This is a genomic window from Marinobacterium aestuariivivens, from assembly GCF_042661465.1.
GTDB lineage: Bacteria > Pseudomonadota > Gammaproteobacteria > Pseudomonadales > Balneatricaceae > Marinobacterium_A > Marinobacterium_A aestuariivivens.
The window spans coordinates 113,955-169,613 of sequence record NZ_JBHSWE010000001.1; the positions used below are offsets into that span (position 1 = coordinate 113,955).

Consider the following 55,659-nt stretch of genomic DNA (forward strand, 5'->3'; position numbering starts at 1 on the left):
GAGGCTCCTACGCATGATCAAGCATCGCACCCTGCCGTAGGAGCGCCGCCCCGGTGCGAATGACCAGCGTGCCCAATTTGTTCGCCGCGGGGAAGTGCCCTTTGGGTACGCGGCTCCTACACGAGAGCCGGTTTCTTCGCGGTCAGGCCCGAAGCCTGTTCGTAGGCGTGGGCGATCTGCAGCACCTTGAGATCCTGCTTCGCAGGTCCGATCAGCTGAATACCCATCGGTCGACCCTTGGCGTCGAAGCCGACCGGCACGTTGGCGACCGGGCAGCCGGAGAGGGTGCCGGGGATCACCACTTCCCTCCAACGGTGGTAGCTGTCCATGGACTTGCCGGCGATCGCCTTTGGCCAGTGGGTTTCGGCGTCGAACGGGAACACCTGCGCCGACGGCAGCGTCACCAGGTCGTAGGTTTCGAACAGCTTGTTCAGCGCCTGGTACCAGGCGCTGCGCGCCTTGGAGCCCGCATAGACGTCCATCGCCGAGAGCTTCATTCCACCCTCAATCTCCCAGATCGCCTCCGGCTTCATCAGTGCCCGCTTGGCCTCATCGGCGTACAGGCCCTTGGCGATACCGGCAATCAGGAAATGGCGCATCGTCAGCCAGGTCTGCCAGAGCTCTTCCATCGGGTACTGCATGTCCACGGCCTCGACGCTGCAGCCGATGTCGTCGAAGCGACCGAACGCGGACTCGCACAACGGCAGCACGCCCTCCTCCATCGGCAGATAGCCGTTGAAGTTGCCGAGCCAGGCGACCTTCATGCCACGGGTCTCGATATCGAGGGCGCCTGCGAACTGCGCCGGATCCGACTCGAGCGACATAGGTACCCGGGCATCGAAGCCGGCCAGGGTCGAGAGCAACTGGGCGGTATCGCGCACGTTGCGTCCGATCGGTCCTTCGTAGCCCTGCTGCTGGTAGAACACCTCGCCGGTCGGTCCAAACGGCACGCGACCCTGCCGGCCTTGATTGCCGCCGACAGCTCCAGCGCCGAGAGCCCCAGCAGCTGTTGCGGCGAATTGACGGAGCCCGCCCTGGCGGCCCAGGCCGGCAGGGCGGATGCCGCCAGCGTCAGGGCGCCGAGGCCGGCGCCGGCACGGAGAAAATTACGACGTTGGGAATCGATTGTTGTTGTCATGGTTGCTGCCTCGATGGGTCGTGAACCTGACAACATCATCGCGATATCGACCGCCGGCGCCAGCGAATCTGGTTCCGTCTGACGGAACCAGCGGGCTTGACAGACGAGGTGGCGGGGGTTTTCAGTTGCCCAGATACGCCAGGGTCGCCGACACCATGGCGCCGATGCCGGCGCGCAGCGTGGCGTCGTGGCCCGGGTTGTAGTACGGCGAATGCGGCATCTCGAGATGCCCCATCTTCGCCGCCACGCTCTGCCCCGGCGTGTCGCGCCAGCGCTGCGGCGCCACGGCACCGAGGAACCAGTAGACATAGGGGATATCCTTGCCGCCAAAGCCGCCGGCCCCGGCATCGCCGAAGTACGGAAAATCCTCGCTGCCGTTCAGGCGCGGCATCTCGAACAGGCCGTCGTCGCCGAAATAGTCGGCGTGCGCGCCCCGTACCCGCTCGACGCTGGCCGGATCGTTTACCAGCGCGATGGTCTCGCTCAGTACCCGGAATTCCGGCGGCTGCGGCGAGCGGCCGGCGTCGCACTCGGCCCGGATGATGCGCCGGATCGACGCCAGCACCTGCTCGTGCAGGCCGTTGTCGAAGCTGCGCACGTTGATCTCGAGCTCAGCGCTGTGCGGAATGATGTTGCCCTGGGTGCCGGCGTGCAGCTTGCCGACCGTGACGACGACCGTCTGATCGGGCGGCACCTCCCGCGATACGATCGTCTGCAGCCGTGTCACCACGTGCGCCGCTATCACCACCGGGTCGACGGTGTTGGCCGGCATCGAGCCGTGGCCGCCGGCCCCGTGGATGGTCACGCCGAGCGTCGTCGCCGCCGACATCGCCTGCCCGGCGATATGACCAACGGTACCGGCCAGGGCCGGCATGTTGTGCTGGCCAAAGATGATGTCAGGCCGCGCGAAGCGCAGGTAGAGGCCGTCCTCGAGCATCGCCCGGGCGCCGCCGAAGATCTCCTCGGCCGGCTGGCAGACCACCATCAGGGTGCCCTGCCAGTGGTGCCTGAGGTCCGCCAGCACCGCCGCGGCTCCCACCAGGCAACTGCTGTGCAGGTCATGGCCGCAGGCGTGCATGACCGGTACACGCTCGCCGTCGGCGCCTTCGGCCATTGTGCAACTGGCGTAGTCGAGGCCCGTCTGCTCCCGGATCGGCAGCGCATCCATGTCGCCGCGCAGCATCAGCGTAGGGCCCTCGCCGTTGCGCAGCAGCGCAACCACGCCGGTGCGGCCGACGCCGCCTGTCACCTCGAAGCCGTGCGCTTCGAGCGTATCGGCCAGCTTGCGACTGGTGTTGAACTCCTGGAACGGCAGCTCCGGGTTCCGGTGAATGTCCCGGTACAGATCACGGATGCCGGCAAAGATCCTGTCGATACCCCCGTCGATCGGGTTTCGAAGCCGGGTCACTGGGCTGTCACTCACGATACGTCACTCCTCGATTCTGGGTGTCCGGTGTTGTTCAGGCGGCGGCCTCGCGGGCCGCCGACTTTTTTGCCAATGCCATCTGCAGCAGGGCGACGACCGCGACGTTCGCGAGCAGCCCCCAGACACCGGCATGCCAGCCCAGAGGCGAGTCGACCGCGAACTGGAACAGCAGGAACAGCAGGCTGCCAATCGCGGCGCCGGCCATCACGCTGTGGCGCTTGAGCTGTCGGAAGAAGAGCGCACCGAGTGCCATCGGCATCAGCTGCACGATCAGGCCGTAGGCCCCGAGCAGCAGCATCACCAGCGACGACGGGTTGAGCAGCGCGATCCCGTAGGCCAGCAGCGACAACCCGACCACGCTCCAGCGCGTGACCTTGACGGCCGTCTCGTCACTGGCCCGGCGCATGCAGGTGGCACCGAAGATATCCCGCACCAGCACCACGCCCGCGGTATGGGCCAGGTTGGCGCCGGTCGACATCGCCGCCGCCAGGGCACCGGAGAGCATCAGGCCGATGATCCAGGGCGAGAAGTCCGCGACCTCCATGACCAGCTTCAGCAGCACGGTATCCGGGCGTTCCAGCGGCGAGTCGGCGAATGCCAGGATTCCGGCGAAGCCGATGAACAGCAGCGGCACCAGCAGGTAGGCATAGAGCGGATAGAGCACGCTGACGCGACGCAACGAGCGGCCGCTGTCGGCGGAATAGAACTTCATGAACAGGTGCGGCCACATGGCGCCGCCGAAGGCACTGATCAGGATGGCGGTACTGAAGGCCCCCAGCCCATGCCGGTGGCACCGGGCATCGTCAGGTACTCGGGCATATCCAGCTGGATCTGCGAGAACATTTCGCCGACACCGCCGTACAGGCGCTCGGGAATCGCGAGCCCCAGGAACCAGGCAATGGCGATCATCATGATGCCCTGCATCAGGTTGGTCCAGCCGATACCGCTCAGACCGCTGCAGAACACGTAGGCGGTGGTGACCAGCATCGCCAGCAGTGCTCCGAGCCAGAACGGCACCAGGCCGTCGGTGGCGGCCTGGAACAGCAGGCCCGCACCGGCGATCTGGATGGTCAGGTAGGGTACCAGTGCGAGCACGCCGATCGCTCCGGCGAGGACGCCCAGGGTTTGCTGTCGTAGTGATCGGCCAGCATGTCGCCCTGCGTCAGGTAGCCTTTTTTGCGCCCGAGCTCGCAGACGCGCGGTCCCATGGCCCAGATCACGATCGGCACCAGCGACAGGTAGGCGAGAATGTAGAACGCCGGCGAGCCGTGCTTGTAGGCCCAGCCGGGCGCCCCGAGAAAGGCGAAGGCGGAGAAGATTTCGGCACCGAGGATGAAGAACAGGATCACCACCCCGACATGGCGCCCGCCGGCGACGTAGCCTTCGAGGCTGGAGCCGCTCTGCGAACGGGCCCGCAGACCGAGCCAGAGTACGGCCACCAGATAGACCAGGGTAATGCCGGTCACGACGATCGCATCATTCATGGCGGTCACCTCCGTGGCGAACGACATAGGCGATCCAGGTGCCGACGAACAGTACGCCCATCCAGAGGGTGTACCAGAACATCAGAAACGGCATGCCGAGCACGGTAGGTTCGATACGGTTTGCGATCAGCGCACCCGGCCAGATCATGGCCAGGGTGCAGACTGCGAAATGCAAACCGACCAGGAAATGGTAGGTCTTGCTCATAAGTCGGCTCCATACTCGCGCGCGGCGAGACTTGCAGGTGGGTCGGTTCAGGGCAATGGCAAGAATCGGGTCCCGCTGCCGGCAGCGAGTTGTTGTTGTTGTCTGGTGCAGAATCACTATGAATCATTTACAACCATCGTAGAAATATATATTTAATATCCTCTCGATACTTTTTTGGTATACCCATGGAATTCAGACAACTGCAGTATTTCGTGGCCGTGGTGGAGGAAGGCTCGGTATCCGGCGCCAGCCGGCGGGTGCACATCGCCCAGCCCGCCCTGACCCGCCAGATCAAGCTGCTGGAAGAATCGCTGGGCACCACCCTCTTCGTTCGGCATGCGCAGGGGATGCAACTGACCCTGGCCGGTCAGACCCTGTACCAGGAGGCCCAGGACCTGCTGAATCGCCGCAACCAGGTGATGGCACGGCTGGCAGCACTGGGCAGCGGGCTCAGCGGCAAGCTGAGCCTGGGGATCACCGTCACCCACCTCTGGGTACCGATGGTGGCAAAATTGCTCCATGACTTTCGCAGTCGCTACGCCGGGGTCGCCTTCGAGGTGTTTCCGCTCTTGTCGGGTCCGCAGCTCGAACGGCTGCAGCAGGGCAAGCTCGACGCCGGCATCCTCTACCTCGGCGACGAAACGCCGGCAGGGCTCTCGACCCGGCTGCTGCACCGCGATCATCTGATCCTGGCGGTCCCGGCCTCGTCACCGCTGACCGAATCCCCGCCTTCGCGCCTCGCCGAGCTCAACGACGAGGACTTCGTCTGGGGCTTTCGCAGCGCCTCCCCCGGCTACTACGATCGCATGCAGGCCCACTTCCAGCGCCACGATTTCAAGCCCAGGGTCGTCCAGTACGGTGCCGACAACATCGCCATCCTGAGCATGGTGGCCGCGGGCCTCGGTATCGCCATCGTCCCGGCCGCGGCAGGCAGCAGCTCTTTCGTGCCGGGCGTCAGGTTTCTGCGACTGGCGGAGCTCGACGCCTGCGAGATGCCGCTCTGGTTCGCCTGGCGTACCGAAAACGACTCGCCGACGCTCGGCAATATGATCGCGCTGGTCGAGGAATCGGTCGATTGAAAATCGTGGGGCCTCGTATCCAAAGGGCACGCCCGGTGCGAGAAACCATGGCGCCAGATTCATTCGCCTCGGGGCGAGGCTCCTACAGGGTCAAACCTTGAGGCCGCCGAAACGCTTGTAGAAGGACGGCGACGGCTCGGGCAGCGGACCTTCGGCGGTTTCCATCTGCTCGCTGATGTACTGCTCGGACGGGGCGCAGACCAGGCTGTAGAGGTTGCGGCACAGCTGCCGGGCGGCGACGCCGCTCCAGTCCGGCGGCAACAGCTCGACCGGCAGCTGGGGATCGCGCAACAGCAGCTTGCGGTATTCGTGGATCAGCAGGGTACGGGCGATGAAGCACTCCTGAGGGTCGAGATCGGCCTTGCCCTTGAGCTCCTGCCAGACCGGGCGGAAGCGGTCGAGGAAGTGGCGGTAGCTGTCGGAAATCTGGTCGAGGCTCCAGCATTCGCGGCACTGCTCGCGCAGCGCCTTCGATGAAAGCGGATCGCCCTGCCGGGTCTCGAAGAGGATGGTATCGTCGAGCACCTCGAGCTCCTGCAGGGTGTTGCGCAGCTCCATCATGTCGCAGTGGGGCGTCGCCATCAGCGTCGGCGAGAAGGGCCCGAAGCCCATCCACTGCAGCTCGTCGCGCACCTGCTGGCGCTTCTCGGTCGACAGCTGGGACAGCACCGCCAGGCACCAGGAACCGTCCCATTCCGGCAGCACCGGTACGTAGACCCGCTTGAACGCCTTGTCGAACCGGCGTCGCCCCTGGGGTGTCAGGCTGTAGTAGGCCCGCCGACCCACCTGCTCCGCCGAGAGCCAGTTCTCTTCCTTGCAGAGCCGGAACACCGAGGTACGGACCAGGCGCTGGTTGAGGCCAAGGGATTCCAGTACCTGAATCAGGCTGCCGAGCCAGACGGTACCGCCGCGCGGCACGATGGCATCGCCGAAAATGGTGATGATCAGGGACCCGGCGCGGATCGGACGCTGCTGGCAGAACTGCCGCACCAGCTCGTTCAGGTGACTGGAACTGCTCATAAAAGACGGGAAATCCATCCAACTGGAAAGTGACGGCTATTCTATAGAGCCCCTTGTGCGGATGCAAAAATCCGCCAGCGGGTACCATATCATCCTCTATTATTCTGGCGATGGAGCCTTTCGGGCTTATCCGATCGTAGCGAGGGCAAGACGATTTGTTTAGCACATCCATGTGCTTCACCCCTTCGGGGTTGGCACGTTCAATAGCTCCCGGCGATTGAATGAGTCAGATTTTTTGATCGTCCGAGGCGAATAGCGCGCTATTTAACGAGGAGGATCGGGAAACTGGCCAAACTCGGCTTGGCCGCACGACTGCATGGATGCAGGAGGTAGGGCGAAGCAGGATGCCCGAGCCGAGTAGATCAGCGTTAAGCCCGACAGGCTCCTTAGACCCAGCCCTGGTGGCGGAACCACATCAGGATCTGCGGCGCCAGCGCCTTCCTGTCGCCCAGGGCCGCAGCCAACATCTGTTCCGGATGTTCTTTCGCCGCGCCGTTGCGCAGCGCACGCAGCAGCGGCGCCAGCTCCAGTCCCTGCAGATGCCAGACACCGAGCGGCTGGTCCGGCGTCACCACCACCTCGGCCTCGCGGATCAGATCGTTCTCCACGACCGGACGCTTCGCGATCTGCACCTGGTCGGGCCTGACGCTCTGATGAATCGGCACCCGGTCCGGCCAGTCACGCCGCTGCTGCCAGAAGGGCTCTGCTGAAAACTGCGACTCCTGGGCATAGAAATCCCGGCCGATACGGGCGAAGCGGAAGAACAGTTCCTCGACCCGGGCGCGATGGAACAGCCGGGCCAGGGCTGTGCGTCCGGGCTGGCGCAACAGCGTATTGATCACCGCCGGCGCCTGCAGGGCGCTGGACAGCGACTGGAAGATGCCGTTGCCGGACAGCGGATCCACCGCCATGGCCGCGTCCCCGACCCGAATCCAGTGGTCCCCTGCAGGCTCGCGGCAGAGGATCGGCGTGCTGGTACGGGCATGCAGCTCGCCGGTCGGCTCGGCGTCCCGGATAAAGGGCGCGGCCATCTCCAGCGGCCGGATGCGGTCATTGCAGTACTCGACCAGCTGGTCCTTGGGCGGCAGGTCGGCACTGCCGACGTCCAGTGTCAGCTGCAGGTAACGCCGGCCATCCGGGGTGCCGGCCATCCAGCCCAGCCATCCCGGCAACTCTGCACTGCCGACTGGGGTTGCATCGCGGGTCCGCTCCAGTACTGCAGCAGGCTCAGGGTTTCGGGCCCGCGCAGGCGCTCGAGGCCCGCCCCCGGTGCCGCCCGCCCCCGCGCCTCGACGAGGAACCGGCCGCTCAGTTGCCGTGTCCCGGCATCGGTCTGCACCTCGACCCGGTGGCCGTCCTCATCGTGGCGGTAGCCGCGCACCCGGCCCCGGACCAGTTCCACGCCCGCTCGCTCCAGGTCGACGAGAATGCCGCGATCCAGGTCGGCGCGCACGATCAGCCGCTCGGTATTCGCCGCGCTGGAGGCGCCGCTCCAGTGGACGCGGCGCGGCGACGGCGCCGGCAACGCCTTCAGCGCCTCGCTGAAACCGGCATGCCGCAGCCCTTCGACCACCCGCTCGGAAATACCCTCCACCGCCGCAAAGGGCCGCGGCTCGCCGACCAGGCAAACGGCATAGCCAAGCCGTCGCAGACCGAGCGCCACCGCCCCGCCGGCAGGACCGGCTCCCAGTATCAGTATCCTGTTTTCGTGGCTGGCATCCATTCGATCTCCCGAGAGCCCTGTTATCCGGCTCTGTTTTCAAAGCGTCCATGGTACTACTGCTTAAGGGATAGTCGACAGTGGTAAGTTCTTAGGGGGATCGTAGGGTGCTGGTTATCGCCATGGATATGAATCCTGGCAATGCAGGAGCAATTGCCAGGAAGCGAAGCGCACCGATTGGCATCGGATTACAGTGCGGTTCGCGTTGCTCACCCGCACCCTACAAATTTGGGAAGACTATTAGCGTCGTTCCGCCAGGCGCCAGACGGCGGCGATATTGCGCGCGCTGCGGTAGAGGTTGTCGGCGGCGGTCTCGAGCGCTTCGGGCAGGGTCACGATGCCCGGCACGACGCTGAACAGCGCATCGATACCGAAGTCGTGCACGCAATCCGAGTCGGCGGACACGGAGCCGGCCAGCGCGATCACCGGCACGCCCTGCGCCTGGGCCCGCTTGCTGACGCCGACCGGCGTCTTGCCCCGCACCGTCTGGCTGTCGATGCGGCCCTCTCCGGTGATCACCAGGTCGACGCCGGCAAGTTTCGCATCGATCTCGACCGCGTCGAGCACGATGTCGATGCCGCTTTTCAGCCGTGCATTGAAAAACGCCAGGAAGGCACCGCCAAGGCCACCGGCCGCACCGGCACCGGGGATGTCGTTGATTGCCTTGCCGTTGGTCTCCTCGACGACACGGGCGAAGCGGGTCAGGTTGGCATCGAGTCTCTGCACCATCGCGGGATCGGCGCCCTTCTGCGGCCCGAAAATAGCCGAGGCACCGTTATCTCCGGTGAGGGGGTTGTCGACATCGCAGGCGACCTCGAAGCGGGTTTCGGCCAGGCGCGGATCCAGCCCCTCGAGATCGATGCGCGCCAGGCGTTCGAGACCGCCGCCACCGACGGGGATCTCCTGTCCTTCGTCATCCAGCAACCGGGCGCCAAGCGCCTGCAGCAGGCCGGCGCCGGCATCGTTGGTGGCGCTGCCACCGAGACCGACGATGATGTGCCGGGCCCCGGCATCGAGGGCCGCCCGGATCAGCTCGCCGGTGCCGCGACTGGTCGCGAGCCAGGGTTGCGCTGACCATTGGGCACAAGGTCGAGACCGGATGCCGCGGCCGATTCGATCACCGCGGTTTCGCCGTCACCCAAACGGCCCCAGGTGGCGTCGAGGGCGGTGCCCATGGGACCGGTGACGCGGTTGGTGAACGACTCCCCGCCGGTGGCGGCAACCAGCGCTTCGGTGGTCCCTTCCCCGCCGTCCGCCACCGGCAGCAGTACCAGTTCCGCATCGGGATAAACGGCGTGGAAACCCTGACCGATGGCCCGGGCCGCCTGCTCGGCACTGAGGCTTTCCTTGAATGAGTCGGGTGCAATCAGGATTTTCATTTTCGGTCTTCCGTCAATGTGGGATGTGAATCCATGGTGGCACAGGCAGTGCCCCCGGCTTTATTCCCGATGACAAATCCGCTTTCGAACCGAAGGCCGGCTTTTGTCAAATTGCACAATATCCGCCTTAGGGGTTAGTCACGAAAACCTTTGAGCCGCAGTGCCGCCACCAGGCACAGCAGATCGTCGGACCGGCCCAGGTCGACTTCGAGCGCCGTGCCGATCTTGTCGAGACGGTAACGCAAGGTGTTGCGGTGTATATGCAGCCGCTCGCTGGTGCGGCCGAAATCCAGGTTCTCGTCCAGGTAGGTCTCCAGGGTTCTTTCCAGCACACCCTGTCGATCCTGCGCCTTCAGACGGCCGAGCATGGCGGTCAGGTGCGTCGCCGCCCAGCTGTTGCGGGCTTCGAACAGCAGCAGATCGAGGGCGAAGTCGCCGGCCTCGCAATACCGTCGCGGCGAATCGCGCAACTGCGCCACTTCGAGGGTCCTGATCGCGTTGCGGTACGAGAGCGAAAGGCCGTCAGGTTGGGGAAAATAGTCGCCGACGCCGATCCGTACCCCCAGATCCTTGCGCTGCATCAGCCCCTGGCACTGCAACTCGAGCCGCTGCCTGAAACGCTCCCGGTTCCAGCCGGTTTCGAGCGGTTCCACCACTTTCAGCAGGACCAGCTGATACGGCGACAGGATGGCACCGAGATCATCGCCATGGCCCGCCTGCAGATCGCCCAGAACCTGCTGCAGGACTCCCAGCGGCAGCTCCGCCCCTTTATCCACGGCCGTCAGCTCCAGTACCACGGCCACCCGCGGCAGACTCAGATCCAGATTCAGGCGCCTGACCCTGTCCTCGAAGAGGGTATCGGGCCGCCCGCCTTCGATCAGGCGCAGCAGTACCGCCTCGCGCTGGCGCCGGTCCCACTGCACTTCAGCCGTCAGCGCCGCCTGCTCGATCACCAGTTCCGCGGTCATCACCACCAGATCGGCGAATTTGCGCACCTCTTCGGGCTCTCCGGTGATGCCGACGACACCGACGATCTCGCCCTGGCTGTAGACCGGCAGATTGACGCCGCCGCGCACGCCCTGCAGCTGAGTCTCCTGGCCCGCTTCGATATCGACTTCGCCCTGGCTGCTCAGGACGTTCAGCGCCCCCTCGTGCAGCTGATCGAGACGCGAGGGGTCGCCGGAGCCGATGATCACGCCCTTGTGGTCCATGACATTGACATTGACGCCGGTGATCTTCATCGCCCGGTCAACGATCTTCTGCGCCATATGATGGTCGATATACATGAGGGCAACCTGCGATTCGCTGTTCACTCAGGTACATGTTGCCCGACGGAAGCCGGCGGCGGAAGCCACCGCTTTGTTCATCTGCACAAAAAATAGCGGTCTCGGCGTTCGATTTTCAGTCGCCTGCCAGAAGCCTGGGCGCGACAGAACTCCGATAATCGAACTATTCCCCTACCAATGCCAGGTGCTGTAATGAGAAGAACCAAGATAGTGGCCACCCTAGGACCGGCCAGCGAGAGCCCGGAACAGATCGAACGGCTGGTGCGGGCCGGCGTCGATGTGGTCCGGCTCAATTTTTCCCACGGCTCGATCGACGAACATGTGCAGCGTGCAGAGCTAGTCCGCGCCGCCGCCCGGGTCCAGGGCGCCATGTCGCCATCCTCGGCGATCTTCAGGGCCCGAAGATCCGCATCTCCCGCTTCCGCGACGGCAAGATCGAACTGGCGGTCGGCCAGCCGTTTATCCTCGACGCCGCCCTGGGCCGGGATGAGGGAACGTCCGAACGCGTCGGTATCGACTACAAGCAGCTGGTGATCGACTGCGCACCGGGCGATATCCTGCTGCTGGACGACGGGCGCGTCGTGCTCGTCGTCAACGAGGTCCGCGGCCAGGAAATCCACTGCCAGGTCCAGGTCGGCGGCGCCCTGTCCAACAACAAGGGCATCAACCGCCAGGGTGGCGGCCTGTCGGCCGATGCGCTGACCGAGAAGGACAAGCGCGACATCCAGGCAGCGCAGCAGATTGGCGTCGACTACCTGGCGGTCTCCTTCCCCGCTCCGGCGACGATATCCGCTATGCCCGGGAACTGCTGCAGGCGGCCGGCGGCACGGCCGGCATCATCGCCAAGATCGAGCGCGCCGAAGCGGTCAGCAGCAGCGAGGTGCTCGACGGCATCATCGACGCATCGGACGGCGTCATGGTGGCACGCGGGGACCTGGGCGTCGAGATCGGCGATGCCGAACTGATCGGCGTGCAGAAACAGATCATCGAACGGGCGCGCAAGCGCAACAAGGTGGTGATCACCGCGACCCAGATGATGGAATCGATGATCTCGAGTCCGATGCCGACCCGGGCGGAAGTCTCCGACGTCGCCAATGCCGTGTTCGATGGCACCGATGCGGTCATGCTGTCCGCCGAAACAGCCGCCGGCGCCTACCCGGTCGAGGCCGTGGAAGCGATGGTCAGGGTCATCGGCGGCGCCGAAAAGCATCCCAGCATGCGCAGCTCACGCCATCGCATGGACCAGACCTTCGAACGCATCGACGAAACCATCGGTCTGGCCGCGATGTATGCCGCCAACCACCTCGAAGGCGTCAAAGCGCTGATCTGCATGACCGAGACCGGCGCGACGCCGCTGCTGATGTCGCGGCTGAGCTCTTCACTGCCGATCTTCGCACTGACCCCGGGCGAAGAAACTCTGAACCGGGTTGCGCTCTACCGCGGCGTGCACCCGCTGCAGTTCGATGCCAGCGTGATCGAGAGCGCCCGGATCAACCAGCTGGCGATCGACACCCTGCGCGAACTCGGCGTGGTGAAGGACGGCGACCGGGTAGTGATGACCAAGGGCGACTACCTGAATGTCCACGGCGGCACCAATACCCTGAAGATCGTGCGCGCCGGTGATGAAATCAGGTAGGTTGGAATGATGCCCCGAAGGGGCGAATTCCGACAGGTGACGCCCCCTGTATTCGAGACCCGGAATTCGCCTCAGGCTCATTCCAGGCTACGTTTCTTGCGCCTTACCCGCTTCCAATAACAAGAGGACAGCCCCATGCAGAACGAAAACCGAGCCGCCCCGGACGACGTTGAACAGGACTGGCCCACAGGGCTGCCCTTGCCCCACAAATCCCGCTCAGCGAGCTGCCAAGGGGGCAGACGCACGACGCATTTTTGAAGCCATAGTGGGCCTATGTCGAGAAAATGCAACACAGCGGATGGCCCCTTGGCGGCTCGCCCGAAGGAGCCCCCAATTCGCCCTCGACTGTGTTGCCGTTCTTGGCAAGAGAACCCACTCTTCCCTGCGAACGGCGCCTTGCCGAGGACGAATTGGGGGCTCAGAGCGGAGACTTGTGGGGCAAGGGCAGCCCCAGCCGCGCCGAGCATGCCGAACAGCAGGAGTTGCTGGCAGACCCTTTCTCCAGTGGGCCTGACAACGACGACTGACGGCATCCGCCGGGGTCGGGTGCACACCCGATCCCGGTATTTTCCCTTTTATCCATTTGGACTACTCCAATCGTCATTGAATGGGCTTATGATCGAAAGTCCACATTCAATGGTGGCCACCCGACCCGGACGGTCGCTGAAACGACGAGTAGGAGAGCCCTATATGAGTCAAGACGTTGTTGTATTGAGCGCAGCCCGCTCCGCCATCGGTACCTTTGGCGGTGGTCTCAGCCAGATCGAGCCGGCTGAGCTGGCCGGCCAGGTGATGAAAGCGGCGGTTGAACGCTCCGAGGTGGACCCCGACAGGATCAATTACGTCACCGCCGGCCACTGTATCCCGACCGATTCCCGTTTCGCCTATGTTGCGCGCGTCGCGTCGATTCAGGCAGGCCTGCCAATGGACTCGGTGGCGATGGCCGTCAACCGCCTGTGCAGCTCCGGTCTGCAGGCGATCGTTTCGACCTCCCAGTCGATCATGCTCGGCGACTGCGACTACGGCATCGGCGGCGGCGTCGAGGTGATGTCCCGCGCCGGCTACCTGTCGCCGGCGATGCGCTCCGGTGCGCGCATGGGCGATACCGCGATGATCGACATGATGGTCGCGACCCTCAACGACCCCTTCGGCGTCGGCCATATGGGCATCACCGCCGAGAACCTGGCCGAGAAATGGAACCTCAGCCGCGAGGAGCAGGACGCCTTCGCCGTCGAGTCCCACCGTCGCGCCGCACGGGCGATCGAAGAGGGCCGCTTCAAGTCCCAGATCGTGCCGATCACCCTCAAGACCCGCAAGGGCGACATCAGCTTCGACACCGACGAGCACGTCAAGCCCGGCACCACGCTCGAAACCCTGGCCAAGATGCGCCCGGCGTTCAAGAAGGACGGCACCGTGACCGCCGGCAACGCCTCCGGTCTCAACGACGGCGCCGCCTTCATGGTACTCGCAAGTGCCGATGCCGCCGCGAAGGCGGGCCAGAAGCCGATGGCACGGCTGGTGTCCTACGCCGTTGCCGGCGTACCGAACCACATCATGGGCGAGGGCCCGGTCCCGGCCACCCGGCTGGCGCTGAAAAAGCCGGCCTGACGCTGGATCAGATGGACGTGATCGAATCCAACGAAGCCTTCGCGGCCCAGGCGCTGGCCGTCGCCAAGGGGCTGGAGCTCGATCTCGAGAAAACCAATCCCAACGGCGGTGCCATCGCCCTGGGTCACCCGATCGGCTGTTCGGGCGCCTTTATCGCCACCAAGGCGATCTACGAACTGCACCGCAGTAACGGCAAATATGCCCTGGTGACGATGTGCATCGGCGGCGGCCAGGGCATCGCGGTGGTTTTCGAGCGGTTGTAATCCTTTGCAGGTAATTCGCCTCGGGGCGAGGCTCCTGCGGGTGAGGACTCCCACCGTAGGAAGCGCGCCCTCGCCGCGAATGACCTGGCACGATCTCCGATTCAGGCACCATTCGCCTCGGGGCGAGGCTCCTACGGGTGAGGACTCCCACCGTAGGAAGCGCGCCCTCGCCGCGAATGAGGTGGCACGATCTCCGATTCAGGCACCATTGGCCTCGGGGCGAGGCTCCTACGGGCGCTCGGCACCGCCATTCAGCGTAAAGTGTGCCAGCCCGCCGATCACGACACCCCAGAACGCCGAGCCGATACCGAACACCTCGATACCGGAGGCGGTGACCATAAAGGCGATCAGTGCCGCCTCGAGCTGGTGAGGATCCTCCATCGCCACCCTGAGACTGTTGCTGATCGCGCCGAGCAGGGCCAGACCCGCGAGGATCGCCACCATTTCCCTGGGGAAGGTCGAGAAGAACAGCACGATGGTGCCGGCGAAAATACCGCCGACCAGATAGAAGACGCCGTTGGCGATACCGGCGATATAGCGTCTGCCGGGGTCCTGATGAGCATCGGTACCGGTGCAGATCGACGCGGTGATGGCCGCCACCACCGTGCTGATACCGCCGAACAGTGCCATCGGAATCGACACCAGGCTGGACAAGCTAACAATGGGACGGCTGTGCACCGGGTAGCCCGAGGTCTTGAGCACCGCGAATCCCGGCAGAAATTGACCGGTCAGACTCACCATCACCAGCGGCAGCGCCAGACCCAGGGTCGCATGCCAGCTCCATTCGGGAGCGATAAACACCGGCGTCGCCAGCCTCAGTTCAAGATTGCTCAGACGGGCATCCAGCGCGCCGACTGACAGCAACAGGCCACAGACGAAAAGCAGCACCAGAAAATAGCTGCGGCTGAACTGTTTCAGCAGCAGATAGGCCAGGATCATGCTGAAGGCGACGAACGGTATCGACTCCAGCGTCCGAAAGGCGCCGAGACCGAAGTCGAACAGGATACCCGCCATCATGCCGGCGGCAACGCCGCGGGGAATCAGTGCGACCACCCGGTCGAAAATGCCGGTGATGCCGATCAGCAGCATGATCACTGCGGCGGTAATATAGGCCCCGACCGCCTCGCTGAGGCTCAGCTGTGGAAACAGCGACACCAGCAGCACGGTGCCGGGCGCTGACCAGGCGGTCACGACCGGAATCCGGAACCATAGACTCAGGGCGATACCGGAGATGGCCGCGCCAACGGATATGGCCCAGACCCAGGAACTCATCATCTGCGGCGAGATACCGGCGCTCTGCGCCGCCTGAAAAAATGGCCAGCGGGCCCGAATAGGACACCAGCACGGCCACAAGGCCCGCCACCAGGGCGGACAAGGAGAGATCCCTGAGCATCAGGCTTCCTCCGGATAATCGGGCGAAGGCAGGAACTGTGGGAGCCCGGTCTCCGGGCGAATGCCCTGGGCGGGCGAGCAGTTCGCCCACAGAGTGGGCTCCCACATGAGGGTGGATTGGCTGCAGAGGCGCCCTTATCCCTGGTCGCCGCCGCCGACCGGCAGCGTGGTGCCGGTGATATAGGATGCCTCGTCGGAGGCGAGGAACAGAATGGCGCCGACCTGCTCGTCCGGACTGCAGTAGCGTTTCATCAGGCTCGAATCGATGGTCTGATCGACGATCTGCCGGTACCAGCCCTTTTCCTGCTCCGACATCGGCTTGCTGTTGCGCGGGATGCGCCGTTCGCCGACGTCGGTACCGCCTGGCGCGACGGCATTGACGCGGATGCCGCGCTCGCCGTTCTCCCAGGCCAGGCAGGCGGTCAACGCATTGACACCGCCCTTGGCCGCGCCGTACGGCACCCGGTTGAGGCTGCGGGTCGCGATCGACGAGACATTGACGATGACGCCCGCCTGCCGTTCCAGCATGTGCGGCAGCACCGCGTGGCAGCACCAGAGGGTCGGAAACAGCGAACGCCGCACTTCGGCCTCGATCTGCTCCTCCTCGTAATGTTCGAACGGCTTGGCCCAGATGGTGCCGCCGACATTGTTGATCAGCACATCGATGCGACCGAAACGGGTCGCGGCGCTGTCCATCGCGCGGCAGGCGTCGGCGTACTGCTCCAGGTTCGCCAGCACCACCAGCGGTTTTTCGTGCCCGCCGGCCTCGATTTCGGCTGCCACCTCCTCCACCAGCGGGGAGAGGTCGACCAGTACCAGGCGCGCGCCCTCGTCCGCCAGGCGCAGCGCCACTGCGCGGCCGATGCCCTGGGCGGCGCCGGTCACGATCGTGACCTTGTCGTCAAAACGTTGTTTGCTCATTGGCCGGTCCCGATCAGTGGCTCGAGGAAAATTTTTCGTAGTAGAAGTGCGCAGGCTCGATCTGCTGCGCCTTCATATGGGCGCTGACCGCTTCGACCATCGGCGGCGGACCGCAGAGATAGATGTCGACATCGCCGTCGTTGAGGTGCCCCGGCGCCATATGATGGGTGACGTAGCCCTTCTGCGGCCAATTGCTGTCTTCATCGGCCACGCAGGCCGAGAAAGTGAAATTCGGGATCCGCTCGGCGAAGCCTTCGAGCTTCTCCAGCCCGACCAGATCGGTGTCGGTGGTGACGCCGTAGATCAGATGGACCGGATGATCGCTGCCGTCGCGCTCGATCTTCTCCAGCATCGCCAGAAACGGCGCCAGCCCCGTGCCGCCGGCCAGCATCAGCACCGGACGCAGGATATCGCGCAGATAGAAGCTGCCGAAGGGACCGCGCAGCGTCAGCCTGTCGCCAATGACGGCATCCTTGGCCAGATAGCCGCTCATGCGACCGTTCGGCACCACGCGGATCAGGAAGGAGACGCTCTCGGCCCCGGCGTCGACCAGCGAACTGAACGAATAGGCGCGGCTTTCGTCGGAACCGGGGATCTGGACGTTTACGTACTGGCCCGGCAGGAAGTGCATGGCCCTGACCTGGTCGCCGGCCACGCTGAAACTCAGCGTCGAGTCGGACAGCCGCTCCAGCGCCACGATCTCACCGTGGACGTCCGCCTGCTGGCTGCGGACGCAGACCTCCGAGGAGGCCGGCACCGAGACCACGCAGTCGCTTTCCGGACGCATGCTGCAGGTCAGGACGTAACGTGCTTCGGCTTCGCTGTCCGACAGGGCGTCGTCGATGTAGCCGTCCATTTCGTAGTCGCCGGATTCGCAGTGGCACTTGCAGGTGCCGCAGGCGCCATCGCGGCAATCCAGCGGGATATTGAGACCTGAGCGGTAGGCCGCGTCGGCGACGGTCTCGCCCGGCAGCATCTGCACGAAACGGGTGACGCCATCTTCGAAGTTAAGGGCTACTTTGTGCATAGGGGTTACCTCTGCCCCCTTGCCGCACGGCGCGAGCCGTACGACAGGGCGCTATTGTTATAGGCCGGTTTACAGGTGGTAAACGTCCACGACGTGGTGGATGCAATCGTTCTTCAGCACGACTTTCTTGCGCCGGATCTTCAGCTCGCCGGCATCGTCCCGCACCAGGGTCAGGTGGGTGACGCCGTAGTAGCTGTCGGTCGTCTGGTAGCGGTAGCTGTTGGTCTGCCAGTTGTAGCGAACCTCGCAGTCGGACTCCGACGCGTTGAGCACCTCGATGTTGCCGATCAGGTGCAGCGTGCGCGGTTCCGGCAGGCTGCTGGCGCTGGAGCGCTCGGTCTTGATGCGGAACACGCGGTCTTCGAGGCCGTCGCGGCGCGCATAATAGATCAGCGAGATCTCCTTGCGCGGATCGGTGGTCAGTTCGCCGTCGTCGTCCCAGCTCGGCATCCAGAACTCGGCATCCTTGCTGTAGAACTCGAGCCACTGGTCCCACTGCTTGTCGTCCAGCGACCGCGCCTCGGCATAGAGAAAGTTGCGTACTTCTTCGTAGCTGATAGTCATCGTCATGTCCCCCTTAGGCCTCTTCCTGTTCCTTGCGCGCCGCCTCGGTCATCGCCTCGACCCAGTAGCGGTGCTGCACCGTGTAGAGGCCTTCGTCCTCGGACTTGCGACCGCTCATGATGGGATTGAGATCAATCTGCTGTGCCGCTTCGTCGGCGCCCTGCACCCAGTGCTCGGCACCGCGGCACATGTCGTTCCACGGCAATGCGGTGGCCTTGAAGCCCTGCTGGCAGGCACGGAACTCTTCGAGGTCGTCCGGCGTCGCCATGCCGGACGCGTTAAAGAAATCCTCGTACTGGCGAATGCGGTGGGCACGCGCCTCGTCGCTCTCGCCCTTGGGCGCGATGCAGTAGATGGTCACTTCGGTCTTGTCGACGGAGATCGGGCGCCACACGCGAATCTGCGAGCTGAACTGGTCCATGAGGAACACGTTCGGATAGAGGCAGAGGTTGCGCAGGTTGGAGATCATCCAGTCGGCCCGCGCTTCGCCGAAGTCCTGTGCCAGCTGTTCCCGGCGCTCCGCCAGCGGACGGTCCTCCGGGTTCGGCCAGCGCATCCAGAGCAGGATATGACCGTGTTCGAAGGCGTAGAAACCGCCGGCCTGCTTGTTCCAGGTGCTGGCGTCCATCGCCTTGACGTCGTCAGCCGACATGCCGACCTTGCGCCGTGCGGTGGTGGCGACATAGTTCCAGTGGGTGGCCGAAACGTGGTAGCCGTCGGCGCCGTTCTCGGCCTGCACCTTCCAGTTGCCGTCATAGGTATAGGTTGAGGAGCCGCGTAGTACTTCCAGCCCTTCGGGTGACTGGTCGACGATCATGTCGATGATCTTCGCCGCCTCGCCCAGGTGCTCGGTCAGCGGCTTGACGTCCGGGTTCAGGCTGCCGAACAGGAATCCGCGGTAGGACTCGAAGCGCGCCACCTTTTTCAGATTGTGGGAGCCGTCGCAGTTGAACGAAGCCGGGTAGCCGGCGCCGTCGGCATCCTTGACTTTGATCAGCTTGCCGGAGTTGTTGAAGCTCCAGCCGTGGAAGGGGCAGGTCATGACCGCCTTGTTGCCCTTCTTCTTGCGGCACAGCACGGCGCCGCGGTGAGAGCAGGCATTGATGAAGGCGTTGAGTTCGTCGTCCTTGTTACGGGTGATCATGATCGGCTGACGGCCGATGTAACCGGTAAAGAAGTCGTTCCGGTCCGGAATCTGGCTTTCGTGGGCCAGGTAGATCCAGTTGCCCTCGAAGATATGCTTCATCTCGAGTTCGAACAGTTCCTCGTCGGTGAACATCTCGCGGCGGCTGCGATAAACGCCTTTCTCGGCGTCCTCTTCCATCATGGAGTTGATTTTGGCGATCAGGTCGGAATGCATGGTTTACCCTCCTTATTTTCCACCAGATTACGGGGCGGGCCGTGCAGCAACTATCCGGTTTCTGTGAGCCTTTATCCCTTTTCTGCAGGGGTTTTGGCCGGGATTTGCAGAGCCGGCTCCGGAATGCAAAAAGGGGCCGAAGGCCCCGATTTAGATAACTGGCTGGGTGAAGCGTTAGGCGTTAGGCGTTAGGCGTTAGGCACAGCATCACGATAGATGCGTCCCTCAGGCTTCACGCCTTACGATTTACGCCGCCCAACTCAGGTCAGCGCGGTCAGGAAGCGCTCGTTGAGCTGCCGGTCGTGATAGAAGATCGCCTTGCCGAGCTTGTCGGCATCCCAGGTGATCGGCGGATGATCCGGATAGAAGGCGTCGCCGCCGCAGAACACTTCGTTGCGGTTGCCGGACGGGTCGAAGAAGTAGATCGTCTGGCCGTGGGTGATGCCGTGGCGGGTCGGGCCGATGTCGATCGAGGTGTCGGTCATCGAGATCAGGTCGCCGGCGCGCAGCACGTCTTCCCAGGTCTCGAGGAAGAAGGAGGCGTGGTGGAATTTGTTCTTCTCCGGATGCTTGATGAAGGCGATATCGTGGGCCTTCATCGACACGGTGAGGAACTGGGCGACACGGTTGCCTTCGGGGTCGACCACCTGTTCGCACAGATCGAAACCGAGCACCTCGTTGAACAGCCTGTAGGTGCCATCGATGTCGTCACCGTAGAGCAGGCAGTGATCGAAGCGCTGCGCCTTCATGCCCTTGAGGTCGCGCGGCCAGGCTTCCGGGTTGTGGTTGCCGATGCCGTAGCGGCCGGTCTGCTCCTTCTCGGCGAACAGCTCGAACGAATGGCCGGTCGGGGCTACGAAGCGGATACGGCGGCCGCAGCCCTCGAGTTCGCCGGCCGGGATCTGCTCGACCGCGCAGCCGTACTCGACCAGCTCGCCGTGCAGCCGCTCCAGCACTTCATCGTTGAGCACCTTGAACGCCATAAAGTCCATGCCCGGCGCATCGGCCTCGCGCAGCACCACCGAGAACCTGTCGACCTCGGTCCAGCCCTTCAGATAGACACGGCCCTGGCTGTCGGTGTCGACTTCGATCAGCCCCATCAGGTCGCGGTAGTGGGCGACGGCTTCGTCGATGTCCAGGACGCGAATCTGTACGTGACCGGGACGCATTACACCTTTTTTCATGATTCATTCCTCGTTGTTATTGTGCTTCAGATTCTGTTGCTGCCAGCTCGATGACCACATCCGTCAGCGGAAAGACCCGGCAGGCCAGCACATAGCCGTTGGCCGCCTCGACTTCGCTGATATGGGCCCGACTCATGCGCTTGATGCGGTAGGCGCCGTCCAGCACCCGCACCTTGCAGAGACCGCAGCCACCGCCCCGGCAGCCGACCGGTATGCAGGAACGGCCGCCCTGTTCAGCGCCTACCAGCAGGCTGCATTGCGCCGCGACCTCGAACTGGCTTTCCTCGCCCCCAACCAGGGTCACCCTCACCATCCGCAGTACCCCGCTCGTTTTTCATGGTGCGGTGCGCTTCGTTTCACTGTAAACCGCTCCTGCGTTTACAGTATTTCCGCCATCCATGGCGGTCACCGGCACTCTACGATTTGTACACCCCGCTCAAGTTCACACAACGGCGGGAGTGGCAAAATCCGCTGGCTGCAATCACTGTCCGGTTTTTGCAGATGAATCCGGAGAAACGGCAGATTGCATGGAGCGGATAAAGGTTGCAGGCAGTGGCTATCAAGGCACTTGCCGCGACCGCTACAACTGGAGGCTCCCAACACCTGATAACCGTCGAACGGAGTTTTCAGTCATGTACAAGAACAACAAGAGACTGCGCAACCTGGCACTGAGCTGCGCAACCACCTGCCTGCTGGGTACCGGCGCCGTCACCGCCGCCGAGAGCGATCCGGTCAAGGTTGGCGTGATGCTGCCGTTCAGCGGCGTCTATGCCGCTATCGGCGATGCCACCCGCAACGGACTGAAGCTGGCCCTGCAGGAACAGGCTCCGCAGCTGCATGGCCGCAATATCGAATTTATCGAGATGGATACCGAGGCCCGCCCCGAACGGGCGCCGGAGATATCCTCGGCATTGCTGGACAAGGAAAAGGCCGATTTCATCGTCGGTCCGGTACATTCGGGCGTCGCCATGGGCATGACCAAAGTGCTGCGTGACAAGGATGCCATCATGATCATCCCCAATGCCGGTGCGGCCGCGGCCACAGGCCCGCTCTGCGCATCAAACATCTTCCGCACCTCCTTTTCCTCCTGGCAGCCCTCCTATCCGATGGGCAAGGTCGCGCTCGATGCCGGCTACAGGAAGGTCGTGACCATGAGCTGGAACTACGGCATGGGCAAGGAGAGCCTCGAGGCCTTCGAGGAGTCCTTCATCGCCGGCGGCGGCGAGATCGTCAAGCAGATCCTGGTGCCCTTCCCGAAAACTGAGTTCCAGCCCTACATCACCGATATCGCCGCGTCCCAGCCGGACGCCGTGTTCGTCTTCTTCGCCGGCGGCGGTGCCGTCAAGTTCGTCAAGGACTACGATGCGCTGGGTCTGCGCGGCAAGATTCCGCTGCTGGGCTCGGGCTTTCTGACCGAAGGCACCCTCGAAGCCCAGGGCGGTGCGGCCGAGGGCGCCCTCACGACCCTGCACTACGCCGACAACCTCGACAACCCGACCAACCAGCGTTTTCGTCAGAGCTACCAGACCAGCTTCGGCAAGCCGGCCGATATCTATGCGGTGCAGGGCTACGATGCCGGCCAACTGATCGCCCAGGCGCTCAACAAGCTCGGCGGCGCGACCGACGATCGCAAGGCGCTGATCGCGGCAATGGAGAGCAGCGTTATCGACAGCCCGCGCGGCCAGTTCTCCTTCTCCAGGGCACACAACCCGATCCAGGATATCTATCTGCGCAAGGTCGAAAACGGCGAGAACGTCGTCATGAACGTCGCGGCAGCCGCACTCGAAGATCCGGCCCGCGGCTGCAAGCTGTAACGCGCCTCTCCTCTTCCCGGAATCAAAACTCCGTCGCCGGCATCTGCCGGCGGCCGGAGCCGGTCGTCTGTCCCCTTGTTCAGGGGGCTACCGGCCGGACAACCTGGCACAAGACGATGGATATTGCACTCTTTCTGGTACAACTCCTGAACGGCGTTCAGTACGGCCTGCTGCTGTTCCTGATCGCCTCCGGCCTGACGCTGGTATTCGGCGTCATGGGCATACTGAACCTGGCCCACGGCTCCATGTACATGGTCGGCGCCTACCTGGCCTATTACTTCGTCACCGCCACCGGCAGTTTCGGCGTGGCGGCGGTGATCTCCGCCATCATCGCCCTGCTGCTGGGGATACTGATCGAACGCACGCTGATCATCCGGCTGTACCGGCGCAACCACCTGGATCAGGTGCTGCTGACGATCGGCATGATTTTCGTGTTCAATGCGCTGCAGAGCCTGCTCTGGGGCAACGATCCCCTCGGTGTCGCGGTGCCCGCCTGGCTCGACGGCTCCATCGCCCTGACCGAGTTCGTCGAATACCCGGTCTACCGGCTGTTCGTCTCGCTGCTCTGCATACTGGTGGCGGCCGCCATGTATCTGACCATCAACCGCACCCGTCTCGGCATGCTGATCCGGGCCGGCGAGTCCAACCGTGCCATGGTCGAGGCGCTGGGCGTCGACATCAACCGCCTCTATACCATCGTCTTCGCCGCCGGCGTCATGCTGGCCGCCGTTGCCGGTATCGCCTCGGCGCCGATGGTCTCGGTGGTGCCCGGAATGGGCGAGCACGTGCTGATCTCCTGCTTCGTCGTGGTGGTGATTGGCGGCATGGGCTCGATCAAGGGCGCCCTGGTCGCGGCGCTGCTGGTCGGCATCGTCGACACCTTCGCCTCGGTGCTGTTGCCCCAGGTCTCCAGCATGATGATCTACATCCTGATGGCGGTGATCCTGCTGCTCAAGCCCAGGGCCTGTTCGCTCACTGAATGAGCAGCCTGTCGGACTTAGCACTGATCTACTGCGGAAAAGCCCGAAAGGCTGCGGAATCGGAGACTTTGAAATGTTTACCAAACGCGCGGAAAAACTCTTTGTCTGGGTGTTCTTTCCCCTGGCGCTGCTGCTGCCACTGCTGATGGAACAGAACACCTTTTATGTCAACAAGCTGGCGAGCGTGCTGATCTTCGCGATCTTCGTGATGTCGCTGGACTACCTGGTCGGCCGCTGTGGCCTGGTGACCCTGGGCCATGCCCTCTTCTACGGCATGGGCGGCTATCTGTTCGTGATGCTGGCGCCGGAGTACGAGACCGTCAATTTCTGGGTCTACACCTTCTACGTCGTGACGATCTCGGCGCTGATCGCCGTCGTCGTCGGCTTCATCGTGCTGCGTACCAGCGGCATCTACATGATCATGATCACCCTGGCACTGGCCCAGATGTGCTTCTATTTCTTCTCCGACTCTACCGCCTTCGGCGGCAACGACGGCGTCTTCATCTACATGAAGCCCGACACCAGCGTCTTCGGCCTGAGTCTGTTCGATCTCGACAACCCGGTGCACTTCTACTATCTGTGCCTGCTGTCGCTGTTCAACTGCCTGCTGTTCTTCAAGCTGATCACCCGCTCCAAGTTCGGCCGTATCGTCGACGCGGTGCATGCGAACCCGGACCGCACCACGGCACTGGGCTACAACGTCTTCCTGTTCCGCCTGGCGAGCTATGTCATCGCCTCCTCGCTCGGCGCCTACGCCGGTTATCTGTTCGCCCTGCAGTACGGCTTCGTCAACCCGTCGATGCTGGCCTGGCAGACCTCGGGAACCGCCCTGGTGATGACCATTCTCGGTGGCATGGGCACGCTCTACGGCGCCATCCTCGGTACCGCCGTCTACGAGGGACTGCACTACGGTTTCGAACACCTGACCGAGCACTGGCTGCTGCTGATGGGCGGCCTGATCATCCTGATGGTGCTGGCCTTCAAGAACGGCCTGGCCGGCTATCTGGAAAATCTGCTGGAGAAACGTCAATGAACAGCACTGCAGCCCTGACCCGGGTAACGACGAACAGCGACACGGCCCCGCGTGCAGTGGAGTTGCAACAACAGGCGGTGCTCGAAACCGAAGGCCTCTGCAAATACTGGGGGGCTCAAGGCACTGGACGATATCTCGCTGCAGTTTCGGGACCGCGAACTGCACGGCATCGTCGGCCCCAACGGCGCCGGCAAGAGCACCCTGCTGAACCTGCTCTGCGGCACCTACAGGCCGACCCGCGGCCGCATTCTGCACCGGGGCGAAGCGATCGATTCGATCAAGCCCCATGAATTCAGCCGGCGCGGTATCGGCCGCGGATTCCAGAAGACCAATATCTATCCCGGCGTCAGCTGTCTGGAGAACTGCAGCGTCGCGGCGCAGCGCCGGGTCGGTGGCAGCTTCAATCTGTTCCGCTCCCGTCACAGCGAACAGCTGCTGACCGAGATGGCCGAACAGGCGCTGGCCAAGGTCGGCCTCGCGCACCGGCGCGACGCTATCGCCTCGCGCATCAGCTATGGCGAGCAGCGCCAGCTCGAGATCGCGATGGTGCTGGCGACGGCGCCCTCGGTGCTGCTGCTGGACGAACCGATGGCCGGCATGGGGCACGAGGAGTCGCAGCTGATCATCGAACTGCTGAAATCACTGAAACGGGAATACTGCATCGTGCTGGTCGAACACGATATGGATGCGGTATTCGAGCTGTCGGATCAGCTGACGGTGATGGTCGACGGTCAGCACCTGATCACCGGCACGGTTGACGAGGTTCGCGACGATACAAGGGTAAAAGACGCCTATCTGGGCCAGGGCGACGAGGTAATCTGATATGAATAACCTGCTCGAAGTACGCAGCCTGCACACACTGTACGGCGACAGCCATATCCTGCACGGCATCTCCTTCGATATCGCGCCGGGACAAGCGGTGAGCCTGATGGGAAGGAACGGCATGGGCAAGACCACGACGCTGAAGTCCATTCTTGGCGTCGTCACGCCGCGCAGCGGTCAGGTACGCTTCCAGGGGAAGAGCTCGACGCCCTGCCCACCTGGAAGCGCATGCGGCGCGATATCGCCTATGTCCCCGAAGGTCGCGGCATGTTCTACAATCTGTCCGTGCGCGAGCACCTGCTGATGGCGGCCCGTTCCAACCGTCGCGGCGAAGTACGCTGGGATTATGACCGGGTGCTCGAGACCTTTCCGCGCCTGAAGGAGCGCCTGACCAATCTCGGCACGCAACTGTCCGGCGGCGAGCAGCAGATGCTGGCGATCGGTCGCGCGCTGATGACCAACCCGGACCTGCTGATCCTGGACGAAGCCACTGAAGGCCTGGCGCCGCTGATCCGCAAGGAGATCTGGGACGTCATCGCCAGGATCAAGGACAGTGGCGTCTCGACGCTGATCGTGGACAAGAACATCCAGGTACTGAAGAATCTCTGCGACCACCATATCGTGCTGGTCAAGGGGCGGGTGGTGTTCGAAGGTGACAGCAAGCGCCTGCTGGCCAATCGCGACGAAGTCGAGTCCCATCTCGGCGTCTGACGGGTGACGTTGATCGGGGGTATACTGGAAGCCGTAGCGCTGATATTCCGGGTACGTTAGACTTCGCCGCGCCCGATGCGTTAACGCACCGGCAAGAGCGCGATCGACAGCAAAAGGATGTCAGTACCATGGTCCCCCCGACAGCAGAAAACCCACAACCGAAGACTCAGTCCGCCAGGGCATCGGCTCGCTGGAGATAGGCCTGCGGGTGCTCAACGAGATCGCATTGTCGCCGCAACCGCTGAGCCTGAAGGAACTCTCGACCCGACTCGACCTCTCGTCGAGCCGCCTGCACAAATATCTCGTCAGCCTGAGCCGGATGGGCTACATCGTCCAGGAGCAGAATTCGCGCTATACGCTGGGCAATGCCAGCCTGACCCTGGGCCTCTCGGCCCTCAAGCGCATCGACCCGATCCCGGTCACCTTCGATGCCGCGACCCGGCTGCATGCCGCCACCGACAGAACCGTCTCGGTGGCGGTCTGGAACGGCAAGGCGCCGCTGATCGTGCACTGGCTCGACTCAAGCCAGGTGCTGGCGGTCAACGTCCGCCTCGGCACCGAGCTCTCGCCCTTCTTCTCGGCCGCCGGCCGGCTTTTCCTGGCCCATCTGCCGCAGGCAAGGCAGCAGCAGATCGTCGAGGCCTTTTACGACTATCCCGCCGCCCTGCCCCGCTACCAGGGCCGGCAGCTCGACCAGAATGCCTTTTACGAACTGCTCGAACAGATCAGGCAGGACAACCTGGCCTGTTTCTACGGCGACTTCCTGCCCGATATCAACGTCATCAGCAGCCCGGTATTCAATCTGAGCGGCCAGATCAGTGCAGTGATTACCCTCATGGGCATGGCAACCGATACCGACGTGCGTCCGGGCCAGCGCTACGAACGCCTGCTGACGGCGACCACCAAAGGCGCCACCCGGCTGATCTGCGGGAACTAGAACATGACGTTGGAATGATGCCCCGAAGGGGCGAATTCCGACGGGGTAGGTTTCAGCCTTGGTGCCGACTGCCGGGACCCGGAATTCGCTGCGCTCATTCCAGGCTACGGCTGAGCCAATGCGTCGCTAACCCACCCTACGGTGATGAACTACCGCACTTTGCGCAGAGTTTCGGACGGCAGTTCGCCGAACATCTTGCGGTAATCGGACGAGAAGCGCCCCAGATGGCTGAAGCCGTAATCGAGGGCAATCTCGGTGACGTTGCGGGCGCCGACGCCCTGCTTGAGATCGTTGTGCAGGCTCTGCAACTTCATCTGCTTGATGAAGAGTTTCGGCGTGGTACCCACTTCCTTGGCGAATACATTGTAGAGGGTACGGATACTGACGTTGCAGAGGCCGGCCAGCTCCTCGACACCGATATCGTCCTTGATGCGTTCGCCAAGGTAGCGACGAATCAGATGAACCTGCTGACCGGCACCGACTGAGCTGCATTCCTGCTGCAGATTGCAGGGGAAGATCGACAGCAGCTTGCTGGCCAGCAGTCCGGCGTAAGTCTGGGAGATGCTGCCGATATCGACACAGGACTCGGAGGCTTCCTCGTAGACCGCCTCGACCAGACGCATGAAGGCCAGCGAGGCGTTCAGTTCCATGACCCGATGATGAAACCTGAGCCCGTCTTTCGGCACGGCTTTTCCGTTCTGCATGCAGGCACTCTTGAGCACCGCTTCCGGAACCTTGACGATCAGTTTCTGGCAGTCCCCGGAATAGGTCAGATCGATGCGCTCGCGGGGATTCATCATCAACGCCTGGCCGGCCGAGAGGGACAGCATGTCGCCATCGTAGTCCCAGGTACAGCGGCCGCTCGTCACGACCTGAAGGTGGTAGATATCCTCGATATCCGGTGACTGCACCCGCACCTCGCCGCCATAGTCGATATGGGAGAGCCCCAGCTGGGCGAAGTCGGTATAACGCAGTGACGAACGCATATTGCCGCGCCCCAGAACCGTAAGGCGGTGATTCCCGACATGGGCGTTGACATAGTCCGAGACGTCATGGGGCGAGACATCGCGGCATACCACGCTGTTGGCCAGTACGTGATTCAACATTGGCAGCAACCTTCGTTGTCATTATTGTAATGCCGTTGATTATATGTGAACGATCGGAATCACTCAATAGACCCGGGACATCCACCCGATAACGAAAGGGAAACAACCCGTCCCGCACCTGGCGCAGATATTCTTTTCGGCCTCAGGTTTTGCGCAGTGCCCGCCCCAGACAGCTGAAGTATCGGGCGAAGGCCTCGTTGATACGCTCGCGCTGTTGGCCCAGCGGATAGAGCCCGGCACGGGCTTCGTCCGAAGCGCGGGTGCCCCTGACCAGGAAGTTGTTGCGGATGCCCGAGTCCTGAACGAAAGCCTCGAAGGCCCGCGCACAGAGCTCTTCCGGCTGACTGTAATAGAGGGTGCCCAGTTGCCGGTCGGTTTCGGCCGAGACGCGGAACAGTTCACTGGGGCCGTCGCCACTTTCGTCGAGCAGGATGGCATGGAAACAGCGCGACAACAGGTCATTGAGAGGATGCGGAACCGGCGTGGCGTCGCTGATCCAGCTGCGGGAAGCGAAGAAGTCTCGCGGCGCATCACTGAATGCCTTGTCGCAGAGGTAATGATCGAAGGCATGGAACCACTCGTGGGCGATGCTACCGGGTCCGGCATTCTTCGCCAGCGAGAAGCAGCGCTGCGAGGGGTCGTAGTGCGCCGCCACACCGGGGCGGCCGCCGATGCCGTATTGCAGTGACAGCGTGCCGCGCAGCGAAATCAGCACCTCGGGCCCCTGCAGGATGGACATGAGGTCCGCAAGTGCATCATGAAAGAGCCCCGCCGCCCGCGCCTGCTCCTCCCGCGTCACCCAGCGGCCGATACGGATCGAGCGAAAATCGAAGCGATGGCGAATATCGACAAAGCCCAGGGTTTCTCCATTGCGATGATCGGGCCCCTGACGGTAAAAACGGCGATCGGAGGGTGGTTCGGCCACGACGGGTCTCCGGTACAGATTGGCAGGTAGGCATTGTACCGTCCCGAAGGCTCGGCCCCAATTCTGGCCGCTGGCGGTCAACGCGACCGAAGGAATCGCCCAGGTGACCGAAATTTCTACAAAAATAACTTGCACCGGGCGTCTGGATCTATCTTTGAGTCTATATATTAACCGGGCGGGTTAATACATGAAGCAGGGATACTTCATCATTGGTCGCAGGTCAATGCGAACGCCACGGAAACCAGCATGTCCGCGCACCTGCGCCCGTTTCAGTGGCGTGATGTGCAAATGGGTAGGGAACCTATTTGCACGCCAGGTTAATCACGAAACATGGCTCCTCAGGTCCCGAGACGCACCAGAAGTCGTTGATCGACATAGCGCAGCGGCCAGTGCTCGCGCCACGCCTTTTCGCGTCCCGTAATGAGCGGCTTCGTAGGGGTGAAGTCAGGCGACGATGCCATTGGGGGTCAGGCGCCTCTGCAGCCAGAGCAGACCGTTGTCGGCGATCACCGCCAGAATGCTCACGGCGAGCGCACCGGCGATCAACTGGCGCGGGTCGCTCTGGGTGATACAGCGACAGATCAGCAGCCGAGGCCGCCGCAAGACCGACCGCCACCACCACCAAGAAAATATGCTCGGCAGTCAACTTCAGAATCAGGTCGATATTGCTACTCAGGAAATCAAAGAGTTCCACTGTCTTGCCCCATAGCGTCAATTATTGTTATGACAGCGCCGCCCGGACGGACGAACCTGTGCGCATTGAGGCTCAGAGTACTGGAACGGACGGCGCCATTAAAAGACATAACCGACAAAATGAGCAAAATTTACGACAGAGCAACGAAAACAGGGGTGGGTCTGCGACCAATAACGGCGGCCTGGAGCCGTTCAGTTGCACGATTTCGACCTCGGAACAGCCGCTCGCCGGATCGAACCTGATCTTGCCATCAATTGCACCGATCACCTGTACCACTGTCGGCCGGTATCACCGCAATAGGAACCTGCGGCAGATGCATCGATCTCAAGACCCCGCTCGATGCCATCCGCCTTCATTGCCAGCAGTACCAGCTGTTTGTTGAAGTCCTCAATCGGCACGGAAACCATATAATCGTTGAGTGCGGTGACAAAGGCCTGACTCCCTCGGGCACCAACCGCCTCCAGCAGCACCGCACCAGGGGCCTTGGTATCGGATCACCTCCAGACTCCAAGGCGTGGCGGTCACCGTCTTATTGATAAATAATAAAACCCACTTGAATTGATAATATTGAAAAATCTGCTAATCTCTGTTCCGGTTGTATATCAGTGCCCCTTTGCCGGCAGACCCGCGCACCCTGGCTTGAACTGTCACGGATTGCCTGCGAAGCGCGCAGTCCAGACCGGTTGATACTGTGTTTCGGTGCTGTCGGCACATAGCCGCCGGGTATCCCCAACCAGCTGTAATCATGGGTGCTCCGAAGATGGAAACAGTATGGCAAACAAGAAAGTACTAACCAGCGCCGAGGCGGCCAAACTGCTTGGCGTGTCGTTGCGCACGGTACAGCTGTGGGTGGAACAGGGCATACTGCCGGCCTGGAAGACTCCGGGCGGCCATCGCCGGTTGCCGCTGGAATCGGTGCAGCAACTGCTGGATCAGCAGGCGGCGCAGGTATCAGGACAGTCCGTGAAGGAGGAGACCGGGCCAGCCAAGCTCCTGATTGTCGAAGACAAACCCCATCTGCGCAAACTTTACAGCCAATACTTTCTCCATCTGAATATGCCGGTCAAGGTCTATACGGCCGAAAACGGCTATCAGGGTTTGATCATGATCGGCGAGATCAAGCCCGACCTGCTCATCACTGACCTGATGATGCCATCGATGGACGGAGCCCAGATGATAGAGACCATCCTGGACCGACAATGTCTTACCGAAGACCGCATTGTCGTTGTCACAGAGATGGACAGCGGCTCCGAAGAGGTCGGCGAGCTCCGGGACAGCCGGATTCAGGTGCTGCACAAGCCGTTGCTTCTCAACGATCTGAAAAAGGTGCTGCTGCAGAAGCTACCGCTGCTGCGGGGAGACGCAAACCCGCCGCTGGAAGCCTGAAACGAGCCTTGTCCTGCCGCAAGCAATAGCCAATACGGGAACCAGGTTACCGAAGACAGCCAAAGACAGACCCATCCCGCCCCGGCGCCCGGCGCCGCGCTGCTCGAAGCCCTTTGTCGCATTTCGGTGACATCTCGATGACGATGGCGACACCCAGCACCTGGTCCGCGCCACGCAGCGCCGACAGGCTCAGCCGCCAGTGCAACCGGCCGCGCTGCGGCAGCGTCGGGCTGACCTCGAGGCCGACCAGCGGCTGTTGCGACCGGCGGATCGTCTCCCTCCGTGATGGCAGCAGCAGGTTCAGCGGCGGCATCAACTGGCCCAGTCGCAGACCCACCAGAGGCCGCGCATCGGGATAGCCCAGAATCCGCACGGCGCACGGTTGCACGGTTGCACAGGCTGATCTGGCCATCGAGATCGGCGGTCACCAGGCGAATATCCTCCCACAGCGGTATCTGTGGCAGCGGCTCTCCACTCACCAGATGCTGAACCATCAGCTGAACCGCCCGTCGCGCCTGACGTTTCGGCACCTGATCAACGGTGGCGTGCAGATTGCCCCGACGGATCGCCAGCAGCGCATCGGCATTGGCGTCGAAACCGACGGTCGTCAGGATCGTCTGGCACAGCGGCACGGTCCGGATTGCAGCCCGCCAGCAGGATGACCAGCAGCAGCCTTGTCGCACCCACCAGAGTCCGGCGCCGACCGCTCACCTCAAGCCCCGCCATGGCGTACGCAGAATCCCCTACATCTGATTTCAGCCGCCTTCCAGAGTGCGTTACCTTCAAGTCTAAGAAATTTCCCGGTGTCTCACCCGGCCTCGCGCGGCGGCGGGAGACGGGCCGATCCATCGACATGACGGCACTCAAGGGCCCGCGAGTCGCTCTCGGCGGACTGCGGCCTAGGCGGCGAGGTGCGTCTGCAGCCAGGCCAGGGTCCGGGTCCAGGCCAGAGCGGCGCCCTGAGGCTCGTAATCCGCGCGCTGGTCGCAGTCGAACCCATGTCCGGCCGGATACAGGTGAATCTCGCAGTCGGGCCGCTGCTGCCGGATCTGCTCGACGTCCGTCAGCGGTATGGTCGCGTCCTGCTCGCCGAAATGCATCAGCGTTGGCACCTTCGGCACTTCGTCGGCGTATTCGACGATTCGGCGACCGTAATAGCAGACGGCGGCAGCAAAATGAGTCAGACGGGTCGCTCCGAGGAATGCCAGGGAGCCGCCCATGCAGAAACCAAGAACGGCAACCGGGCCCGCATCTTTTACCGCTTGCGCTGCAGCCTCGATATCGAGCAGCACCTTCGACCAGTCAAGGGCCGTCATCTGCACACGGGCCCTGTCGATGTCCTCCGGCCCATAGCCCGTCTCGAAGCCGCGAACCTGACGGTCGAACAGCGCCGGCGCTATCGCCACGTAGCCCTCGGCGGCCAGGCGGTCGCATACGCCACGGATATAGCGGTTGACGCCGAAAATTTCCTGCAGCACCACCACCGCGCCGTGCGGCTTGCCCACCGGGTCGGCCCGGTAGGCGCCGAGTTCGTGGCCGTCTGCGGCCACCAGCTTTATCGGTTTTCTCATGCTCAACTGTCCTATTCCTGATCCGTCGGTTAAAGTCATGCACAAAGATACATTAAGCCGGCTGCTGCTGCCGAGCCCCGCCCCTGGCTGCATCACGCCACCGTTGTCCAGCTAAGCCCAGGAGTTTCCACCATGCCCAACGATGCATCCATCGGTGACAGGAGTCCGGTGATTGTCACGCTGAGAAGCGAACTGATACGGGCAGAACTCTGCTCCTACGGCGCCCGACTCCTGGCACTCTATCTGCGCAACGCTGACGGCAGCGAGACCAACATTGCACTGGCGCTTCCGTCACTCGAAGACTATGCCGCCGGGAACAGCAGCATCGGCGCCATCTGCGGACGTTTTGCCAACCGCATTCGCAATGCCTGCTATCGCGAGCAGGATAGCATTGTCCACCTAAGCGCCAACGAGGGCCCCAACCACCTGCATGGCGGCGGCACCGGATTCGACCGGCAGCCCTGGAATACGGTGGCCATGGATTCAGAAGCGGTTACGTTCTCGCTCGCAGTACCGGATGGTGATCAGGGTTATCCCGGTGCCCTGAATGCAAGGGTGACATACCGCCTGCTCGGCGCGGAGGGTTTGCAGTGCCGGATCACGGCTTCGAGCGATCGTCCGACCATCGTCAACCTGACCCACCATGCCTACTGGAACCTGACCGGCGACTTCAGCCGCAGTGCCGCCGATCACATGCTGCAGATAGATGCCGATGCCTTCCTGCCGGTGGACGACCAGCTGATCCCGCTGCCCGGACGAAGTCCGGTGGCGCGTACGGCATTCGATTTCAGGGAACCGGCGCTGACCCGTGAACGACTGGCGGGCTGCGGCGATGGCTTCGACCACAACTTCTGCCTCAACGGCCCACGTGGCACACTGCGCCCGGTGGCTCGGCTGGAGGATCCCGCCAGCGGTCGAAGCCTCCGGCTTTCCACCTCGGAAGCGGGACTGCAGTTCTATCTCGCCCGCCATTTCACCCCAGACATTACCAGCCGCGAAGGAAGGCCGCTGCATCCGGCTGCGGGTATCGCGCTGGAGCCCCAAACCTTTCCGGACAGTCCCAACCGTCCGGATTTCCCATCTCCCCGCCTGCTGCCTGGCGAGCTCTACGAACACCTGATCGAGTGGCAGTTCGGTTCAGGTTAATGTAGCGGCCTCAAATCGATCCTGCTTCCACCATATAGTTGTTCGCGGTGCACATGGCGGCGTCGTCGGATGCGAGGAACAGCACCATCCGCGCGACATAGACCGGCTCGATCAGATCCGGCAGGCACTGCCGCTGACGATGGCGCTCCAGCGCCTCGGGTTCGGCCCAGAGTTGCTTCTGCCGCTCGGTCATGATCCAGCCCGGCACCACCGTATTGACCCGGATCCGGTACTGGCCGAAATCGCGGGCCAGGGTCCGGGTCAGGCCGTGGACGGCGGACTTGGCGGTGGCATAGACGGGAAAGCCTCCGCCGGCCTCCCACCAGGAGTTCGATCCCATATTGATGATCGAACCGCCACCGGCATCAATCATACCGGGCGCCACGGCCTGAGCGGCGAAGAACTGATGGCGCAGATTGGTGGCGATGCGCTCGTCGAAATACTCCGGCGTCACCTCGCGCCAGTCATGGCGATCGTCGCGCGCCGCGTTGTTCACCAGCACCGTCGCACAACCCAGGCGCCCCTCGAGGCGCTTGAAAGCCCGCTTCAGGCTATCGATATCCCTCAGGTCGCAGTGTTCGAAGGCAACATGGTCGCCCAGTGCGGTGGCCAGCGCCGTCCCTGCCGGTTCATCGAAGTCGACGAACCCCACACGGCAGCCCTGGGTGGCAAAGGCGCGCACGATCTCGGCGCCGATACCGCTGGCACCACCGGTGATGAACACGGTCTTACCGGCCAGACTCGGGTAAATGGCAAGCTTATCAGTCATATGAATCCTCTGATTGATGATGCAACCGAAGCCCGTGCAGGCGGCATAATCCCGACGTGACTATAGATGCACTAGAGGATCAGGCGGTGCTCGGCCTGCCCAGGGCTGCCGGGGTAGGCGAAAAAGGTTTTGCCAGCGTCGGGCTGGGCGGTCAGTTGCTGCTGCGACAGCCCCTCGGTGGCAGAAGTGGCAAAGAGGATGTCCAGATGCTCTCCACCAAAGGCGGGACAGGATATCTGCCCGGCCGGAAACGGGATCGCCAAGGAAAAAGTGCCATCGGCATTGTAGCAGGCAATGCGGGCAGCACCCCACTGGGCATTCCAGAGCCGTCCCATGCTGTCGACGACGGCACCGTCGGGACTCACGCGGGCGCGACTGCAGTCGACAAAGACCTCAGGCTCACCGACTGGCCACCCGTGGAGCTGTTCGAGTGCCTGACGCCAGATCACCCCCTTCGCGGTATCGGCAAAATAACCGTAACGACCGTCCGGCGAGAAACAGATCGCATTGGGGATGGTAACAGGTGCGAACAGCAGGCGCAGTTCGCCACGAAAATAGCGGTATATGGCGCCGGCTTCGGCTTCGGCGCTCTTCCCCATGGTGCCGATCCAGAAACCGCCCCAGGGGTCGGCACGGCCATCGTTGGAGCGGGTCAAGGGATTATCGGTTTCGAGCTTGCATACAGGCTGCCGGGTCCCGCTTTGCAGATCGAAACGGAACAGGCCGGTTTCGCCGGCAATCAGCAGGCTGTCGGCATCGACCCAGCCCGCAGCCGAGACGTGCTCATCGAATGTCCACTCCTGCGCCCCCCGCTTTCGGTCCGGCTCAGCAGCTTTTTGCCAATAATGTCGAACCAGAACAGCTGCCGCCGCTCCGGATGCCACAAAGGCCCTTCGCCAAGGGTACAGACCCTGTTGTCGTATATTTTGGCCAAGTCCATCATAGCTGTCCTTCCCTGTCGAAGGTTTCGACCATGCGTTTCGCATCCGCGGCCACCGCCGCCAGCGATTTGCCGGGCCGGTACAGTGCCGTGCCGATGCCGAAACCGTCGGCGCCGGCCGCCAGCCACTGTCCGAAATTGCGCTCGTCCACCCCGCCCACCAGCAGCACCCGGGTTCCGGCCGGCAGGACCGCGCGAATCGCTTTCAGGCCGTCGATTCCCATCATGGCGGCCGGGAAAACCTTCAGTGCCGTCGCCCCGGCCTCGAGCGCTGCAAAGCATTCGCTCGGAGTCAGCACGCCAGGGTAGGACGCCAGTCCCAGCCTGCGTGTCTCCCGAATAACCGCGGGATTGCAGTTCGGCGAGACGATAAAGTGTCCGCCGGCATCGGCAACCCGTGCAACCTCATCGACGCCGAGCACGGTGCCGGCACCGATATCGGCCTCGTGGCTAAAGACACGGGCCATGATCTCGATGCTCTGCAGCGGTTCGGGGAGTTCAGCGGTACCTCGATGCGACTGATGCCCGCTTCGATCAGTGCAGCGGTCACCGCTTCGGCTTCCCGCGGCTGGATGCCCCTCAGAATGGCGATCAGGGGTCGACTCATCGATTGTTACTCCTTTCCAAGCTGTAGTCATAAGCGGCCCGCAATCCCGCAAGCGTAACCGCTTCTGCGTCCAGGGTTCTGACCTCGACGTCCCTCGCGCGCAACACCCGGGCATAGAGCACGGGCAGCCCGCGATCACCCACCAGACTGACTGCCCGTCCATCCCAGAACGGCCGGGCGGCCGCCAGCTCTGCCCCGATCAGCAGCCCCGACAGACGGGCCCGGCGGCTGGCGGCGCCAGTTCGTGCAGCAGTCCGAACGCCCGCAGTCCGAACAGCGCCGCCGGCAGGCCTTGCGGACTGACAAGAACCTCCTCGGCCGCCGAGATAAAAGCGGCGTCGTCCCATTCACTGTCTGCACCGCCGGAGAGTTGCAACCCGTGCCGCAGCACCGATTGCTCCGACAGCAGCGCGAACAGCTCACCGGTCATGAAAGTCTGAAAGTGCAGCACGCTCCCCTGGCTCAGCCGCACCCATTTGCAATGCGTACCCGGCAGACAGACAACGTCCTCGCCGACGAGACAACCCGCCAGCAGGGTTTCCTCACCGCGCATCACATCGGCCGGCGTCGACTGACAGAGCCCCGGAATGATCAACACCCGCAGCCTTGGATCCAGCACCGGTGCTTTGACCATTCGGTCTGCTGCCAGCGGTGCACAGGGCACCTCGGTATAGGGCGCTTCGATCCAACCCTGACGGGCCCCGACCATGCCGCAGGCTATCACCGTCGTCACCTTGTCCGGCGCCAACCAGTCCCCGATCAGTTCCAGCAACGCGGCTTCGAACAGCCCCGACGTCAGGCTGCTCATACCTTTTGTCGACGCGGCCTGCTGCAGAACCCGCCCATCGTCCGAACAGGCCCAGGCACGCAGCCGGCTGGTGCCCCAGTCGACGGCGACCCAGTCGGCTTTCGTCATCGGCTCAGACATCGGCGCCGATGTCCGCGGGCAGCAGCTCCGCCGGCATGTTCTGGTAGCAGACAGGCCGCAGGAAACGGCGGATCGCCATCGTGCCGACCGAAGTCGCACCGAAGTTGGTCGATGCCGGATAGGGTCCGCCGTGGACCATCGCATCGGACACTTCGACCCCGGTCGGGAAACCGTTGGCCAGCAGCCGCCCGGCCTTGCGTTCGAGAACCGGCAGCAACTGTCGGGCCTGGGGTGCATCGGCCGGGTCGAGGTGCAAGGTGCAGGTCAGCTGCCCCTGCAGCGCATGCGCTATTTTCAGCATCTCATCGAAATCGGCGGCCCTGACCACCAGGCCGAGCGGGCCGAATACCTCTTCCCCCAGTTCGGCGCTCTCGAGCCACTCTCTGCCACTGGTGACAAAGAGATAAGGGGCCGCCTGCCGCTGCTCGCAGACTTTACCCAGGATCTCCTCGACACCCGTGGCCCCCTCCATACGGACGACACCGGCCCTGTAGGCATCGGCCATGCCATCGGTCAGCATGGTCTGGGGCGCGACAGTCGCGAGTGCCTGCTTCGTAGTGTCGATAAAGGCATCGGACTCGGAACCGTCGATCAGGATTGCAATGCCCGGGTTGGTGCAAAATTGACCGGCGCCCATTGTCAGCGACGCGGCCCAGCCCTTGGCGATCCCGGCACCCCGGACGGCCAGCGCCTGTGGCAGCAGGAACATCGGGTTGACCGAGCCCAGCTCACCGAAAAACGGAATGGGTTCAGGGCGCCGGGTGCTGAGATCGAACAGCGCCCGGCCGCCGGCGAGGCTGCCGGTAAAACCGACCGCCTTGATCAGCGGCTGCTGCACCAGCGCCTGGCCCGCCTCGCGGTTGCCGCCCTGGATGAAGGCGAAAACCCCCGGATGCAGCTCAAGCGCTCGACGGGCCGCATCGATGGCCTGGGCGACGATCTCACCGGTGCCGGGGTGGGCCGAGTGGCTCTTGACGACCACCGGACAGCCGGCGGCGAGCGCCGAGGCTGTGTCGCCACCGGCGACCGAAAAGGCCAGCGGAAAATTCGAGGCTCCGAATACCGCCACCGGCCCGACCGGGCGTTGCATCAGGCGCAGATCCGGGCGCGGTAGCGGCTGCCGGTCCGGCAGCGCTGCGTCATGTCGTCGGTCCAGGTAGTCGCCGGCCTCGATATGACGGGCGAACAGCCGCAGCTGGCCGACGGTGCGCGCACGCTCGCCGATCAGACGCGCCTGCGGCAACCCGGTCTCCTGTGAGCCGATCTCGGTGATCTCGTCACCCCGGGCGTCGATTTCATCGGCGATGCGATCGAGGAAGGCGGCGCGCTGTGCCCGGCTGGTATAGCCGTAGGACGCGAAGGCGGCCTCCGCCGCCTCTGCAGCCAGCTCGACCTCGACCGGGGTTCCGATCGCAAATTCATGGGCGGAGCCCTCGGCCGGCGACGACTTGAAGGTATGCTCGCCGTCTCTCCAGTGGCCGGCAATCAGGTGTTTGCCTGTCAACATGTAGTTGCTCCAATTTGTAAGCTGTAAGATTCGAGCCACAAGCTGCAAGCGACAGGTGCCACTGGCAACTTTCGGCTTACAGCTTGCCAGTTCCTCAATGGCTGTCCCGCGGCACCGCTGCGCCGCGACAACCGCGCAGGAAGTCGAAATCCGCGCCGGTATCGGCACCCTGGACGTGGTTGTAGAACAACCTCGCATAACCGCTTTGTGGCGGTTCCACCGGTAAGTGCCACTCGGCGAGGCGGCGTTGCAGCTCCTCGTCGGAGATATCCAGGTGCAGCCGGCGATTGGCCACATCCAGCTCAATGATGTCGCCATTGCGGACCACGGCCAGTGGCCCGCCGGCAGCGGCTTCGGGCGTGGTGTGCAGCACGACGGTGCCGTACGCCGTGCCGGACATGCGGGCGTCTGAAATGCGCACCATGTCCTTGATACCCTTGCGCAGCACCTTCGGCGGCAGGCCCATGTTGCCGACCTCGGCCATCCCCGGATAGCCTTTGGGTCCGCAGTTCTTCATCACCAGAATGCAGGTCTCGTCGACATCCAGCTCCTCGTCGTTGATGCGCGCCTTGTAGTCGTCGATATCCTCGAACACCACCGCCCGTCCGCGATGCTGCAGCAGCTCCGGCGTTGCAGCTGAAGGCTTCAGCACGGCGCCGCTGGGAGCCAGGTTGCCCTTCAGCACGACGATACCGCCGCTTGCAGTCAGTGCCTTGTCCACCGGCCGGATCACATCCTCGTTCCAGCTCCTGACGTCCTTGACCTCATCCCAGATGGGGCCCCCGGAGACGGTCAGCGTTTCGCGGTGCAGCTTGCCCCCTCGCCCAGGGCCTTGATGACGACCGGCAGGCCGCCGGCGTAAAAGAACTCCTCCATCAGGTACTGGCCCGATGGCATCAGATTGACGATGGTCGGAATCTCGCGCCCGAGCCGGTCCCAGTCGTCCAGTGTCAGATCGATGCCGACGCGACCGGCAATTGCCAGCAGATGAATCACCGCATTGGTCGAACCACCGATGGCGCCGTTGACGCGGATGGCATTTTCGAACGCCTCCCGGGTCAGGATATCGGAGGGCTTGAGATCGTCCTTGACCATCTGCACGATGCGCCGGCCCGATAGATGTGCCATCACGCGGCGTCTGCTGTCCACCGCCGGTATCGCAGCATTGCCCGACAGCGCCATGCCCAGCGCCTCAGCCATGCTGGCCATGGTGCTGGCGGTGCCCATAGTGTTGCAGGAGCCCGGCGAGCGGGACATCGCCTGCTCCGCCTCGAGGAAATCCTCCCTCGTCATATTGCCGGCCTTGACGTCTTCCGACATCTGCCAGAGGGCGGTGCCGGAACCGACTCGCTCACCGCGGAACCAGCCATTGAGCATGGGGCCGCCCGAAACGACGATGGCCGGGATATCGGTGCTGCAGGCCCCCATCAGCAGCGCGGGCGTGGTCTTGTCGCAACCGGCCAGCAGCACGACACCGTCGAGTGGATTGGCGCGCAATGCTTCCTCGACATCCATCGCCGCCATATTGCGGTACATCATTGCGGTCGGCCGCAGCGAGCTTTCACCGGCCGAGAACACCGGAAACTCCAGTGGCAGGCCACCCGCCTCGTAAATGCCGTGGGCCACGCGTTCGGCCAGATCGCGCAGGTGGGCGTTGCAGGGCGTCAGCTGTGACCAGGTATTGCAGATACCGATCACCGGGCGACCGTCGAAAAGATCAGCCGGCAGCCCCTGATTCTTCATCCAGCTGCGGTGATAGATGTGATCGCGGCTGGTGCCGCCAAACCACTCCGTCGACCGCAACTTGCGCGGCCATTTAGCGGGCTTGAATGCGCTCATACCCAACCTCCGTCAACAATGAAATTCTGTGCCGAGCACATGGCCGAGGCATCGGACGCCAGAAACAATGCCATCTGGGCGATATGTTCCGGCAGGACCCGGCCCGCCAGGCACTGACTGCGCTTGATGAGTTCTTTTGCCGCGTCATCGACCCAGAGCTGCAGCTGCTTGTCGGTCATCACCCATCCCGGCACCAGGGTGTTGACCCGGATACCGTCGGCGCCGAGATCCCGTGCCAGCCCGCGGGTCATGCCATGAACCGCGGCCTTGCTGGCGGCGTACACCGGATAGCCGGGTGAAGCCATCATCCAGCCGACCGAACCGAAATTGACGATGGAGCCACGACCGGCCTGGCGCATCATCGGCGCTACGGCCTGGGTCGCGAACATTGCGTGCTTGAGGTTGACCGCCACCAGCTCATCGAAGCGCTCGTAGCTGATCGCATCCAGCGTATGGCGCACATCGTTGGCGGCATTGTTCAGCAAGGCGGTGATCGGCCCGTATCGATCGGCGAACTCGCGGATGGTGCTCTGGTAGGCCCGCATATCGGTGATGTCGCACGGCCGGAACAGCACCTCCCGGCCTTCGGTCCTGAGCTTTTCCTCCAGTGCCTGCCCTGCGTCCGCATCAATGTCGACGAAAGCGGTCCGCGCGCCCTGGCGGGCAAAAGCCTCGACCAGGGACGCGCCGATACCGGATGCACCGCCGGAAATCAGCACGGTACGCCCGTCGAGATCGGGATAGATTGCCTTGCTATCGGCAGTGATGGCAGTCATAACGGCTTCACCTCCGGCGCATGTGGGTCATCTCCCCGGACCGGATTGCGCAGTGCCAGTCCGAGCTGGGGGCTTCGATTTCGATCACGTCGCCCTGTTCGACCCGAACCTCGTCGGCGAACGACAGTGTCGCGGTGCCGAACATATGCACATGCAGATCACCGGGCTGACAGAACAGCCGGTACTTGAAGTGGTGGTACTCCAGGTTGGCGATGCTGTGGGACATGTTCTCTTCGCCGGACAGGAAGGGTTTTTCCCAGACAACAACGCCATCGCGCAGGATGCGCGAAGTCCCCCGGATATCCTGCGGTAGTTCACCGACCAGGATCTCGGGCCCGAAAGAGGCCGGGCGCAACTTCGAGTGGGCCAGAAACAGGTAGTTGATGCGCTCGGTCACATGGTCCGAAAACTCGTTGGCAAGCGCGAAGCCGATTCGGCAGGGGATGCCGTCCGGACCGATCAGGTAAATGCCGGCGATTTCGGGCTCCTCGCTACCATCGAGCGCAAAATCCGGCGAGATCAGCGCATCGCCCGGCGCGATCGCGGCCGTTCCGGTTCCCTTGTAGAACCACTCGGGCTGCACGCCGGCTTCGCCCGGCGCCGGTTTGCCCCCTCCAGCCCGGCCTTAAACATCTTCATCGAGTCGCTCAGACCCTCGCCGGCCGCATGCATCGCATCGCGGGCCGAGGCAGAACCGAGATGAGTCAGGCCGGTTCCGGTCAGGAACATATGGGCGGGATCGGGATGACGCACCGGACAATCCAGGCGACCGTCGGCCGCCAGTGCTGGCAGATCGACGCTTTCGCCGAAACCGTGGCGCTCGATTACAGCGGCGAGACTCGTACCGGATGAGATCGCCTCCTGTGCCAGCGCATAGATGCTGTCGGCACCCTTGACGATTCGTGCAGAATAGCCCACACGCCAGATCACGCCAGCACCCCCTTAAGCTGGGAAAGATACATGGTCGATTTTCCTCCTTAGCGGTGCTTGGTCTTGTTGTAAACGTCGAAGATCACGGCAGCGAGCAGCACTAGGCCCTTGATCACCTGCTGCCAGTCGATACCGATACCCAGAATCGACATGCCGTTGTTCATCACGCCCATAATCAAAGCGCCGATCACGGCACCGATCACCTTGCCTACACCGCCGGACATCGAGGCGCCGCCGATAAAGACCGCGGCGATGACATCGAGCTCGAAGGCCACCCCGGCCTTGGGGGTCGCGGTGTTGAGACGGGCGGCAAAGATCAGCCCGGCCAGCGCCGCCAGCATGCCCATGTTGGCAAAGGTCAGGAAGGTCAGTCGCTCGGTATTGATACCGGAAAGCTTGGCCGCCTTTTCGTTGCCGCCCAGCGCATAAATGCGCCGGCCGAGGGTGCTTTTGTTGGTCAGGAAGGTGTAGACCGCTATCAGGATCGCCATGGTGATCAGCACATTGGGCAAGCCGCGATAGGTCGACAGCAGATAAGCGATATAAATGATGGCCGCGGCGATCAAGCCGTTCTTGGCGACGAAAAAGGCGAAGGGTTCTTCCTCGATGCCAAATTTCAGCGACCGCGCGCGGGCACGGGCGGCCAGCAGCACGATGGCACTGGATGCGATCATGCCCAGCAGGATCGCCGTGATATTGGGACGCGTATCGCTGAACAGGTCCGGCACGAAACCGGTGCTCAGCAACTGGAAGCTGTTGGGGAAGGGCCCCACCGACTGGCCTTCGAGCAGCGCCAGTGTCAGGCCACGGAATACCAGCATGCCGGCCAGCGTCACGATGAAGGACGGTATCTTCCAGTAGGCGACCCAGTAGCCCTGGGCCGCCCCAATCAGCAGACCCGCCATCAGGCATAGCGGCACCACGACCAGCGTCGGCAACTCCCAGTTCACCATCATCACGGCCGCGAGGGCACCGATAAAGCCGACCACCGACCCGACCGAGAGGTCGATATGCCCGGCCACGATGACCAGCAGCATGCCGATCGCCATGATAATGATGTAGCTGTTCTGCAGGAACAGGTTGGTGAGGTTGACCGGACGCATCAGGGTGCCGTCGGTCAGGAACTGGAACAGCGCCATGATGACGACCAGCGCCGCCAACATGCCGTATTCACGTAGATGGCCCGACAGATAGGCGCCGATAGATGTCCTGGCGTGTTCCGCCGGTGCGGCTTCAACAGAGGATTTGGCTTGTTGCATTTTTATTTCTCCACTAGGCTCAGGCCTTCACGATCATCGACATGATCTTTTCCTGGCTGGCTTCATGCCCGGCCAGCTCACCGGCGAAGGAGCCTTCGTTCATCACGTAGATGCGATCGCACATGCCCAGCAGCTCGGGCATTTCCGACGAGATCATGATCACGCCCTTGCCCTCGTCGGCAAGCTGATTGATGATGCTGTAGATTTCGAACTTGGCACCGACGTCGATGCCCCGGGTGGGCTCGTCGAGGATCAGCACGTCGGGCTGCGCGAAGAGCCATTTGCTCAATACCACCTTCTGCTGATTGCCGCCGGACAGGTTGACGACCTTCTGAAACACGCTTGGCGTCCGAATTCTCAGCGCCTTGCGATAGTCCTCGGCCACGCGCCGCTCCCGGCTATCGTCGATGACGCCGTGTTCCGATACGCCACCGAGGTTGGCCAGGGTAGTGTTCCTGAGAATGCTCTCGTCCAGCACCAGCCCGAGTTCCTTGCGATCTTCGGTGACATAGGCCAGGCCGTGCTTCACCGCACTTCCGACCGTCGAAACGTCGATCTCCTGTCCCCGCAGGCGCACGGTGCCGCCAATGTTTTTGCCGTAGCTGCGGCCGAACAGGCTCATGGCCAGTTCGGTACGCCCCGACCCCATCAGACCGGCAATGCCGACCACCTCGCCAGCGGCAACCCTGAGGTCGATATCGTGGATGATCTGCCGTTCGGCTGCCTCGGGGTGCCAGACGTTCCAGCCCGAGACCTCCAGCAACGTCTCACCGATATTGGGTGTACGATGCGGATATCGGTGTGCCATGTCGCGGCCCACCATGTCGCGAATGATATGCTCTTCGCTGATCTGCCCGGCCTGGCAGTCGAGCGTCGACACCGTGGTACCGTCCCGCAGCACCGTGATGCTGTCGGCGACACGGCTGACCTCGTTGAGCTTGTGCGAAATCAGTATCGACGAGATACCCTGGGCCTTGAATTCCAGCAGCAGGTCCAGCAGTTTCTCGCTGTCGTTTTCCTGCAGCGCGGCGGTCGGCTCGTCGAGGATCAGCAGTTTGACCTCCTTCGACAGTGCCTTGGCGATCTCGACCAGCTGCTGTTTACCCACCCCCAGTTTGTCGATCAAGGTCGAGGGTTTTTCCTTCAGGCCAACTTTTTTCAGCAACTCGCCCGTGCGGGCATAGGCCGCGGGCCAGTCGATAACGCCCCTTTCGGCCATCTCGTTGCCGAGAAAAATGTTCTCGGCAATCGACAGCAACGGCACCAGAGCCAGTTCCTGATGGATGATAATGATGCCTTTCTCTTCGCTGTCGGAGATACCGCCAAACTCGACCGGCTCGTTTTGAAATAGAATCTCGCCATCGTAGCTGCCATGGGGATAAACGCCGCTCAGCACCTTCATCAGTGTCGACTTGCCGGCGCCGTTTTCGCCGCAGAGCGCATGGATCTCCCCGCGACGGACTTGCAGGTTGACCTGATCCAGCGCCCTCACGCCAGGAAAGGTCTTGGTGATGCCGCGCATCTCCAGAATAATGTCTTGCATGGGAATGGTCCGATCAGGCGGGCACGGCAGCGGAGCCGCCGAGCCCGGTGACTTGGCAGGCTTACTTCAGCTGGTCGGCGTTGTAGTAGCCGCTGTCGACCAGTACCCGTTCCCAGTTGGATTCGTCGACCGGTATAGGCTCGAGCAGGTAGGACGGCACGACTTTCATGCCGTTGTCGTAGGTACTGGTGTCGTTGATTTCCGGCTCCCCGCCCTGCAGCACGGCATCGACCATGCTCACCGCGACGCGAGCCAGTTCACGGGTATCCTTGAAGATGGTGGAATACTGCTCGCCCGCCAGAATGGACTTGACCGACGGCAGCTCCGCATCCTGGCCGGAGACGATCGGCATCGGCATATCGCCGGAGCCGTAACCGACGCCTTTCAACGAAGAGAGGATACCAATCGACAGGCCATCGTAGGGAGACAGCACACCGTCTATCCTTTTGTCGGTATAGTGGGCCGAGAGCAGATTGTCCATACGGGCCTGGGCCACGGCGCCGTCCCAGCGCAATGTGCCGACCGTATCCATGCCCGTCTGACCGGACGGAATCACGATATCGCCAGAGTCGATCAGTGGTTGCAGCACCGACATGGCGCCGTCATAGAAGAAGTAAGCATTGTTGTCGTCCGGCGAACCACCGAACAGTTCGACATTATAGGGTCCGTCGCCATTCTTTTTCATTCCTTCGACAAGGGTGGTTGCCTGCTGCACGCCCACCTTGAAATTATCGAAGGTGGCATAGTAGTCAACATACTTGCTGCCGCGGATCAGGCGATCGTAGGCAATCACCTTGACGCCGGCCGCATTGGCGTTTTCCAGCGCATTCGACAGGGTGGTGCCATCGATCGCGGCGATCACCAGCGCATCGACCCCCTTGACGATCATGTTCTCGATCTGGGCCAGCTGGTTCGGAATATCGTCCTCCGCGTACTGAAGATCCGTTTTGTAACCGGCCTCCTCGAACTGCTTGACCATGGACTCGCCATCCGAGATCCAGCGTGCCGACGACTTGGTCGGCATTGCGATACCGACGTAACCATTGTCGGCTGCCTGTGCGGAAGCGCCGTACAGGGTGGCACCGAGTGCCAGAGAGGCGAGCAAGGTTTTGATGGGTTTCATTAGCTTCTCCTGTTTGCGGATTCCGCGCCGCGGGTTCGTCCCGTGAAGTCGCAGTAGCTCCGCCATTATTGTTATCCGTAAGCCAAACGGACCTTGAAGATCCTGAAACCAGAATAGTGCCAGCATTTGATATCAATCAAATGCAATAAACCTATACTTAGATACCAATTCTGATATCTTATGACTTCATGGACATTGGATTCGCCCGACAGCTTAAACTCAACCATCTGCGATTGATCGCCGCCATCGCCGAGCAAGGCCAGCTCGGCCTTGCCGCTGCAACGCTGGCCATTACCCAGCCCGCGGCCTCGCGCATGCTGAGCGAGATCGAACGCATCGTGGGATCTCAGCTCTTCGAGCGCCACGCCAAGGGCATGGAACTGACGCTGATCGGCCGTGCCCTGGCCCACCGAGCCCACAGCATGTTGCTGGAACTGCGTGATCTGGCACGGGATGTCGAAGAACTGAAACGGGGGAAGGTGGAATGGCCTCTGTCGGCGCTGTAACCGGCGCGGCCGTGGGCTTCGTCATACCCGCCGTACAACAACTCAAGGCGGTATCACCGCGAGCCGAGATTCATGTCAATGTCGAAACCAGCCCGGTTCTGGTTCGCGGTATGATCGAAGGTATAAACGATTTCGTCCTGGCCCGCCTGCCGCCGGAATTCGACGCCAACGAGTTCGACATACAACCGGCGCGCACTGAGGCCGTCCGACTGGTTGTGCGAGAGGACCATCCCTTGGCCAATGGCAAGGAAGTCTCGATTCGCGACCTGGCCACCTATGAGTGGGTCATTCAGACTCATCGAGCACCGATACGGGAAGCCGTCGACAATGCCTTCCTGGCCGCCGGCGCCAGCCCGCCCGAGAACATCACCAACACCACTTCACTGTTGGTCATGATCGCCATGCTTGTGTCATCCTCGGCGATCGCTCCGCTGGCGAGCGAAGTCGCGGACCTGCTGAGCGGGCGACAGGTCGCTGCCCGGCTGAAGGTGCTGCAGCTACGTGAGCCCATCCGGATGTCGCCCTATTACCTTCTGCAGGTCAAGGACCGTCGGCTGTCACCGATCGCCAGCCGACTGAAAGCGCTTGTGGCGGCGGAGCTTGCCCGGGGTGAATGGAACAACAGCTAAGTTCGCCGGCTACGAAGCTATTAACCTGGCTGACAAATAGATCGGGCGGGGATTCAGCCCCTCAGGGCTGCCACTGACATTGTCCCTGGGGATCGAAACGGCTCAGATAGAGGTTGCCGTCGGCACGCACCCGGGTGCTGCAGGCGGCCTCGACGCCGTTGGGGCGCTGCTCGTAGACCCGCACGTTCAACTGGCCATCGGCGAGATGGGTCCAGTTGCAGTTCACCTGACGCCAGTCGCAGCAGGACATGGCCTCGGACGAGACCCACTTCTTATACAGAATGCCGTGGTCGCCGACCGCAAAGAACAGTGATCGATCGCTGTCGTTATGAATGCAGAACGCCGCCGCCGGCATCGCAGCCAGTGCCAGGGTTGCGGCCAGCAGCATGGGTGTCAATAATCTGGACATGTAACCTCCCGCCGGCGGAAAGATCCGGCACCGCAGTGCTTTGCCCTCTAAATGTAGACCGGAACGGCCATCGATGGACCCGGCTGACAACGGGGAGGCATCAGCCGGGTCCGGATCAATAGCCCAGACGCTCGGCGCAATCCCCGCACTCGGCGATTTTCAGTGTCTTGCTGAAGGCGACCCGGGTCCGTGTAAAGCTGTCGCTTTCGCTGGTCCTCACCATAACCGGAACCGAATACTCCAGCGGCAACTGTTCGGAACGGCTGGCGTAGGCCTGACAGTCGTCATCGGAACGGAACGTGCAGTAACGCAACTCCGTGCCTCTATCCCTTACCAATTGCACCTCCTCGTACGCCAGGCAGCGCCGACGGCTGTCACTGAGGCTCCCGGTTACACTGTATTCGGTACAAAGCCGTGCGATACCACCATAGAGCCATTCGCGACCCTCTCTGGAACGAAATACGCTGACATCATGCGCCTTTTTCAGAATGAGCCGGCTGTCGGCGCCGGTGCTCGATCTCGCATGGAACGGAATCACCGGCGTTTGAGGTTCATAGAAACGATGCTGGTACAACTCGCCCCAGGCCGAGTCCGGTCCCACGCCTGCCTGTACGGCAACACTCGATAACAGGACCAGAATAGCGCTTATTAATTTGATCATCGGTCCAGCCTCCGTAATAAATAGCTTCCTTATTTAGGATAGTCGCAACCAAGGCTGGTTCCAGCGGACAAAAAAATATTACAGATTAAATCACAAGCAACTGATTTTTAAAGCAATTAAAATCCAACAAACGAAACTTAATTTTTCTTAATTTCTTAACTTCCATCTTAAATTAAATATTTACCGGGAGCGGCCCGAAAGCCTGAATAACGGGTAGTTTCTAATCGCCATATATTGGAGTCGTACTGCCGAATGGGGGATTCATATTGAACCGGTACTGGCCAGGGCCACGGATCACCTGGCGCCGGGCCGCCCGCCGGTGAAGGTGCCATCGCCAGTCCGGACGACGGCCGTGCAACGGGCCTCCGGGCAAAAGGGCGCGGTGCACCTGCACCAGATCGGCGCCGGCCCGCAGGCGATCAGCCGCGTCCCGGGCAGACCCGATCCCGCCCACCGCGATGACCTGCAGCCGTCCTGCCAACCGGGTCTTGAGCCGGCGGAGCTCGGCACAGGCCCGCTGTCGGCGGGCGAGCAGCCGCCAGGCGGGCTCGGACGCCTCCGGCACGGCGCTTTCCTGGACCAGGATCAGCGCATCGAGGCGCAAGCGACAAAGGTCCGTCAACAGCGACTCGCATAGCGCGGTAGCCAGGGACAGTTTCAGCGCCAGCGGCACGGGCCTTTTGCCGGGACGGGTCAACCGGTACTGCTCGCGCTTGAGTGCGCTCAACAGTGCCAGCAACCGGTGCCGATGATCCGGATCCAGCAGGACGCGAGTCTGGGCACTGCTGAAGTTGAGGGCGATATAGTCGGCGTAGGGCCAGGCCGCCCTCAGTCCGTCGCGAAAATCCATCAGCGCCCGCTCGGGTGGCGTGTTCCGGTTGAGGCCGAGATTGATCCCCAACCTCACCGGCGCAAGCCCTGCCGGATGCTGCCGGAGTGCCCGGAGGACGCCAACACCCGGATTGTGCCCCGGTTCCGGGCGCGGGGTCAGAGTGCCGATTTCCAGTGCACCGAACCCCATGGCGCCGGCGCACCGGCTCAGTGCTCCCACAGGGTCGATGCCGGCGGCGATCCCCAGCGGATTGGCGAAGCTCAGGCCCATGACTTGTCGCGGCGCCCGCACTGGTCCCGCCCCGCAGCGCGCCCGCCGCCGGCTGCCGAGGCGCTCGCGCCGGTCAGACCTGGCCATCGACGAAGGCGGCCATGTAATCGATCAGAGCCTCGACCCCGGCATCGGGCATGGCGTTGTAGAGACTGGCGCGGATGCCGCCGCGGGCGGGATGCCCGCCCAGGTTCAGCAGGCCGCAGACCTCGGCCTTGCGCAGGAAATCGGCTTCCCGGGCGGGGTCGGTTAGCCGGAAGCAGTGGTTCATCTGCGACCGGTCCGCGGGCCGCACCGGACACTCGTAGCCATCGCTGGCATCGATGGCGGCGTAGAGGCGTTCGCTCTGGCGGCGGTTGCGTACGGCCATCGCCGCCAGTCCGCCCTGGTCCAGCAGCCAGCGAAACACCAGACCGGCCAGGTAGACGGCGTAGGTCGGCGGTGTATTGAGCCGCCCCCGGTTGTCGGCCAGGGACCGGTAATCGAAGAGTCCCGGCGTCCCGGGACGGGCCGGACGCAACAGATGGTCACGAACGATCACCAGGGTCAGGCCGGCAGGGCCGATATTCTTCTGGGCGGCGGCGTAGACCAGACCGAAGCGGCAAATGTCCAGCGGGCGCGACAGCAGGTCGGAGGTCATGTCGGCCACCAGCGGCACAGCGCCCGTGTCCGGTATATGGTGGAACTGCAGACCGTCAGCGGTTTCGTTGTGGGTAATGTGACAATAGCCGGCGCGGGGGTCGAGCCGCCAGGCATCAGGATCCGGCAGGCCGTCGTAGCCCTGCCCGGCGCCGGACGCGGCGACCCGCAGCCGGCAATGGTGCCGCCCCTCGGTGATCGCCTTGCGTGACCAGTGGCCGGTGTCGATATAGTCGGCGCGTCCATCGCGGCCCAGCAGGTTGAGCGGGACCAGGGCGAACTGCGCCGAGGCACCGCCCTGCATGAAGAGGATGCGGTAGTCCTGCGGTATCTTCAGCAGTCGGCGCAGATCCGCCCGGGCCTGGCGTTCGATTTCGCCGTACGCCTCGCCGGTAAAGGGCATTTCCAGCACCGACAGGCCCCGGCCCTGCCAGTCGCGCAGCTCCGCCTGAGCCTGGCGCAGCACCGGCGCGGGCAGCATGGCGGGCCCGGCCGCGAAGTTGTAGATCGGCCTCGTCATGGCGGATCAACCGAACAGGGCCAGGCCATGGCTACCGGCGGCCATGAAGAACAGCAGCGGAATCGACAGGATGCTGTTGGTTCGCGACGACAGAAAGGTGATCCGCGAACAGCGCACCCGTTCGTCCAGCAGGGCCGGGACGAATCCCAGCACCTTTTTCTGGTGCGGCCAGAGCACCAGCCAGAGGTTCAACAGCATCAGGGTGCCGATCCAGGCCCCCATGCCGATCACCGCCAGATGGCCTCGCAGCAGCAGGGCGTCCGCCAGCCAGCCCCGCTGCGCCAGCATGCCCATGCCGGTGAACCAGACCACCAGGGAGGCATAACGGAAGGTACCGTGCTCGCGTTGCATCCGCCGCTCCAGCGCGGCGCCACGCGCCTCGGGGCTGTCCTCGCCGTTGAAGGGCTGAAAGCGCGGATGCTGCACCACGTTGGCATAGTTGTGACCGATCCAGACCAGGGCGAACAGCAGGTGGCCCCAGCGCAGCAACAGGTCCAGCAGAGAAAAACTCATCCTATCACCTCCTCAAACCAGCACCCGTACCAGCAGGTAGAGCATCAGAGTCAGGGCAAGGCCGGCCGTAAGGCTGCCGGCCAGGGAGTCGTGGGGCAGCTTCATCTCACTTGCCTCCACAGCCGAAACCGGCATCCCGGGCGATCAGCGGACCGCCGCCATCGCGGGGCTGTTCCGCCTGGGCGATCGCCTGACGGACGATGCCGTGGTGAGGTGACTTGCTGCAGGCCGGATCGGTATTGCGGGCATCCCCGGTCAGCAGCATCGCCTGGCAACGGCATCCGCCGAAGTCGCGCTCCCGTTCGTCGCAACTGCGGCAGGGCTCCCGCATCCAGCTGTCGCCCCGGAAGGCCTGGAACGCCGGCGACTGGTGCCACAACCAGCTCAGGCTGTGATCGCGCACCGACGGGAAGCTGAGGCTGTCGATGCTGCGCGCCTGAGAACAGGGCAAGGCCGCGCCGTCGGGCGCGATGGTGAGATGGATCGAACCCCAGCCGTTCATGCAGGCCTTGGGACGCCCCTCGTAGTAGTCGGGAATGACAAAGAAGATGGTCATGCTGTCGCCCAGCTGGTCCCGGGCCCGGTTCACTTCCGCCTCGGCCCGCTCCAGTTCGGCGCGGCTGGGCAACAGTTGCTCGCGGTTGACCAGCGCCCAGTTGTAATACTGCACGTTGGCGAGCTCCAGGTATTCCACCCCCAGCCGGCTGGCCAGGCGAATGATATCGGGCACCTGGGCGATGTTCTGCCGCGTGATCGGCACGTTCAGCACCATCGGGAAACCCAGTGCCTTGATCTCCTTCGCGATCGCCAGCTTGCGATCGAAGCTGTCGACCCCGGCCAGCAGGTTGGCCGTGTGGCGATCGCTGGACTGGAATCCCAGCTGGATATGCTTGAGCCCGGCGTCCCGGAGGGCCTCGAGACGCCGGACGGTTAGGCCGATACCGGAGGTGATCAGGTTGGTGTAGAAGCCCAGATCCGTGGCCTCCCCCACCAGCGCCTCCAGGTCCTTGCGCAGCGTCGGTTCGCCGCCGGAGAAGCCGATCTGCAGCGCCCCCAGGGCCCGGGCCTCGCGCATCACCCGCTTCCACTCGTCGGTGCTCAGCTCCTGGTCACGGGTCTGGTCGAACGCCAGCGGGTTGCTGCAGAAGGCGCACTTCAGCGGACACTGGTAGGTGAGTTCCAGCAGCAGCCAGATGGGCTTGCCGTCACCGTCAAGCTTCAGGTTGGATCCAGCCTTTGTCACGGGACACCTCCAGAAAGTTGAGGACGCTGTTAGTGATCGCATCGCTGTCGGTCGAGTCGTACCGGGCGGTCAGTGCCGCGATCAACTCCGTTACCGTATGCTTGCCGTCGCAGAAGCCGAGTATGGTACCGCCGGTGGCGTTGAGCTTGACGATTCCCTCCGGATAGAGCAGCAGGTGGGCATCCTGGGATGCCTCCCAGCGGAACAGAAAGGGCGGACGGACGACGTAACGGGCGTCGAGCCGGATCCTTCGGTCCTGAGTCATCTTCTTCGCTCCTGTTGCTTGTTCTTATTAACCTGGCCTCCAAATAAGTTCCCTGGCTATTGGGAGGTCACGCCACAAAAGCAGGCACAAGTGCACGGATATGCTTATTTCTGTGGCATTTACATTGGCCTGCGGCCAATAATGAAGCATCCCTGCTTCATGTATTAACCCGCCGGGTTAATACTGTTATCTAGCCGGTATTTTCTTGCCGGTTTAACATGAATGAATGGGAAGCCGGGAGCTCCGAAAAAGAGCCCCCGGCCCTCTGTGGCTAGCGGACGTAGACGTAGGCGGTGACTTCGAAGCCCAGACGCAGGTCGCAGAATGCCGGATCAACCCATTGCATAGGGAGCCTCCTCAACAGGGTTTTCAGAACGCGATGCAAAGCATCACCCTATTGATGCTAGAGAGGTGAGTAACCGGCAGATATCGCACTTTTGACCGAATTTAATCGTAAAAAGGTCGCAACTTGCGCCAAGCTCGCTTGACGCACATCTGCCAGCTCTGGTAATTGATGAAGGTCAATTCCGCACTGCGGGTCCATTTTTTTGATTCCTAGCGGCCCAGAGGTAAATTCTGGTTATTAAGCATGACCTCCCTCTTCTGAAAGCCCAGGCAATCAAATACCGAAGCATTCCCTAACGAAGGCTTTCTTATGTGTCTTTTCCTGAAAGAAAAGCTTCCCGCACTGCCTATTCTATTTTTCCTCCCCACAAAACAGACGCAATTATCCGGGCATGCTGGTTTTTGCGGACTACATCGAGGCGCACGGCGGTACCAATACCCTGAAGATCGTCCGCGTCGGCGATGCGATTCAGCAACCGGCCCGTAGGTCGGAATGAACTCCGAAAGGGTGAATTCCGACGCTGCCTCAAGGAGAGCGGCCTCGCCCTCGGCAGCGTCAAGGCCGGCCACGCGACATCAAGCCGACCACAATCGGGGCCTTGAATCCTCGGCCGGCCGGCCGCATAGTGCACGAACCTATCCGCCTAACAAGACCGCCATGCCGAGCCCCGCCCCTGCCGACAACACCCGCTTCCAGCACCTGCCGGATTTCGGCGGGCTCGACCTGCTGCACTACCGTTACGACGGCGCCACCTACAGCCGCCACGTGCACGAGGGCTACGCCATTCACGTCATCGACAGCGGCGCCGAGCGATTCCACTGCATGGGCGCGAGCCGCGTCGCCGGCCCCGACGATATCGTGCTGGTGAATCCCGATACAGTACACGACGGTCAGGAAGAGGCCGACGGCTGCCGCTACCGCGGCTTCTACCCATCCCCGGAGCTGATGACAAGCCTGGCCGAAGCTTTCGAGGGCAATGGTCTGCCCTGGTTTCCGGACCCGGTGATCCAGGACCCGCATATGGCGCAACGACTGCGAGGCCTGATCGCATTGCTGGAGCACGGCGACAACCGGCTTGCGAGCGACAGCGCCTGGCTCAACGTCATGGGCGACCTCAGCCGCCGCTATGGTCGGCAGCGGCTGGAAACGCGTGCCGGTGGTGCCGATCACGGCGCCGTCCGGTGTGTACGGGAATACCTCGACGCCCACAGCAGCGAGAACCCGTCGCTGGCCGACCTCTCGGAACTCTGCGGCCTCAGTCCCCACTACCTCAATCGCCTCTTCCAGCGCGAGGTAGGCCTTCCGCCCCACGCCTACCTGGTGCAGCGACGCCTGATCCAGGCCCGAAGACTGCTGCTCGCCGGCCTCAGTCCGACGGACGCCGCCGTGGCGGCGGGATTCAGCGACCAGAGCCATCTGCACCGCCACTTCAAGCGCGCACTGGGGCTGACCCCGGGACAATACCACCGCGCCATCCACCGCAACAGCGCAAGATCGTACAAGCCGCCCTGCCGACCCGCGCCCTATACTGCGGTTCCAATCTACGGCAACGAAACACCATGACTCCCGCACGACTCTTCCTCACCGGCGCCCGCGATACCCTGCCGCTGATCCTGGCGGCGGTACCGTTCGGCATCGTCTACGGCGCCCTGGCCACCGGCAACGGCCTCTCCGAATGGGCGACCCTGGCGATTTCGCTATTCGTCTTCGCCGGCTCCGCCCAGTTCATCGCCGTGACCCTGGTGGCCAGTGCCGCGGCCCTGCCGGTGATCCTGCTGACGGTATTCGTCGTCAACCTCAGGCATATGCTCTATGCCGCCAGCCTGATGCCCTGGGTGACGGGGCTGCCACAACGGATACGGGGGCTGATGGCATTCTGGCTGACCGACGAAACCTATGCCGTCGTCACCAACCGTATCGGTCTGGACCCTGAACTCAAGGGACTGCCCTGGTATTACTGTGGCTCGGCGCTGGCGATGTACGGCAACTGGGTGTTCTGCACCTGGCTCGGGATCAGCCTGGGTCAGCAGATCCCGAACCTGACCGACTGGGGACTCGATGTCGCAATGGTGGTGGCCTTTATCGGCATCGTGGTACCGGCACTGCAGAACCGTGCGCAGTGGGCCTGCGCTCTCAGCGCCTGCGCCTGCGCGCTGCTGACCCATGACTGGCCACACCAGAGCGGCCTGCTGTTCACGGCCCTGGTCGCCATTGGTATCGGCGTGGCGCTGGAACGCCGTGCCGACGCCACCCGGGAGGCAGCCGCATGAACGAATGGATTCTGATCGCCGGCATGGCACTCCTGACGTTCGTCCCGCGCTACCTGCCGCTGGCGCTCGCCGGACGCGTGCATATCCCGCCATTGATCGCGCAGGCACTGCGATTCGTACCCATAGCGGTACTCAGTGCCATCATCGCCCAGACCACGCTGATCCGTGGTGGACAGCTGGATTCAAGTCTCGACAACCCCTATCTGATCGCGGCGATCGCCGCCGCGATCACGGCCTTCTTCAGCCGGCACCTGTTCGCCACGGTGGCAGTAGGATTGCTGGTATACGGAGTCGCCCGCTGGATTATCTAGCAGGGTCGATGGCTGGCTGCAAAACAGAGTGACGCGTTACGCGACTGGGTTTTGACGCATAACCTGTCACTCGTCACTTCTTCAGATCATTCATCAGTGCAGTCGCAGCGTCAGGGTCTCGCCACGCTGCACAAGCTCCAGATCCTTCATGAAACTCATGCCCAGCAGCACCATATCGCCCGGCATGCCCGGGTTGATATTACCGGG

General features: G+C 62.9%; 56 protein-coding genes and 6 pseudogenes (1 of these 62 cut by a window edge). 18 read left to right on the forward strand and 44 right to left on the reverse strand.

All coding sequences use genetic code 11. The features are described from left to right. Window positions 1-116 precede the first annotated feature (116 nt). The 5 genes and pseudogenes from ACFQDL_RS00560 to ACFQDL_RS00580 form a co-directional block, all read right to left on the reverse strand. The gene (locus tag ACFQDL_RS00560) at window positions 117-950 is read right to left on the reverse strand and encodes an amidase family protein (protein ID WP_379907330.1); all 834 of its coding nucleotides are present in this window, start codon (window positions 948-950) and stop codon (window positions 117-119) included. A 309-nt stretch (window positions 951-1,259) separates the two neighbouring features. Continuing rightward, window positions 1,260-2,561: an amidohydrolase gene (locus tag ACFQDL_RS00565; RefSeq protein ID WP_379907331.1), complete on the reverse strand. Its 1,302-nt coding sequence runs from the start codon at window positions 2,559-2,561 to the stop codon at window positions 1,260-1,262. Window positions 2,562-2,598: 37 nt separating this feature from the next. Next, window positions 2,599-3,276, reverse strand: a complete 678-nt coding sequence (locus ACFQDL_RS00570) for a sodium:solute symporter family transporter (RefSeq protein WP_379907333.1) — start codon at window positions 3,274-3,276, stop codon at window positions 2,599-2,601. 38 nt (window positions 3,277-3,314) lie between these two features. Next, window positions 3,315-4,075: pseudogene (locus ACFQDL_RS00575) on the reverse strand (sodium:solute symporter family transporter). Continuing rightward, window positions 4,041-4,253 (reverse strand): hypothetical protein, encoded by a 213-nt coding sequence (locus ACFQDL_RS00580; RefSeq protein ID WP_379907334.1) that lies wholly within the window; start codon window positions 4,251-4,253, stop codon window positions 4,041-4,043. The pseudogene ACFQDL_RS00575 and the gene ACFQDL_RS00580 overlap by 35 nt, the downstream one beginning before the upstream one ends. 185 nt (window positions 4,254-4,438) lie before the next feature. On the opposite strand from ACFQDL_RS00580, the gene ACFQDL_RS00585 reads away from it, so the two are divergent. Continuing rightward, a complete protein-coding gene (locus ACFQDL_RS00585; RefSeq protein WP_379907335.1) occupies window positions 4,439-5,332 on the forward strand; it encodes a LysR family transcriptional regulator in 894 nt (297 codons plus the stop codon). Window positions 5,333-5,422: 90 nt separating this feature from the next. Here the strand turns inward: ACFQDL_RS00585 and paaX are convergent, their stop codons facing one another. The 5 genes and pseudogenes from paaX to ACFQDL_RS00610 all read right to left on the reverse strand — a co-directional run bounded on the left by paaX (window position 5,423) and on the right by ACFQDL_RS00610 (window position 10,737). Then, window positions 5,423-6,352 carry a phenylacetic acid degradation operon negative regulatory protein PaaX gene (gene paaX, locus ACFQDL_RS00590; protein ID WP_379907336.1) on the reverse strand — a complete coding sequence of 310 codons (930 nt, stop codon included), beginning with the start codon at window positions 6,350-6,352 and terminating at the stop codon, window positions 5,423-5,425. Between the two features lie 386 nt (window positions 6,353-6,738). Then, window positions 6,739-7,566, reverse strand: coding sequence for a flavin-dependent monooxygenase QhpG (qhpG, locus tag ACFQDL_RS00595; protein WP_465264007.1), 828 nt, complete (start codon window positions 7,564-7,566; stop codon window positions 6,739-6,741). Next, complete coding sequence (locus ACFQDL_RS00600) at window positions 7,464-8,075, reverse strand: NAD(P)/FAD-dependent oxidoreductase (RefSeq protein WP_379907338.1); 612 nt, start codon at window positions 8,073-8,075, stop codon at window positions 7,464-7,466. Before ACFQDL_RS00600 ends, qhpG begins: the two co-directional genes overlap by 103 nt. A gap of 237 nt (window positions 8,076-8,312) precedes the next feature. After that, window positions 8,313-9,451: pseudogene (locus ACFQDL_RS00605) on the reverse strand (glycerate kinase). Window positions 9,452-9,585: 134 nt separating this feature from the next. Continuing rightward, a complete protein-coding gene (locus ACFQDL_RS00610) occupies window positions 9,586-10,737 on the reverse strand; it encodes a sugar diacid recognition domain-containing protein (protein ID WP_379907339.1) in 1,152 nt (383 codons plus the stop codon). A gap of 192 nt (window positions 10,738-10,929) precedes the next feature. On the opposite strand from ACFQDL_RS00610, the pseudogene pyk reads away from it, so the two are divergent. Both pyk and ACFQDL_RS00620 read left to right on the forward strand, forming a co-directional pair. Further along, window positions 10,930-12,373 (forward strand): annotated as a pseudogene (gene pyk / locus ACFQDL_RS00615) (pyruvate kinase). A 690-nt stretch (window positions 12,374-13,063) separates the two neighbouring features. After that, window positions 13,064-14,244: pseudogene (locus ACFQDL_RS00620) on the forward strand (acetyl-CoA C-acyltransferase family protein). Window positions 14,245-14,472: 228 nt separating this feature from the next. Here ACFQDL_RS00620 and ACFQDL_RS00625 read toward each other — a convergent pair. The 7 genes from ACFQDL_RS00625 to ACFQDL_RS00655 all read right to left on the reverse strand — a co-directional run bounded on the left by ACFQDL_RS00625 (window position 14,473) and on the right by ACFQDL_RS00655 (window position 21,005). Continuing rightward, window positions 14,473-15,519, reverse strand: coding sequence for a benzoate/H(+) symporter BenE family transporter (locus ACFQDL_RS00625; RefSeq protein WP_379907340.1), 1,047 nt, complete (start codon window positions 15,517-15,519; stop codon window positions 14,473-14,475). 252 nt (window positions 15,520-15,771) lie between these two features. After that, a complete protein-coding gene (locus ACFQDL_RS00630; protein ID WP_379907341.1) occupies window positions 15,772-16,557 on the reverse strand; it encodes a 1,6-dihydroxycyclohexa-2,4-diene-1-carboxylate dehydrogenase in 786 nt (261 codons plus the stop codon). A gap of 13 nt (window positions 16,558-16,570) precedes the next feature. Continuing rightward, window positions 16,571-17,584 carry a benzoate 1,2-dioxygenase electron transfer component BenC gene (gene benC, locus ACFQDL_RS00635; protein ID WP_379907342.1) on the reverse strand — a complete coding sequence of 338 codons (1,014 nt, stop codon included), beginning with the start codon at window positions 17,582-17,584 and terminating at the stop codon, window positions 16,571-16,573. A gap of 69 nt (window positions 17,585-17,653) precedes the next feature. Next, complete coding sequence (gene benB, locus ACFQDL_RS00640) at window positions 17,654-18,148, reverse strand: benzoate 1,2-dioxygenase small subunit (RefSeq protein ID WP_379907343.1); 495 nt, start codon at window positions 18,146-18,148, stop codon at window positions 17,654-17,656. Between the two features lie 13 nt (window positions 18,149-18,161). Further along, entirely contained in the window at window positions 18,162-19,508 is a 1,347-nt protein-coding gene (gene benA / locus ACFQDL_RS00645) for a benzoate 1,2-dioxygenase large subunit (protein ID WP_379907344.1), read from the reverse strand. Between the two features lie 260 nt (window positions 19,509-19,768). Next, window positions 19,769-20,692, reverse strand: coding sequence for a catechol 2,3-dioxygenase (locus ACFQDL_RS00650; RefSeq protein ID WP_379907345.1), 924 nt, complete (start codon window positions 20,690-20,692; stop codon window positions 19,769-19,771). A gap of 16 nt (window positions 20,693-20,708) precedes the next feature. Continuing rightward, window positions 20,709-21,005, reverse strand: a complete 297-nt coding sequence (locus ACFQDL_RS00655) for a 2Fe-2S iron-sulfur cluster-binding protein (protein ID WP_379907346.1) — start codon at window positions 21,003-21,005, stop codon at window positions 20,709-20,711. 319 nt (window positions 21,006-21,324) lie between these two features. On the opposite strand from ACFQDL_RS00655, the gene ACFQDL_RS00660 reads away from it, so the two are divergent. From ACFQDL_RS00660 to ACFQDL_RS00690, 7 genes are all read left to right on the forward strand, one after another. Next, window positions 21,325-22,506 carry an ABC transporter substrate-binding protein gene (locus tag ACFQDL_RS00660; protein ID WP_379907347.1) on the forward strand — a complete coding sequence of 394 codons (1,182 nt, stop codon included), beginning with the start codon at window positions 21,325-21,327 and terminating at the stop codon, window positions 22,504-22,506. 116 nt (window positions 22,507-22,622) lie between these two features. Continuing rightward, window positions 22,623-23,489 carry a branched-chain amino acid ABC transporter permease gene (locus ACFQDL_RS00665; protein WP_379907348.1) on the forward strand — a complete coding sequence of 289 codons (867 nt, stop codon included), beginning with the start codon at window positions 22,623-22,625 and terminating at the stop codon, window positions 23,487-23,489. Between the two features lie 70 nt (window positions 23,490-23,559). Beyond that, window positions 23,560-24,519 carry a branched-chain amino acid ABC transporter permease gene (locus ACFQDL_RS00670; RefSeq protein ID WP_379907349.1) on the forward strand — a complete coding sequence of 320 codons (960 nt, stop codon included), beginning with the start codon at window positions 23,560-23,562 and terminating at the stop codon, window positions 24,517-24,519. Window positions 24,520-24,570: 51 nt separating this feature from the next. Further along, window positions 24,571-25,341 carry an ABC transporter ATP-binding protein gene (locus tag ACFQDL_RS00675; protein WP_379907350.1) on the forward strand — a complete coding sequence of 257 codons (771 nt, stop codon included), beginning with the start codon at window positions 24,571-24,573 and terminating at the stop codon, window positions 25,339-25,341. A 1-nt stretch (window position 25,342) separates the two neighbouring features. Further along, window positions 25,343-25,645, forward strand: coding sequence for an ATP-binding cassette domain-containing protein (locus tag ACFQDL_RS00680; protein ID WP_379907351.1), 303 nt, complete (start codon window positions 25,343-25,345; stop codon window positions 25,643-25,645). Further along, window positions 25,570-26,052: an ABC transporter ATP-binding protein gene (locus ACFQDL_RS00685; RefSeq protein ID WP_379907352.1), complete on the forward strand. Its 483-nt coding sequence runs from the start codon at window positions 25,570-25,572 to the stop codon at window positions 26,050-26,052. Before ACFQDL_RS00680 ends, ACFQDL_RS00685 begins: the two co-directional genes overlap by 76 nt. 190 nt (window positions 26,053-26,242) lie before the next feature. Continuing rightward, the gene (locus ACFQDL_RS00690; protein WP_379912790.1) at window positions 26,243-26,989 is read left to right on the forward strand and encodes an IclR family transcriptional regulator; all 747 of its coding nucleotides are present in this window, start codon (window positions 26,243-26,245) and stop codon (window positions 26,987-26,989) included. Between the two features lie 149 nt (window positions 26,990-27,138). Here the strand turns inward: ACFQDL_RS00690 and ACFQDL_RS00695 are convergent, their stop codons facing one another. From ACFQDL_RS00695 to ACFQDL_RS00710, 4 genes are all read right to left on the reverse strand, one after another. After that, a complete protein-coding gene (locus ACFQDL_RS00695) occupies window positions 27,139-28,095 on the reverse strand; it encodes an AraC family transcriptional regulator (protein ID WP_379907353.1) in 957 nt (318 codons plus the stop codon). A gap of 142 nt (window positions 28,096-28,237) precedes the next feature. Continuing rightward, entirely contained in the window at window positions 28,238-29,020 is a 783-nt protein-coding gene (locus ACFQDL_RS00700; protein ID WP_379907354.1) for a CLCA_X family protein, read from the reverse strand. Window positions 29,021-29,464: 444 nt separating this feature from the next. After that, window positions 29,465-29,623: a hypothetical protein gene (locus tag ACFQDL_RS00705; RefSeq protein ID WP_379907355.1), complete on the reverse strand. Its 159-nt coding sequence runs from the start codon at window positions 29,621-29,623 to the stop codon at window positions 29,465-29,467. A 354-nt stretch (window positions 29,624-29,977) separates the two neighbouring features. Continuing rightward, window positions 29,978-30,184 (reverse strand): hypothetical protein, encoded by a 207-nt coding sequence (locus ACFQDL_RS00710; protein WP_379907356.1) that lies wholly within the window; start codon window positions 30,182-30,184, stop codon window positions 29,978-29,980. Between the two features lie 301 nt (window positions 30,185-30,485). On the opposite strand from ACFQDL_RS00710, the gene ACFQDL_RS00715 reads away from it, so the two are divergent. Next, a complete protein-coding gene (locus ACFQDL_RS00715) occupies window positions 30,486-31,100 on the forward strand; it encodes a response regulator (protein ID WP_379907357.1) in 615 nt (204 codons plus the stop codon). Window positions 31,101-31,146: 46 nt separating this feature from the next. Here the strand turns inward: ACFQDL_RS00715 and ACFQDL_RS00720 are convergent, their stop codons facing one another. After that, window positions 31,147-31,512 carry a hypothetical protein gene (locus tag ACFQDL_RS00720; protein ID WP_379907358.1) on the reverse strand — a complete coding sequence of 122 codons (366 nt, stop codon included), beginning with the start codon at window positions 31,510-31,512 and terminating at the stop codon, window positions 31,147-31,149. A gap of 70 nt (window positions 31,513-31,582) precedes the next feature. On the opposite strand from ACFQDL_RS00720, the gene ACFQDL_RS00725 reads away from it, so the two are divergent. Further along, window positions 31,583-31,762, forward strand: a complete 180-nt coding sequence (locus ACFQDL_RS00725) for a hypothetical protein (RefSeq protein WP_379907359.1) — start codon at window positions 31,583-31,585, stop codon at window positions 31,760-31,762. Window positions 31,763-31,999: 237 nt separating this feature from the next. Here the strand turns inward: ACFQDL_RS00725 and ACFQDL_RS00730 are convergent, their stop codons facing one another. Continuing rightward, window positions 32,000-32,671, reverse strand: a complete 672-nt coding sequence (locus ACFQDL_RS00730) for a dienelactone hydrolase family protein (protein WP_379907360.1) — start codon at window positions 32,669-32,671, stop codon at window positions 32,000-32,002. 132 nt (window positions 32,672-32,803) lie between these two features. On the opposite strand from ACFQDL_RS00730, the gene ACFQDL_RS00735 reads away from it, so the two are divergent. Next, window positions 32,804-33,817: an aldose epimerase family protein gene (locus ACFQDL_RS00735; RefSeq protein ID WP_379907361.1), complete on the forward strand. Its 1,014-nt coding sequence runs from the start codon at window positions 32,804-32,806 to the stop codon at window positions 33,815-33,817. A 10-nt stretch (window positions 33,818-33,827) separates the two neighbouring features. On the opposite strand, the gene ACFQDL_RS00740 is transcribed toward ACFQDL_RS00735, so the two are convergent. The 12 genes and pseudogenes from ACFQDL_RS00740 to chvE all read right to left on the reverse strand — a co-directional run bounded on the left by ACFQDL_RS00740 (window position 33,828) and on the right by chvE (window position 46,038). Then, entirely contained in the window at window positions 33,828-34,586 is a 759-nt protein-coding gene (locus ACFQDL_RS00740; protein WP_379907362.1) for an SDR family NAD(P)-dependent oxidoreductase, read from the reverse strand. 71 nt (window positions 34,587-34,657) lie between these two features. Next, window positions 34,658-35,470 (reverse strand): SMP-30/gluconolactonase/LRE family protein, encoded by an 813-nt coding sequence (locus tag ACFQDL_RS00745; RefSeq protein WP_379907363.1) that lies wholly within the window; start codon window positions 35,468-35,470, stop codon window positions 34,658-34,660. A 55-nt stretch (window positions 35,471-35,525) separates the two neighbouring features. After that, on the reverse strand, window positions 35,526-35,993 hold the full coding sequence (locus tag ACFQDL_RS00750; protein ID WP_379907364.1) for a beta/alpha barrel domain-containing protein: 468 nt from the start codon (window positions 35,991-35,993) through the stop codon (window positions 35,526-35,528). Between the two features lie 136 nt (window positions 35,994-36,129). Next, window positions 36,130-37,061 (reverse strand): annotated as a pseudogene (locus ACFQDL_RS00755) (2-dehydro-3-deoxygalactonokinase). Beyond that, window positions 37,054-38,568 carry an aldehyde dehydrogenase (NADP(+)) gene (locus ACFQDL_RS00760; RefSeq protein WP_379907365.1) on the reverse strand — a complete coding sequence of 505 codons (1,515 nt, stop codon included), beginning with the start codon at window positions 38,566-38,568 and terminating at the stop codon, window positions 37,054-37,056. The pseudogene ACFQDL_RS00755 and the gene ACFQDL_RS00760 overlap by 8 nt, the downstream one beginning before the upstream one ends. 94 nt (window positions 38,569-38,662) lie before the next feature. After that, window positions 38,663-40,407: pseudogene (araD, locus tag ACFQDL_RS00765) on the reverse strand (L-arabinonate dehydratase). Further along, window positions 40,404-41,183 (reverse strand): SDR family NAD(P)-dependent oxidoreductase, encoded by a 780-nt coding sequence (locus ACFQDL_RS00770; protein ID WP_379907366.1) that lies wholly within the window; start codon window positions 41,181-41,183, stop codon window positions 40,404-40,406. Before ACFQDL_RS00770 ends, araD begins: the two are co-directional and overlap by 4 nt. 7 nt (window positions 41,184-41,190) lie before the next feature. Continuing rightward, window positions 41,191-41,766: a hypothetical protein gene (locus ACFQDL_RS00775; protein WP_379907367.1), complete on the reverse strand. Its 576-nt coding sequence runs from the start codon at window positions 41,764-41,766 to the stop codon at window positions 41,191-41,193. After that, complete coding sequence (locus tag ACFQDL_RS00780) at window positions 41,703-42,113, reverse strand: hypothetical protein (protein WP_379907368.1); 411 nt, start codon at window positions 42,111-42,113, stop codon at window positions 41,703-41,705. The genes ACFQDL_RS00775 and ACFQDL_RS00780 overlap by 64 nt, the downstream gene beginning before the upstream one ends. 47 nt (window positions 42,114-42,160) lie before the next feature. Next, on the reverse strand, window positions 42,161-43,372 hold the full coding sequence (gene mmsB, locus ACFQDL_RS00785; protein WP_379907369.1) for a multiple monosaccharide ABC transporter permease: 1,212 nt from the start codon (window positions 43,370-43,372) through the stop codon (window positions 42,161-42,163). Between the two features lie 19 nt (window positions 43,373-43,391). Continuing rightward, complete coding sequence (gene mmsA / locus ACFQDL_RS00790; protein ID WP_379907370.1) at window positions 43,392-44,915, reverse strand: multiple monosaccharide ABC transporter ATP-binding protein; 1,524 nt, start codon at window positions 44,913-44,915, stop codon at window positions 43,392-43,394. Window positions 44,916-44,976: 61 nt separating this feature from the next. Further along, entirely contained in the window at window positions 44,977-46,038 is a 1,062-nt protein-coding gene (chvE, locus tag ACFQDL_RS00795) for a multiple monosaccharide ABC transporter substrate-binding protein (RefSeq protein WP_379907372.1), read from the reverse strand. A gap of 188 nt (window positions 46,039-46,226) precedes the next feature. Between chvE and ACFQDL_RS00800 the strand changes: the two genes are divergently transcribed. Next, window positions 46,227-46,544, forward strand: coding sequence for a LysR family transcriptional regulator (locus tag ACFQDL_RS00800; protein ID WP_379907374.1), 318 nt, complete (start codon window positions 46,227-46,229; stop codon window positions 46,542-46,544). Then, window positions 46,523-47,173 (forward strand): LysR substrate-binding domain-containing protein, encoded by a 651-nt coding sequence (locus tag ACFQDL_RS00805; protein WP_379907375.1) that lies wholly within the window; start codon window positions 46,523-46,525, stop codon window positions 47,171-47,173. Before ACFQDL_RS00800 ends, ACFQDL_RS00805 begins: the two co-directional genes overlap by 22 nt. A 61-nt stretch (window positions 47,174-47,234) precedes the next feature. On the opposite strand, the gene ACFQDL_RS00810 is transcribed toward ACFQDL_RS00805, so the two are convergent. The 8 genes from ACFQDL_RS00810 to pqqA all read right to left on the reverse strand — a co-directional run bounded on the left by ACFQDL_RS00810 (window position 47,235) and on the right by pqqA (window position 52,871). Next, a complete protein-coding gene (locus tag ACFQDL_RS00810) occupies window positions 47,235-47,582 on the reverse strand; it encodes a hypothetical protein (protein ID WP_379907376.1) in 348 nt (115 codons plus the stop codon). A 115-nt stretch (window positions 47,583-47,697) separates the two neighbouring features. Continuing rightward, a complete protein-coding gene (locus ACFQDL_RS00815) occupies window positions 47,698-48,243 on the reverse strand; it encodes a hypothetical protein (protein WP_379907377.1) in 546 nt (181 codons plus the stop codon). A gap of 220 nt (window positions 48,244-48,463) precedes the next feature. After that, window positions 48,464-49,432: a dihydroorotate dehydrogenase gene (locus tag ACFQDL_RS00820; RefSeq protein WP_379907378.1), complete on the reverse strand. Its 969-nt coding sequence runs from the start codon at window positions 49,430-49,432 to the stop codon at window positions 48,464-48,466. Next, a complete protein-coding gene (gene serC, locus ACFQDL_RS00825) occupies window positions 49,419-50,504 on the reverse strand; it encodes a 3-phosphoserine/phosphohydroxythreonine transaminase (RefSeq protein ID WP_379907379.1) in 1,086 nt (361 codons plus the stop codon). Before serC ends, ACFQDL_RS00820 begins: the two co-directional genes overlap by 14 nt. A gap of 6 nt (window positions 50,505-50,510) precedes the next feature. Next, window positions 50,511-51,017: a urate hydroxylase PuuD gene (locus ACFQDL_RS00830; protein WP_379907380.1), complete on the reverse strand. Its 507-nt coding sequence runs from the start codon at window positions 51,015-51,017 to the stop codon at window positions 50,511-50,513. A 106-nt stretch (window positions 51,018-51,123) separates the two neighbouring features. Further along, the gene (gene pqqE, locus ACFQDL_RS00835; RefSeq protein ID WP_379907381.1) at window positions 51,124-52,260 is read right to left on the reverse strand and encodes a pyrroloquinoline quinone biosynthesis protein PqqE; all 1,137 of its coding nucleotides are present in this window, start codon (window positions 52,258-52,260) and stop codon (window positions 51,124-51,126) included. After that, entirely contained in the window at window positions 52,229-52,525 is a 297-nt protein-coding gene (pqqD, locus tag ACFQDL_RS00840; RefSeq protein WP_379907382.1) for a pyrroloquinoline quinone biosynthesis peptide chaperone PqqD, read from the reverse strand. Before pqqD ends, pqqE begins: the two co-directional genes overlap by 32 nt. 271 nt (window positions 52,526-52,796) lie before the next feature. Then, a complete protein-coding gene (gene pqqA, locus ACFQDL_RS00845) occupies window positions 52,797-52,871 on the reverse strand; it encodes a pyrroloquinoline quinone precursor peptide PqqA (RefSeq protein WP_114477445.1) in 75 nt (24 codons plus the stop codon). Between the two features lie 657 nt (window positions 52,872-53,528). On the opposite strand from pqqA, the gene ACFQDL_RS00850 reads away from it, so the two are divergent. From ACFQDL_RS00850 to ACFQDL_RS00860, 3 genes are read left to right on the forward strand one after another with little or no spacing between them, the layout of a single operon-like run. Beyond that, window positions 53,529-54,434 (forward strand): helix-turn-helix transcriptional regulator, encoded by a 906-nt coding sequence (locus tag ACFQDL_RS00850; protein WP_379907383.1) that lies wholly within the window; start codon window positions 53,529-53,531, stop codon window positions 54,432-54,434. Further along, complete coding sequence (locus ACFQDL_RS00855) at window positions 54,431-55,141, forward strand: AzlC family ABC transporter permease (protein ID WP_379907384.1); 711 nt, start codon at window positions 54,431-54,433, stop codon at window positions 55,139-55,141. Before ACFQDL_RS00850 ends, ACFQDL_RS00855 begins: the two co-directional genes overlap by 4 nt. Beyond that, the gene (locus ACFQDL_RS00860; protein WP_379907385.1) at window positions 55,138-55,452 is read left to right on the forward strand and encodes an AzlD domain-containing protein; all 315 of its coding nucleotides are present in this window, start codon (window positions 55,138-55,140) and stop codon (window positions 55,450-55,452) included. The genes ACFQDL_RS00855 and ACFQDL_RS00860 overlap by 4 nt, the downstream gene beginning before the upstream one ends. 93 nt (window positions 55,453-55,545) lie before the next feature. On the opposite strand, the gene ACFQDL_RS00865 is transcribed toward ACFQDL_RS00860, so the two are convergent. Continuing rightward, on the reverse strand, window positions 55,546-55,659 hold the 3' portion of the coding sequence (locus ACFQDL_RS00865) for a retropepsin-like aspartic protease family protein (protein ID WP_379907386.1). It continues 405 nt past the right edge of the window; only the last 114 of its 519 coding nucleotides appear in the window; its start codon lies off the right edge, out of view; the stop codon is at window positions 55,546-55,548.

Coding starts and splice junctions, on each gene's coding strand:
- ACFQDL_RS00760 (WP_379907365.1), bottom strand. CDS start 38,568: ATGTTGACAGGCAAACACCTGATTGCCGGCCACTGGAGAGACGGCGAG.
- ACFQDL_RS00720 (WP_379907358.1), bottom strand. CDS start 31,512: ATGGCCAGATCAGCCTGTGCAACCGTGCAACCGTGCGCCGTGCGGATT.
- paaX (WP_379907336.1), bottom strand. CDS start 6,352: ATGAGCAGTTCCAGTCACCTGAACGAGCTGGTGCGGCAGTTCTGCCAG.
- ACFQDL_RS00770 (WP_379907366.1), bottom strand. CDS start 41,183: ATGACTGCCATCACTGCCGATAGCAAGGCAATCTATCCCGATCTCGAC.
- ACFQDL_RS00815 (WP_379907377.1), bottom strand. CDS start 48,243: ATGATCAAATTAATAAGCGCTATTCTGGTCCTGTTATCGAGTGTTGCC.
- ACFQDL_RS00680 (WP_379907351.1), top strand. CDS start 25,343: ATGAATAACCTGCTCGAAGTACGCAGCCTGCACACACTGTACGGCGAC.
- ACFQDL_RS00695 (WP_379907353.1), bottom strand. CDS start 28,095: ATGTTGAATCACGTACTGGCCAACAGCGTGGTATGCCGCGATGTCTCG.
- ACFQDL_RS00665 (WP_379907348.1), top strand. CDS start 22,623: ATGGATATTGCACTCTTTCTGGTACAACTCCTGAACGGCGTTCAGTAC.
- ACFQDL_RS00655 (WP_379907346.1), bottom strand. CDS start 21,005: ATGGTGAGGGTGACCCTGGTTGGGGGCGAGGAAAGCCAGTTCGAGGTC.
- ACFQDL_RS00580 (WP_379907334.1), bottom strand. CDS start 4,253: ATGAGCAAGACCTACCATTTCCTGGTCGGTTTGCATTTCGCAGTCTGC.
- benB (WP_379907343.1), bottom strand. CDS start 18,148: ATGACTATCAGCTACGAAGAAGTACGCAACTTTCTCTATGCCGAGGCG.
- ACFQDL_RS00685 (WP_379907352.1), top strand. CDS start 25,570: ATGCGGCGCGATATCGCCTATGTCCCCGAAGGTCGCGGCATGTTCTAC.
- ACFQDL_RS00855 (WP_379907384.1), top strand. CDS start 54,431: ATGACTCCCGCACGACTCTTCCTCACCGGCGCCCGCGATACCCTGCCG.
- ACFQDL_RS00830 (WP_379907380.1), bottom strand. CDS start 51,017: ATGAGTTTTTCTCTGCTGGACCTGTTGCTGCGCTGGGGCCACCTGCTG.
- ACFQDL_RS00820 (WP_379907378.1), bottom strand. CDS start 49,432: ATGGCCAGGTCTGACCGGCGCGAGCGCCTCGGCAGCCGGCGGCGGGCG.
- ACFQDL_RS00725 (WP_379907359.1), top strand. CDS start 31,583: ATGCTGAACCATCAGCTGAACCGCCCGTCGCGCCTGACGTTTCGGCAC.
- ACFQDL_RS00715 (WP_379907357.1), top strand. CDS start 30,486: ATGGCAAACAAGAAAGTACTAACCAGCGCCGAGGCGGCCAAACTGCTT.
- benC (WP_379907342.1), bottom strand. CDS start 17,584: ATGCACAAAGTAGCCCTTAACTTCGAAGATGGCGTCACCCGTTTCGTG.
- ACFQDL_RS00735 (WP_379907361.1), top strand. CDS start 32,804: ATGCCCAACGATGCATCCATCGGTGACAGGAGTCCGGTGATTGTCACG.
- ACFQDL_RS00670 (WP_379907349.1), top strand. CDS start 23,560: ATGTTTACCAAACGCGCGGAAAAACTCTTTGTCTGGGTGTTCTTTCCC.
- ACFQDL_RS00805 (WP_379907375.1), top strand. CDS start 46,523: ATGGCCTCTGTCGGCGCTGTAACCGGCGCGGCCGTGGGCTTCGTCATA.
- ACFQDL_RS00660 (WP_379907347.1), top strand. CDS start 21,325: ATGTACAAGAACAACAAGAGACTGCGCAACCTGGCACTGAGCTGCGCA.
- ACFQDL_RS00570 (WP_379907333.1), bottom strand. CDS start 3,276: ATGAAGTTCTATTCCGCCGACAGCGGCCGCTCGTTGCGTCGCGTCAGC.
- chvE (WP_379907372.1), bottom strand. CDS start 46,038: ATGAAACCCATCAAAACCTTGCTCGCCTCTCTGGCACTCGGTGCCACC.
- ACFQDL_RS00850 (WP_379907383.1), top strand. CDS start 53,529: ATGCCGAGCCCCGCCCCTGCCGACAACACCCGCTTCCAGCACCTGCCG.
- pqqD (WP_379907382.1), bottom strand. CDS start 52,525: ATGACTCAGGACCGAAGGATCCGGCTCGACGCCCGTTACGTCGTCCGT.
- benA (WP_379907344.1), bottom strand. CDS start 19,508: ATGCATTCCGACCTGATCGCCAAAATCAACTCCATGATGGAAGAGGAC.
- ACFQDL_RS00740 (WP_379907362.1), bottom strand. CDS start 34,586: ATGACTGATAAGCTTGCCATTTACCCGAGTCTGGCCGGTAAGACCGTG.
- ACFQDL_RS00650 (WP_379907345.1), bottom strand. CDS start 20,692: ATGAAAAAAGGTGTAATGCGTCCCGGTCACGTACAGATTCGCGTCCTG.
- serC (WP_379907379.1), bottom strand. CDS start 50,504: ATGACGAGGCCGATCTACAACTTCGCGGCCGGGCCCGCCATGCTGCCC.
- mmsB (WP_379907369.1), bottom strand. CDS start 43,372: ATGCAACAAGCCAAATCCTCTGTTGAAGCCGCACCGGCGGAACACGCC.
- ACFQDL_RS00610 (WP_379907339.1), bottom strand. CDS start 10,737: ATGTATATCGACCATCATATGGCGCAGAAGATCGTTGACCGGGCGATG.
- ACFQDL_RS00625 (WP_379907340.1), bottom strand. CDS start 15,519: ATGATGAGTTCCTGGGTCTGGGCCATATCCGTTGGCGCGGCCATCTCC.
- ACFQDL_RS00630 (WP_379907341.1), bottom strand. CDS start 16,557: ATGAGCAAACAACGTTTTGACGACAAGGTCACGATCGTGACCGGCGCC.
- ACFQDL_RS00750 (WP_379907364.1), bottom strand. CDS start 35,993: ATGGCCCGTGTCTTTAGCCACGAGGCCGATATCGGTGCCGGCACCGTG.
- ACFQDL_RS00600 (WP_379907338.1), bottom strand. CDS start 8,075: ATGGATGCCAGCCACGAAAACAGGATACTGATACTGGGAGCCGGTCCT.
- ACFQDL_RS00800 (WP_379907374.1), top strand. CDS start 46,227: ATGGACATTGGATTCGCCCGACAGCTTAAACTCAACCATCTGCGATTG.
- ACFQDL_RS00810 (WP_379907376.1), bottom strand. CDS start 47,582: ATGTCCAGATTATTGACACCCATGCTGCTGGCCGCAACCCTGGCACTG.
- mmsA (WP_379907370.1), bottom strand. CDS start 44,915: ATGCAAGACATTATTCTGGAGATGCGCGGCATCACCAAGACCTTTCCT.
- ACFQDL_RS00585 (WP_379907335.1), top strand. CDS start 4,439: ATGGAATTCAGACAACTGCAGTATTTCGTGGCCGTGGTGGAGGAAGGC.
- ACFQDL_RS00730 (WP_379907360.1), bottom strand. CDS start 32,671: ATGAGAAAACCGATAAAGCTGGTGGCCGCAGACGGCCACGAACTCGGC.
- ACFQDL_RS00860 (WP_379907385.1), top strand. CDS start 55,138: ATGAACGAATGGATTCTGATCGCCGGCATGGCACTCCTGACGTTCGTC.